At 59.5% G+C, this 57,671-nt stretch carries 56 protein-coding genes and 3 pseudogenes (1 of these 59 running past the window's edge); 40 read left to right on the forward strand and 19 right to left on the reverse strand.

The window, feature by feature from the left end; all coding sequences use genetic code 11:
• Positions 1–290: hypothetical protein (locus GCM43_RS26210; protein ID WP_226929562.1), on the reverse strand; the 290-nt coding region annotated here is incomplete at its 3' end.
• Positions 291–437: 147 nt separating this feature from the next.
• Between GCM43_RS26210 and GCM43_RS18995 the strand changes: the two genes are divergently transcribed.
• From GCM43_RS18995 to GCM43_RS19005, 3 genes are read left to right on the forward strand one after another with little or no spacing between them, the layout of a single operon-like run.
• Positions 438–710 carry a helix-turn-helix domain-containing protein gene (locus tag GCM43_RS18995; RefSeq protein ID WP_152247201.1) on the forward strand — a complete coding sequence of 91 codons (273 nt, stop codon included), beginning with the start codon at positions 438–440 and terminating at the stop codon, positions 708–710.
• A gap of 7 nt (positions 711–717) precedes the next feature.
• Positions 718–1,734 (forward strand): DNA-methyltransferase, encoded by a 1,017-nt coding sequence (locus tag GCM43_RS19000; protein WP_226929563.1) that lies wholly within the window; start codon positions 718–720, stop codon positions 1,732–1,734.
• Positions 1,721–2,464: a PmeII family type II restriction endonuclease gene (locus tag GCM43_RS19005; protein WP_152247203.1), complete on the forward strand. Its 744-nt coding sequence runs from the start codon at positions 1,721–1,723 to the stop codon at positions 2,462–2,464. Before GCM43_RS19000 ends, GCM43_RS19005 begins: the two co-directional genes overlap by 14 nt.
• A 1,066-nt stretch (positions 2,465–3,530) precedes the next feature.
• Here GCM43_RS19005 and GCM43_RS26215 read toward each other — a convergent pair.
• The 7 genes and pseudogenes from GCM43_RS26215 to GCM43_RS19045 all read right to left on the reverse strand — a co-directional run.
• A pseudogene (locus tag GCM43_RS26215) lies at positions 3,531–3,931 on the reverse strand (IS3 family transposase); the annotation flags it as partial.
• A gap of 54 nt (positions 3,932–3,985) precedes the next feature.
• A pseudogene (tnpC, locus tag GCM43_RS19025) lies at positions 3,986–5,472 on the reverse strand (IS66 family transposase).
• A 29-nt stretch (positions 5,473–5,501) separates the two neighbouring features.
• Positions 5,502–5,849 (reverse strand): IS66 family insertion sequence element accessory protein TnpB, encoded by a 348-nt coding sequence (gene tnpB / locus GCM43_RS19030; protein WP_038492299.1) that lies wholly within the window; start codon positions 5,847–5,849, stop codon positions 5,502–5,504.
• Entirely contained in the window at positions 5,846–6,223 is a 378-nt protein-coding gene (gene tnpA / locus GCM43_RS19035) for an IS66-like element accessory protein TnpA (protein ID WP_152247511.1), read from the reverse strand. The genes tnpB and tnpA overlap by 4 nt, the downstream gene beginning before the upstream one ends.
• A gap of 39 nt (positions 6,224–6,262) precedes the next feature.
• The gene (locus GCM43_RS19040; protein WP_413770970.1) at positions 6,263–6,541 is read right to left on the reverse strand and encodes a DDE-type integrase/transposase/recombinase; all 279 of its coding nucleotides are present in this window, start codon (positions 6,539–6,541) and stop codon (positions 6,263–6,265) included.
• A 12-nt stretch (positions 6,542–6,553) separates the two neighbouring features.
• A pseudogene (locus GCM43_RS26415) lies at positions 6,554–6,676 on the reverse strand (IS3 family transposase); the annotation flags it as partial.
• Between the two features lie 154 nt (positions 6,677–6,830).
• Complete coding sequence (locus GCM43_RS19045; RefSeq protein ID WP_152247213.1) at positions 6,831–7,157, reverse strand: transposase; 327 nt, start codon at positions 7,155–7,157, stop codon at positions 6,831–6,833.
• A 79-nt stretch (positions 7,158–7,236) separates the two neighbouring features.
• Here GCM43_RS19045 and GCM43_RS19050 point away from each other — a divergent pair, with 79 nt between their 5' ends.
• Complete coding sequence (locus tag GCM43_RS19050) at positions 7,237–7,470, forward strand: transposase (protein ID WP_226929564.1); 234 nt, start codon at positions 7,237–7,239, stop codon at positions 7,468–7,470.
• An 82-nt stretch (positions 7,471–7,552) separates the two neighbouring features.
• On the opposite strand, the gene dacB is transcribed toward GCM43_RS19050, so the two are convergent.
• The gene (dacB, locus tag GCM43_RS19055; protein WP_152247217.1) at positions 7,553–9,064 is read right to left on the reverse strand and encodes a D-alanyl-D-alanine carboxypeptidase/D-alanyl-D-alanine endopeptidase; all 1,512 of its coding nucleotides are present in this window, start codon (positions 9,062–9,064) and stop codon (positions 7,553–7,555) included.
• A gap of 7 nt (positions 9,065–9,071) precedes the next feature.
• On the reverse strand, positions 9,072–10,310 hold the full coding sequence (locus GCM43_RS19060) for a nucleoside recognition domain-containing protein (RefSeq protein WP_152247219.1): 1,239 nt from the start codon (positions 10,308–10,310) through the stop codon (positions 9,072–9,074).
• 206 nt (positions 10,311–10,516) lie between these two features.
• On the opposite strand from GCM43_RS19060, the gene GCM43_RS19065 reads away from it, so the two are divergent.
• The 4 genes from GCM43_RS19065 to GCM43_RS19080 all read left to right on the forward strand — a co-directional run bounded on the left by GCM43_RS19065 (position 10,517) and on the right by GCM43_RS19080 (position 17,445).
• Complete coding sequence (locus GCM43_RS19065) at positions 10,517–12,313, forward strand: ABC transporter substrate-binding protein (protein ID WP_152247513.1); 1,797 nt, start codon at positions 10,517–10,519, stop codon at positions 12,311–12,313.
• A 206-nt stretch (positions 12,314–12,519) separates the two neighbouring features.
• The gene (locus GCM43_RS19070; RefSeq protein WP_226929565.1) at positions 12,520–15,303 is read left to right on the forward strand and encodes a TonB-dependent receptor; all 2,784 of its coding nucleotides are present in this window, start codon (positions 12,520–12,522) and stop codon (positions 15,301–15,303) included.
• A 67-nt stretch (positions 15,304–15,370) separates the two neighbouring features.
• Positions 15,371–16,450, forward strand: coding sequence for a S66 peptidase family protein (locus tag GCM43_RS19075; protein WP_152247221.1), 1,080 nt, complete (start codon positions 15,371–15,373; stop codon positions 16,448–16,450).
• A 101-nt stretch (positions 16,451–16,551) separates the two neighbouring features.
• Positions 16,552–17,445: a YihY/virulence factor BrkB family protein gene (locus GCM43_RS19080; RefSeq protein ID WP_152247223.1), complete on the forward strand. Its 894-nt coding sequence runs from the start codon at positions 16,552–16,554 to the stop codon at positions 17,443–17,445.
• 485 nt (positions 17,446–17,930) lie between these two features.
• On the opposite strand, the gene GCM43_RS19085 is transcribed toward GCM43_RS19080, so the two are convergent.
• From GCM43_RS19085 to GCM43_RS19105, 5 genes are all read right to left on the reverse strand, one after another.
• Positions 17,931–19,058, reverse strand: coding sequence for an acyl-CoA dehydrogenase family protein (locus GCM43_RS19085; RefSeq protein ID WP_152247225.1), 1,128 nt, complete (start codon positions 19,056–19,058; stop codon positions 17,931–17,933).
• 12 nt (positions 19,059–19,070) lie between these two features.
• On the reverse strand, positions 19,071–19,739 hold the full coding sequence (locus tag GCM43_RS19090) for an SDR family oxidoreductase (RefSeq protein ID WP_152247227.1): 669 nt from the start codon (positions 19,737–19,739) through the stop codon (positions 19,071–19,073).
• 33 nt (positions 19,740–19,772) lie between these two features.
• Positions 19,773–20,969, reverse strand: coding sequence for an acetyl-CoA C-acyltransferase (locus GCM43_RS19095; RefSeq protein WP_152247229.1), 1,197 nt, complete (start codon positions 20,967–20,969; stop codon positions 19,773–19,775).
• Positions 20,970–20,999: 30 nt separating this feature from the next.
• Entirely contained in the window at positions 21,000–22,184 is a 1,185-nt protein-coding gene (locus tag GCM43_RS19100; RefSeq protein WP_152247231.1) for an isovaleryl-CoA dehydrogenase, read from the reverse strand.
• A gap of 140 nt (positions 22,185–22,324) precedes the next feature.
• Positions 22,325–22,711 (reverse strand): MerR family transcriptional regulator, encoded by a 387-nt coding sequence (locus tag GCM43_RS19105; protein WP_152247517.1) that lies wholly within the window; start codon positions 22,709–22,711, stop codon positions 22,325–22,327.
• A gap of 701 nt (positions 22,712–23,412) precedes the next feature.
• On the opposite strand from GCM43_RS19105, the gene GCM43_RS19110 reads away from it, so the two are divergent.
• Together GCM43_RS19110 and GCM43_RS25865 are read left to right on the forward strand one after the other, a co-directional pair.
• On the forward strand, positions 23,413–23,820 hold the full coding sequence (locus tag GCM43_RS19110; protein WP_193315683.1) for a hypothetical protein: 408 nt from the start codon (positions 23,413–23,415) through the stop codon (positions 23,818–23,820).
• A gap of 240 nt (positions 23,821–24,060) precedes the next feature.
• Positions 24,061–24,231, forward strand: coding sequence for a hypothetical protein (locus tag GCM43_RS25865; protein ID WP_193315684.1), 171 nt, complete (start codon positions 24,061–24,063; stop codon positions 24,229–24,231).
• Between the two features lie 27 nt (positions 24,232–24,258).
• Here the strand turns inward: GCM43_RS25865 and GCM43_RS19115 are convergent, their stop codons facing one another.
• From GCM43_RS19115 to GCM43_RS19130, 4 genes are all read right to left on the reverse strand, one after another.
• On the reverse strand, positions 24,259–24,858 hold the full coding sequence (locus GCM43_RS19115) for a UbiX family flavin prenyltransferase (RefSeq protein WP_152247233.1): 600 nt from the start codon (positions 24,856–24,858) through the stop codon (positions 24,259–24,261).
• On the reverse strand, positions 24,851–25,162 hold the full coding sequence (grxD, locus tag GCM43_RS19120) for a Grx4 family monothiol glutaredoxin (RefSeq protein WP_152247234.1): 312 nt from the start codon (positions 25,160–25,162) through the stop codon (positions 24,851–24,853). The genes GCM43_RS19115 and grxD overlap by 8 nt, the downstream gene beginning before the upstream one ends.
• A 96-nt stretch (positions 25,163–25,258) precedes the next feature.
• Positions 25,259–25,726, reverse strand: coding sequence for a GNAT family N-acetyltransferase (locus tag GCM43_RS19125; protein ID WP_152247236.1), 468 nt, complete (start codon positions 25,724–25,726; stop codon positions 25,259–25,261).
• Positions 25,727–25,737: 11 nt separating this feature from the next.
• Positions 25,738–28,086 carry a Tex family protein gene (locus tag GCM43_RS19130; RefSeq protein WP_152247238.1) on the reverse strand — a complete coding sequence of 783 codons (2,349 nt, stop codon included), beginning with the start codon at positions 28,084–28,086 and terminating at the stop codon, positions 25,738–25,740.
• A gap of 181 nt (positions 28,087–28,267) precedes the next feature.
• Between GCM43_RS19130 and GCM43_RS19135 the strand changes: the two genes are divergently transcribed.
• From GCM43_RS19135 to tatC, 30 genes are all read left to right on the forward strand, one after another.
• The gene (locus GCM43_RS19135) at positions 28,268–31,372 is read left to right on the forward strand and encodes a DEAD/DEAH box helicase (protein WP_152247240.1); all 3,105 of its coding nucleotides are present in this window, start codon (positions 28,268–28,270) and stop codon (positions 31,370–31,372) included.
• Between the two features lie 62 nt (positions 31,373–31,434).
• Positions 31,435–32,613, forward strand: coding sequence for a PAS domain-containing sensor histidine kinase (locus tag GCM43_RS19140; protein ID WP_152247242.1), 1,179 nt, complete (start codon positions 31,435–31,437; stop codon positions 32,611–32,613).
• A 106-nt stretch (positions 32,614–32,719) separates the two neighbouring features.
• On the forward strand, positions 32,720–33,400 hold the full coding sequence (locus tag GCM43_RS19145; protein ID WP_152247244.1) for a response regulator transcription factor: 681 nt from the start codon (positions 32,720–32,722) through the stop codon (positions 33,398–33,400).
• Positions 33,401–33,520: 120 nt separating this feature from the next.
• The gene (locus GCM43_RS19150) at positions 33,521–34,240 is read left to right on the forward strand and encodes a transposase (RefSeq protein WP_152247246.1); all 720 of its coding nucleotides are present in this window, start codon (positions 33,521–33,523) and stop codon (positions 34,238–34,240) included.
• Positions 34,241–34,421: 181 nt separating this feature from the next.
• Positions 34,422–39,122, forward strand: a complete 4,701-nt coding sequence (locus tag GCM43_RS19155; RefSeq protein ID WP_152247248.1) for a glutamate synthase-related protein — start codon at positions 34,422–34,424, stop codon at positions 39,120–39,122.
• Between the two features lie 77 nt (positions 39,123–39,199).
• Positions 39,200–40,663, forward strand: a complete 1,464-nt coding sequence (locus tag GCM43_RS19160) for a glutamate synthase subunit beta (protein ID WP_152247250.1) — start codon at positions 39,200–39,202, stop codon at positions 40,661–40,663.
• A gap of 237 nt (positions 40,664–40,900) precedes the next feature.
• Positions 40,901–41,710, forward strand: a complete 810-nt coding sequence (locus tag GCM43_RS19165; RefSeq protein ID WP_152247252.1) for an ABC transporter ATP-binding protein — start codon at positions 40,901–40,903, stop codon at positions 41,708–41,710.
• On the forward strand, positions 41,707–42,492 hold the full coding sequence (gene mlaE / locus GCM43_RS19170; RefSeq protein WP_152247254.1) for a lipid asymmetry maintenance ABC transporter permease subunit MlaE: 786 nt from the start codon (positions 41,707–41,709) through the stop codon (positions 42,490–42,492). The genes GCM43_RS19165 and mlaE overlap by 4 nt, the downstream gene beginning before the upstream one ends.
• 79 nt (positions 42,493–42,571) lie before the next feature.
• Positions 42,572–43,042, forward strand: a complete 471-nt coding sequence (gene mlaD, locus GCM43_RS19175) for an outer membrane lipid asymmetry maintenance protein MlaD (protein ID WP_152247256.1) — start codon at positions 42,572–42,574, stop codon at positions 43,040–43,042.
• Complete coding sequence (locus GCM43_RS19180) at positions 43,039–43,911, forward strand: MlaA family lipoprotein (protein ID WP_152247258.1); 873 nt, start codon at positions 43,039–43,041, stop codon at positions 43,909–43,911. Before mlaD ends, GCM43_RS19180 begins: the two co-directional genes overlap by 4 nt.
• Positions 43,912–43,991: 80 nt before the next feature.
• Entirely contained in the window at positions 43,992–44,630 is a 639-nt protein-coding gene (locus tag GCM43_RS19185) for an MlaC/ttg2D family ABC transporter substrate-binding protein (protein ID WP_152247260.1), read from the forward strand.
• A gap of 46 nt (positions 44,631–44,676) precedes the next feature.
• On the forward strand, positions 44,677–45,018 hold the full coding sequence (locus GCM43_RS19190) for an STAS domain-containing protein (RefSeq protein ID WP_152247262.1): 342 nt from the start codon (positions 44,677–44,679) through the stop codon (positions 45,016–45,018).
• Positions 45,019–45,204: 186 nt separating this feature from the next.
• Positions 45,205–46,122, forward strand: a complete 918-nt coding sequence (locus GCM43_RS19195) for an ABC transporter ATP-binding protein (RefSeq protein WP_152247264.1) — start codon at positions 45,205–45,207, stop codon at positions 46,120–46,122.
• Positions 46,119–46,880, forward strand: a complete 762-nt coding sequence (locus GCM43_RS19200; protein WP_152247266.1) for an ABC transporter permease — start codon at positions 46,119–46,121, stop codon at positions 46,878–46,880. The genes GCM43_RS19195 and GCM43_RS19200 overlap by 4 nt, the downstream gene beginning before the upstream one ends.
• A 44-nt stretch (positions 46,881–46,924) precedes the next feature.
• Positions 46,925–47,161, forward strand: a complete 237-nt coding sequence (locus tag GCM43_RS19205) for a BolA family protein (protein WP_152247268.1) — start codon at positions 46,925–46,927, stop codon at positions 47,159–47,161.
• 4 nt (positions 47,162–47,165) lie between these two features.
• Positions 47,166–48,416 (forward strand): UDP-N-acetylglucosamine 1-carboxyvinyltransferase, encoded by a 1,251-nt coding sequence (murA, locus tag GCM43_RS19210; protein ID WP_152247270.1) that lies wholly within the window; start codon positions 47,166–47,168, stop codon positions 48,414–48,416.
• A gap of 11 nt (positions 48,417–48,427) precedes the next feature.
• Positions 48,428–49,105 (forward strand): ATP phosphoribosyltransferase, encoded by a 678-nt coding sequence (gene hisG / locus GCM43_RS19215; RefSeq protein ID WP_152247272.1) that lies wholly within the window; start codon positions 48,428–48,430, stop codon positions 49,103–49,105.
• A 16-nt stretch (positions 49,106–49,121) separates the two neighbouring features.
• Positions 49,122–50,447: a histidinol dehydrogenase gene (gene hisD / locus GCM43_RS19220; RefSeq protein ID WP_152247274.1), complete on the forward strand. Its 1,326-nt coding sequence runs from the start codon at positions 49,122–49,124 to the stop codon at positions 50,445–50,447.
• Positions 50,444–51,334 carry a DNA-methyltransferase gene (locus GCM43_RS19225; RefSeq protein ID WP_152247276.1) on the forward strand — a complete coding sequence of 297 codons (891 nt, stop codon included), beginning with the start codon at positions 50,444–50,446 and terminating at the stop codon, positions 51,332–51,334. Before hisD ends, GCM43_RS19225 begins: the two co-directional genes overlap by 4 nt.
• An 18-nt stretch (positions 51,335–51,352) precedes the next feature.
• On the forward strand, positions 51,353–52,447 hold the full coding sequence (gene hisC, locus GCM43_RS19230; RefSeq protein WP_152247278.1) for a histidinol-phosphate transaminase: 1,095 nt from the start codon (positions 51,353–51,355) through the stop codon (positions 52,445–52,447).
• Between the two features lie 20 nt (positions 52,448–52,467).
• Positions 52,468–53,058, forward strand: coding sequence for an imidazoleglycerol-phosphate dehydratase HisB (gene hisB / locus GCM43_RS19235; RefSeq protein WP_152247280.1), 591 nt, complete (start codon positions 52,468–52,470; stop codon positions 53,056–53,058).
• A gap of 38 nt (positions 53,059–53,096) precedes the next feature.
• Complete coding sequence (gene hisH, locus GCM43_RS19240; protein WP_152247282.1) at positions 53,097–53,735, forward strand: imidazole glycerol phosphate synthase subunit HisH; 639 nt, start codon at positions 53,097–53,099, stop codon at positions 53,733–53,735.
• 62 nt (positions 53,736–53,797) lie between these two features.
• Complete coding sequence (gene hisA / locus GCM43_RS19245; RefSeq protein WP_152247284.1) at positions 53,798–54,586, forward strand: 1-(5-phosphoribosyl)-5-[(5-phosphoribosylamino)methylideneamino]imidazole-4-carboxamide isomerase; 789 nt, start codon at positions 53,798–53,800, stop codon at positions 54,584–54,586.
• Between the two features lie 71 nt (positions 54,587–54,657).
• Positions 54,658–55,419: an imidazole glycerol phosphate synthase subunit HisF gene (gene hisF / locus GCM43_RS19250; RefSeq protein WP_152247286.1), complete on the forward strand. Its 762-nt coding sequence runs from the start codon at positions 54,658–54,660 to the stop codon at positions 55,417–55,419.
• Positions 55,420–55,449: 30 nt separating this feature from the next.
• Positions 55,450–55,869 carry a phosphoribosyl-AMP cyclohydrolase gene (hisI, locus tag GCM43_RS19255; protein ID WP_152247521.1) on the forward strand — a complete coding sequence of 140 codons (420 nt, stop codon included), beginning with the start codon at positions 55,450–55,452 and terminating at the stop codon, positions 55,867–55,869.
• The gene (locus tag GCM43_RS19260; RefSeq protein WP_152247288.1) at positions 55,866–56,237 is read left to right on the forward strand and encodes a phosphoribosyl-ATP diphosphatase; all 372 of its coding nucleotides are present in this window, start codon (positions 55,866–55,868) and stop codon (positions 56,235–56,237) included. Before hisI ends, GCM43_RS19260 begins: the two co-directional genes overlap by 4 nt.
• 12 nt (positions 56,238–56,249) lie before the next feature.
• A complete protein-coding gene (locus GCM43_RS19265) occupies positions 56,250–56,621 on the forward strand; it encodes a histidine triad nucleotide-binding protein (protein WP_152247290.1) in 372 nt (123 codons plus the stop codon).
• 82 nt (positions 56,622–56,703) lie between these two features.
• Positions 56,704–56,934 carry a Sec-independent protein translocase subunit TatA gene (gene tatA, locus GCM43_RS19270; RefSeq protein WP_152247523.1) on the forward strand — a complete coding sequence of 77 codons (231 nt, stop codon included), beginning with the start codon at positions 56,704–56,706 and terminating at the stop codon, positions 56,932–56,934.
• Between the two features lie 47 nt (positions 56,935–56,981).
• The gene (tatB, locus tag GCM43_RS19275; protein ID WP_152247292.1) at positions 56,982–57,536 is read left to right on the forward strand and encodes a Sec-independent protein translocase protein TatB; all 555 of its coding nucleotides are present in this window, start codon (positions 56,982–56,984) and stop codon (positions 57,534–57,536) included.
• On the forward strand, positions 57,533–57,671 hold the beginning of the coding sequence (tatC, locus tag GCM43_RS19280) for a twin-arginine translocase subunit TatC (RefSeq protein WP_152247294.1). 617 nt of this gene lie beyond the right edge of the window; the window shows 139 of its 756 coding nt (coding positions 1–139); the start codon lies at positions 57,533–57,535; its stop codon lies beyond the right edge, outside the window. Before tatB ends, tatC begins: the two co-directional genes overlap by 4 nt.

A 57,671-nucleotide genomic window follows, 5' to 3' on the forward strand; every position in this document is an offset into this window, starting at 1 on the left:
GAACAGGACCGTGAAACAACTTTGCGCCGATGATAGTGCTGCAACCAGTGTGAAAGTAGGTTATTGTCAGGCTTGTTATTCGTAGTAGAGAAAAACCCGATCAGAAATGGTCGGGTTTTTTTTCGTCTTAGGTTTGGCAACCTTTTAGTAGCAACCGTAAGCGTCGTGCCACCGCCGTCTATCTTGAGGTAGCCTGCTGGGCACACGCCCGCGTATGCAGCACGACCATCGCCGCTGATCGAAGTGCTGCGCCGGATCGCCGAGCTGTATCTGATGAAGCAGAAATTCATGAAAAGCCGCCGGATTAGTGCAAGTCAGTGCTGCAGACAGATGCACGTCCCTTACTCAATGACCTGTAGCGCTGATTGCAGAAGTACATATTTTAATGAATAAAATTAACTATTGTGCGTGTTCAGCTTAATCTATATGATGGCACGATGAACTATGAGGAATTTCGTCGACAGTTGGGCAAGGCCGGATTGACCGTTAGCGCATTTGCCGAAATGATCAACATGAACAAAGTTTCCCTGTCTAATTACAGGAATAAAAACGTACCATCGCATTTGGCTATTATTGCCACGCTACTCGGAGCTATGGCAGATGGGCAAACTGATTTTCGCAATGTTCTTTCAAATGCCGACATCGAGCGCAAGAAGCCGCGCGGTGCAGGCTTTGAAAAGTGTGTCGACGTAAAAGACATTGGTAACTGATAAAACTATGGATAAACGTAATATGGAATATAAAGTGCATGCGGGCGCTTGTGAATTCTCATGCGATACTGCCGATGCGAAAAGATACCAGAATTTATTCGGCAGTAATTCAATAGAAGCCAAAAAAACTGATATTAATGTCATGAAAACTAATATTGAAGAAGTTGGAAACTCAGAGAGAGTTTCATCACCTATCATGCGGCTTTTTAACGGCGACTGCTTAAAGGTTTTAACAAAAATTCCTAAGAATTCGGTTGATCTTATTGTCACCTCACCCCCCTATGCCGATCAAAGAAAAAGTACTTATGGAGGGGTACATGCCGACGATTATGTTCAATGGTTCCTCCCCATCGCTGATCAACTCCACAAAGTTTTAAAACCTACTGGATCATTTATCCTAAATATCAAAGAGCGAGTAGTTGACGGTGAACGTCACACTTACGTAATGGAACTTATTATTGCAATGCGTAAGCTTGGTTGGTTTTATACTGAGGAATATATTTGGCATAAGCGAAATAGCTATCCTGGTAAATGGCCGAATCGTTTCCGTGATGCGTGGGAGCGATGCATTCATTTCACTAAGCAAAAGAAATTTGCAATGTATCAAGATGCTGTTATGGTTCCAATGGGTGATTGGAAAAATTCACGCTTGAAAACGTTAAGCGAAACTGATCGAGTTCGCGACGAATCTAAAGTTGGAAGTGGATTTGGAAAAAAAATCGAAAATTGGGTTGGGCGGGACTTGGCATATCCCGCAAATGTATTACATTTGGCAACTGAATGCGGAAATAAACGACACAGCGCAGCATTTCCTTCTAGTTTGCCGGAATGGTTTATAAAACTTTTTTCTGCTCCTGGCGATGTAATTTTGGATCCATTCTCGGGTTCTGGAACAACTATGCGAGTGGCTAATAAGCTGGGTAGGCACGGTTTGGGTATTGAACTCTCTGAAGAATATTGTGAGCTTACTGCGAAGGAGTTAGGGTTGATTAAGCGTGGTAAAGGAATCTATGAGGCCACTTAATCTGCAGAGTGTTTTTGACTTTATCTACGCTCAAATTGGCCCTCAGTTCCATGCGAAAAAAATAGCGAAAATCCGAAACCTTACGTTAGATGATGTTATCAAACGCAAAAATCCCTATCTCTTTCGTGCTAAAAGTACTAATAGTGCGCACGATTTTATTAAATCGGTGCTGGACGCTACGGTGTCAAGCGGAGAAGAAACAACCTTTGGTAACTTCCTTGAGAACGTAGCAATATTTGTATGTGAGAAAGTTTACGATGGTCGTAAGTCTGGTGTAGTGGGACTTGACTTAGAATTTGAGGATAACGGTTCTAAATATTTGATAAGTATTAAAAGTGGCCCAAACTGGGGAAATTCCGGTCAGATAAAAAATTTAGTAAATAATTTTAATACTGCCAAAAAGACCCTTGCTACTTCTGGTGGGGCTGCAAACATGAATATTATTTGCGTTGAAGCGTGCTGCTACGGAATTGATAATGTACCACATAAAGGTACTCATTTGAAGCTTTGTGGTCAAAGCTTTTGGGAGCTAATTTCCGGCGGGAGAGAATCATTATATAAAGATATTATTGAACCACTAGGCCATATGGCCAAAGAACGGAATGATGAAATTGAATTACTGTGTAGTGAAAAATTAAACATTTTTACCGCGGCATTTGTTGAGCGTTTTTGTGACGCAGGTATAATTAATTGGGATCGATTAATTCGCTTCAATTCGGGGAAGAAATGATGATGCCTTATCCGAATCGAAGCGATGGCAATTAAGCCTGATTCACGATGGGCGTCGTACGTACGGCTGGAATCCCTCCGCCGGAGATGGCAGTGGTGATATTGCCATCGTTGGAGGGCGTAATCTGAACGTCGATTCTGAGCCCCACTACAGCGTGATGATCGCAGATGTATGCCTCGGTATTTGGTGCCCAGATTGCAGAGGTATCTGTGCGACGTAATCTCACGCCAAAGTGGTTATTAGCAGGATTTTGGCATCCCGTGATAATGCATGACATTTTTAGCTTCCTTCCTTTGATGGGGTGGGACGACGGATTTTTCCGTCGTTCATACCTATGCTACTTTATTTCTTGCTGGAAATAAAGTTTAAAGTGGTATATCGTCAATGAGTGTAGTGGGCCGTCTGTTGGGAAATTTTTTCATGTAGACGGTTTTTCTTTTGTCAATGGAAGCTACCATATATCATGAAAAAAATGGGCGCCACATCGGGGCGTAACTAATGCTTTCATTCGTACTTTGAGTATTTCTCCGTGTCACTACCAACGTATGCTACTTGGCCAATGCGCCTCATCCTGCGGGCGTGTTGTTCAGCTTGATCTAGTTAGACCATCTTGCGGAGTCGACACCGATTTACCATATGGAATCATGAAATTTACTTATCATTTAAAGGTCATCGCCAATGCTCAGGAATCGTCAGTCCGAGTACTCGAGATGTGTTTTCAAGTGCTGCAATGATTTCAAGATGTCTGATCTTATTATAGGCTCCCCCAGAGTCCCGTTGGGCTAGAACGCTTTTCAACTCAGTAAGATCATATAAGCCCAAAGCGTAGAGATTTCTCCAACTCAACACGCCAAACAAATTGTATATTACTTCGTTACTATCTCTATCACTAGCCAATCGTTTCGGCCCTGATAGTTTAGCTAATCCCTTTTCGGCCTCTTTTTTCGTTTCAAAAGTGTATAAATGTTGCAATAGAGCACCCTATTTTTATGGTTAGTTCGATGACCTAGCATGAAAAAAATATCTTCCGCCAAAACACATGGTCAGAATAGTGCACGTCAAAACTCTAAGCTGTCAACAGTGGGGGGCAAGTAATTTCGGACACAAATCTAGGTTCCCGTGCTGCCATTTGCCGTTCGTAGACGGCGGGTGGCAGATTGCTCAATGGTGAATTGAGACGCTTGCAGTTGTAGAAACCGACGATATAGTCGGTGATCTCGGCTTTTGCTTCGGCATGGCCGGCATACTGTCGTTGCCAGACACGTTCAATTTTCAAGTTCAGCAAGAAGCATTTAGCCACTGAGTATCCCAACAATTTCCTTTGCGTCTCATGCTGCAAACGAAGCCGTGCCGCTCAAGCGTCTCTTGGTACAGCGCGCTGGCATATTGACTGTCGCGATCCGAATGGACGATCAATCCTGGGGCTGCCTGTCGCTGTGTAAGCGTCAAGCCAGCGCCGTCTTGAACCTGGCAATGAATTAGAAGATGATGGCATCACCCCGCTGGGAAGCGGCGTGTTGTTTAAGCCGAAGGAAGCTGCGCGGCGCAGTTCCAGGGCAGGAAGTCGTCGACCCGGTTGACCGGATGATCGGCGATGTTGGCCAGCACATGGCGCAGCCAGGCCTCGGGGTCAACACCGTTGAACTTGGCAGTGCCGATCAGCGAGTAGATGGCAACGCCACGCAGGGCGCGCTCGGCGGCCGAGTTGTCGATCTCGATGATGCCGTTGTCGCAGTAGCGCAGCAACGCCGGCCACAGATTGAGCGCGTACTGGATCGCCGCCGCCGTATCCGATTTGCGCGACAGTCTTTCAAGCGTGGCGCGTAGCCAGCTGCCGAAATCGTCGAGCAATGCTTGTGATCGTTGCTGGCGCACCTGCTGTCGTTCATGCGGCGGTTTGCCGCGTAGCTCGGCCTCGATCACATACAGCTCGGCGATCCGGCGCAGGGCCTCGGTCGTGATGGCCGATGGCCTGGCTACATGCAGATCGTGGAACTTGCGGCGCGCATGCGCCCAGCACGCAGCTTCCTGTATGGTGCCATTGACGTAAAGTGCATTGAATCCGGCATACGCATCAGCCTGCAGCACGCCCTTGAAGCTGGCCAGATGGGTTTGCGGATGGATGCCTTTGCGGTCCGGCGTGTAGGCAAACCAGACCGCTGCCGGGGTGGTGTCGCCGCAAGCGCTATCGTCACGCACGTAGGTCCACAGCCGTGCTGTTTTCGTCTTGCCATTGCCCGGCGCCAGCACCGGAATTGGTGTGTGTCGTCGGCGTGCAGCTTGGTGCCAGCGAGCACATGGCGCCGAATCGCCTCCACCAGCGGGCGCAACAAGGCGCTGGCGGCGCCAACCCAGTTCGCCAGCAGCGCACGCTCCAGTTCAACGCCTTCGCGGGCATAGATCACCGACTGCCGGTACAGCGGGAGATGGTCGGCAAATTTGGCTACCAGCACATGTGCCAGCAAGCCCGGCCCGGCGCTGCCACGTGCAATCGGTCGGCTTGGCGCAGGCGCTTGCACGATGGTGTCGCAGCACTTGCAGGCCAGTTTCGGACGCACATGACGGATCACGCGGAAGCTGCCTGGTATCCATTCGAGTTGCTCTGCAACGTCCTCGCCCAAATGGTGCAGACCACCGCCGCAAGCGGGGCAAGCTTCGCCTGGTGGCGCATACATCTTTTCGTCTCGCGGCAAGTGGTCCGGCAACGGACGGCGCACCGATTTCTTGCGTGGCGCCTGGTCCGCCGCTGGCATCTCGCGCGCCGCTTCGCCTTCGTCAGCCTGCAGGTCTTCCAGCTGCAATTCCAGTTGCTCAATCTGGTGGTCAAGCTTCTCCGACTTGCGGCCGAACTGCATGCGCCGCAATTTGGCAATCTGCAGCTTGAGATGCTCGATCTCGACGACGCGCGTGTTGAGCTGCTCGGTTAGACCGGCGACGATGTGCTGCTGCGCGAGCAGCAATGCCTTCAGGGCATCGATATCGTTGGGCAGGTCGGCGAGGTTGAGCATGGGCCGAGTTTACGCGAGGGCGCCGACGTTTACAAGGCCGATGATGGTTGCCAGGTGCGCTCCGGGCGCCGCCAGTCGATGCCTTCGAGCAGCATCGACAGCTGTGCCTGCGATAGCAATACCGTGCCGCTGGTAGCCTGCGGCCAGACGAAGCGGCCGCGTTCAAGCCGCTTGGCCAGCAAACACAGCCCATCACCACTCCACCACAGCACTTTGATCATGTCGCCACGCCGGCCACGGAACACGAACACATGGCCGCTGAACGGGTCTTCGTCCAGGGCCGTTTGCACCCTGGCCGCAAGGCCGTTGAAACCAGAGCGCATGTCGGTCACACCGGCTGCGATCCAGATGCGTGTGCCCGCCGGCAAGCCAATCACGGCCGCAGGCTTTGCAAGACGAGCTGGAGCAGCGCGGCGTCAATGCTGGCATGCAGACGCACTACAGCATCGCCAATGATGATCTCGATCATGCCGCCCGACTCACCTGGAGGCGGTGCTGGTGGCCGTTTCATAACCGGCTGAACCAATACGGGCAACAGCGCTGGCGTGGTCGGCTCGAACAAGCCGGCACGCAACTCGCGGCGCCATTTGAACAGCATATTGGCGTTGATGCCGTTCTGCTGCGCCAGCTTCGACACCGAGATGCCAGGTGCACAAGCCTCGACAGCGAGGCGCCGTTTGAAGTCAGCAGGATAGTTTGGGCGGCCGGTACGGTTGCCGACCTTTTTATCTGTATCCAAAGTGGTTCCCATCAAAAAAGTGATGGGAACTACTTTGAAGTATGTGGACTTTTAACGGTAGACGGCGGTGGAAAGACGCTTACGTCGCTGTCCTATCGCCACGCTCAAGGCATCGGAGACCCGTTGGGCGGGCATACTCGGCGCCATGGCCCATCCGACCACTTTGCGTGCATACAGATCGAGTACTGTGGCCAAGTACAGCCATCCAGAACCCGTCCTGATATAAGTGATATCACTGACGTAAGCGAGATACGGCACGACCGGGTTGAACTGCCGATTCAACACATCGGCGGCCACTGGCAAGTCGTGCTTGCTATCCGTAGTGTGCACAAATTTGCGCCTCCAGACCGGCTTCAAGGCCGCCTGGCGCATCAGCCTGCGAACTTTGAAGCGTCCAATACGTACGCCCGCATTGGCCATGGAGGTGACCATTCTGCGGCTTCCGTAGCTTTGATGGCTGGCTACGAATGCCGCTTTCGGATGGACGCTTGCTTTACAGGCTGTTGGCTTGGCGGCATGGTACTTTGCCGTTTAAAAGCCCGACCTGCTGACAGCCGGCAGATCGCAGCTCTATTGCACAGGAAAGGCCTCCTTTGCAGCTCATGAATGACCGTGTAAATCATTTCATTTCGCGGGCAAAGAAGGCCGATACCTCTTTTAAGAGGGTGACGTCCTGGCGCAGTTGCCGATTTTTGTGCTCCAATCGCCGGATTCTTTGTTGCTCGGCGGTGAGCGGTTTGCCGATGCTCGGCTTGCCGTTCTGTTCAGCACTGTATTGCGTCAACCAGCGCCGGATCGCCGTCTGGCCGATGCTCATCTCATTGACGTTCTTGACGCTCGGGCTCTGTTCCTTGATCATGCGCACTACTTCCAGTTTCAGGATGGCATCGAATATTCTTCGTTTTCTTGTTTTCTTGTCTAACTCTTCAGATGGTGTATTTTCCACCTATCTAGGTGTCCGAGCAAATTAGACCACAGCACCACATACTCCAAAGTAGTTCTCGTCACTTTTGATGGGGATGACTTTGAATACAGATAAAACTATGTGCAACCGTGTCGGCCGCCCAAACTATCCTGCTGACTTCAAACGGCGCCTCGCTGTCGAGGCTTGTGCACCTGGCATCTCGGTGTCGAAGCTGGCCCAGCAGAACGGCATCAACACCGATATGCGGGTCAAATGGCGCCGCGGATTGTGTGCCGGCTTGTTCGAACCGACCACGCCGGCACTGCTGCCCGTACTGGTCAAAAGCCGGTTATGAAACGGTCACCAGTACCGCCTCCAGTTGAACCTGGCAGCATGATCGAGATCATCATTGGCCCTCAATGTACGACCCGAGGGCTTCAAGGGTTCGCGGCTTGCACCTTCACCGGCACTGCCACACTCCTGCTCACCCAGTCAATCAATGCATCGACCGCTGCGCGTCCATTGCCGTTGCCGGCCAGGTCGCTGTTGACCATGGCCACTACCACGCATTGTTCGCCGTTGGCGTCGGGCACATAGCCGGCGATGGCCACGACATTCTTCAAGGTGCCGGTTTTGATACGGGCGCGGGCCGCTGCCGGGCTGCCGGTCAGGCGCTTGCGCATGGTGCCGTCCAGGGCCACGATGGGCAGGCTGGACTGGAACTCGGGCGCCCAGGTGCTGCGTTGCATGGCCTGCAGTATGCCGGCCAGCTGCAGCGGTGCGATGCGGCCAGTACGCGACAGGCCGGAGCCATTGTCGATCAGCATGCCGTCAATATTGATATTGTGCCGCTGCATCCATTCCTCGATGACCAGGCGCGAGCGGGTCGCGGTATCTTCGGGCGCATTCAAGCCGATCGGCCGGCTGCCGAACCAGCCGTCGCTTTGCAGGCTGCCCAAGCTCAAAAACAGCGTGCGCGCAAGGGTGTTGTCCGAATTCTTGTTGATATCGCGCAGTACCTCGGGCAAGGCGCGCGACACATGGTCAGCCAGCATGCGCGTGCCCACCGGCTCTGCGGTTGCCGGCAGGCCGGTAGGCGGTGCTTCACGCACGACACCGGTGATGCTGCCGCCCAGGCGTTGCCAGGTAGTGCGGAACAGGCGGTCGGCATAGTCATTGCGGTCGAGCACATTGATGCTGGTCTGGCGCTGGCAGTTTTGCGGGAAGGTGCCATGCAGTATGACCTGCAGCTTGCCATTGGGACCGCGCACATATTCAGGCGGGCGCCAGCCGTCTTCCCATCGGGAACAATTGCCTTTCACCAGCTGCATATCGCTGCGGATGCTGACATTATCGAGCTCGGGTGACATCTGCAGCGTCAGCTGCTGCGCGTTGGAGCTCAGCGCGATATCGAGCATATTGGTATTGAGCAGCAGCGCATCCGGTATCACGTTGTAGCGAAACTCGGCCGACTCGTCGAAAGGCCGCGCACCGACGTCGGGCCGGGCTGGCTGGAACAGTTGGCGATCCAGGATCAGGTCGCCGCGAATCTTGTGGATGCCCTGGCGGCGCAGCGTTTCCAGCATATGCGTGAGCACATCGGCATTGAAATCGGTATCGGCGCCGCCGCGCAGGATCAGGTCGCCCTTGAGTACGCCGTTGATCACATCGGCGCTGGTGCGCAGCTCGGTGCGGCCGCGAAAGATCGGGCCCAGCTGCTCGAGCGCCACGGCGGTGGTCACCAGTTTCATGGTCGAGGCTGGCTGCATGCTGCGCTCGGCGCCGTGCGACAGCACAACCGTATTGCCGCGCAAAACAATCGCGCCCATGGCGTCTTCGGGAATATTGGCGCTGCGCAGCAGCACGCTGACAGCGTCGGGCAATTGCGCGTGTGCTGCCGGCAAACCGATACCGGCCAGCAGCATGGCGAGAATGGCGGGGCGTAACATGGCTCTCCTAATGGAAAAAGACGTAGGCGACAAACACGGCGGTAATCACGCCGGCCAGGTCGGCGATCAGGCCGGCGGTAATGGCATAGCGCGTCTTGCGGATGCCGACTGAGCCGAAGTACAGCGCCACGATATAGAAAGTGGTATCGGCCGAGCCCTGGAACACGCAGGCCAGGCGGCCGACAAAGGAGTCGACGCCATAGGTATTCATGGCATCGATCATCATCGCTTTCGAGCCCGAACCACTGAGCGGCTTCATCATGGCAGTCGGCAGCGCCGGCACGAAATCGGTATTGATGCCCAGGTTGGCGAAGAACCAGTTAAAGCCGCTCATCACGAAATTGAACACGCCGGCATTGCGGATCACGCTGATGGCCACCAGCATGCCGACCAGGTAGGGAATCACGGTAATCGAAGTCTGGATGCCGCCCTTGGCGCCTTCGATAAAGGCGTCATACACATTCACCTTCTTGCGCAGCGCACCGATAATAAAGATCGCAATCACGCTGATCAAGACCAGGTTGCTGACTACCTTGGACACCAGTTCGATTTCCTGCTTGCTCAGATACTGCGTGAAATACCAGATCATGGCCACAATGGCCGCCGTCATGCCGCCCAGCCAGCTCAGCACCACGCTATTGAGCAGATTGATGCGCTGCTTGATCGAGACCGTAATAATGCCGACCACGGTGGCCACATAGGTGGCGATCATGCAGGGAATAAAAATGTCGGATGGATCGGCCGCACCGAGAATCGAGCGCTGCGCCATGATCGCCAGCGGGATCAGCGTCAGGCCCGAAGTATGCAGCACCAGGAACATGATCTGCGCGTTGGTGGCTTCGTCCTTGTTGGGGTTGAGCGTCTGCAGGCTTTCCATCGCTTTCAGGCCGAACGGCGTGGCCGCATTGTCCAGGCCCAGCAGGTTGGCCGAGAAATTCATCACCATATGGCCGGTGGCCGGATGGTCCTTGGGAATTTCCGGAAAAATGCGCGAAAAGAAGGGCGCAATCACTTTCGCCAGCCAGCCGACGATGCCGGCCTTCTCGCCGATATTCATGATCCCCAGCCACAAGGTCATCACGCCGGCCAGCGGCAGCGCAATGTCCATCACGCCCATGCGCGCCGTCTCGAAAGTGCCATCGATAATGCGCTTGAAGATATCGGTATCGCCCAGAAACAGCCACTGCAGCACAGCGGCCAGGAAGCCAACAAGGAAAAAGCCGGACCAGATGTAATTAAGTGCCATAGGTGATCAGTTCTGTGTTTCAGGGGCGGAAAAATACCAGCAAGCAAAGTATAGAGGCAGCCTGAGTCGAGTTGATGAAAGAATGCAGCAATCGCATGCCAAAAAGTTATAAGCTGGCAGTCTGTTTTCATTGGCGCGCTCAGGCCTGCCCGCGTAGTGTGGGAACGCCTGTTTTCAGCTCTGCCACTTGTACTGGATCACTGATGATGTTTTTGCGTAAAACCGCCAGGGCCGCCGCCCTGGCCTTGTTGACTTTGTTGCTGCCAGCGGCCAGCCATGCGGCTGCTGACGGCAAGACTCTGCACCTGTTTCTGAGCACCAGCGAAACCGGGCTGGACCCTGCCGTCGCGTCCGATGTGGCCAGCCTGAACCTGATGGAAAACGTATTCGACCCGCTGCTGCGCTACGACTACCTGGCACGCCCCCTCAAACTGCAGGGCAATACGGCGCAAGGCCTGCCGCAGGTGCAGGACGAGGGCCGCACCTATATCTTCAAAATCCGGCCCGGGATTTTTTTCACCCCCGATCCGGCTTTCAAGGGCCAGCCGCGCGAAGTGACGGCGCAAGATTATGTGTACAGCCTGACGCGGCTGTACGACCCCAGCCTGAAGTCGCCGTGGCTGTTCCTGCTGGAAGACAAGCTGGTCGGCGACGCCGCCCTGAAAAGCCATTTCAGCTATGACACGCCGATTGCCGGCCTGCAGGCGCTGGACAAATACACGCTGCGTATCCGCTTGAATGGCGTCGACCCCAATTTCCTGTTTTACCTGGCCATGCCGGCCACCGGCGTGGTGGCGCGCGAGGTGGCAGAGGCTTACCGCGCACCGGGCGAATTCGGCAACCACCCGGTCGGCACCGGGCCGTTCCTGATCAAGGAGTGGAAGCGCAGCGACAAGATCGTGCTGCAGGCCAATCCGACCTTCCGCAAAACTATCTTCCATACCGATGCTGCTGCCATGGCCGCCTTGCCGCCAGCCGACCAGGCCATCGCCCGCTCGCTCGAAGGCCGGCAGTTGCCGTTGGTCGAGCGCATCGAAGTGCGCATCGTCGAGGAATACCAGTCGCGCATGCTGGGGTTTTTGAAAGGTGAGTTCGATTACCTCGAACAGGTACCCGAATCGCTGACCGACATGGTGCTGGCCAACGGCGCGCTCAAGCCCGAGCTGGCCGCGAAAGGCATCCTGCTCGAGCGTTTTCCCGTGCTGCAGACGTATTACATGTGGATGAATATGGATGATCCGGTGATCGGCGGCTACAGCAAGGATCGGCTCGCGCTGCGCCGCGCGATCGCCCTGAGCTATAACAGCCGCGAGGACATCGCGTTGCTGAAAAAAGGCCTGGCGCTGCCGGCGCAGTCGCCGCTGCCGCCCAATGTGCTCGGTTACGACAAGACCTACCGCAGTCCTGTCAGCTACGACCCGGCGCTGGCGCGCGCGCTGCTGGACCGCTATGGTTACCGGCTGGGCCCGGACGGCTATCGTCACCAGCCCGATGGCAAATCCCTGACGCTCACCATGCATACCGAACCGAGCATGGTGGGGCGATTGCGCGATGAGTTGTGGCGCCGCAACCTCAACGCCATCGGCTTGCGGGTGGAATTCAAGAGCGACAAGAAGACTGAAATCATCAAGGCTTCGCGGCTGGGCAAGGTGCAGATGTTCGAGACCAACTGGGTAGCCGACTTCCCCGACGGTGATAACTTTATGCAATTGTTGTACGGTGCCAACAGTGGCCGAGCCAATTATGCCCGCTTCAACTTGCCCGATTACAATAAACGCTATGAGGAAGCGCGTCTGCTGTCCGATACGCCACGCCGGCGCAGTCTGTACTTCGACATGTGGCAACTGATCCATGCCTATACGCCATGGGTGCTGCTGACCCATCCCATCTCGGCCGACCTGCAACAGCCGTGGCTAAAAAACTACAGACGCCACCCGGTCGAATTCACTACCTGGCGCTATCTCGACCGTGCTGCGGCCACGTCTGGCTCCGGCAGCAAGTGAAAACAGGCATTCATTCCAAAAAGTTATGGTTAGGAAAGCATTTTTCATTGGCTGGCCGAGGAGGCATCGCGCTACTCTGAAAATGAAAACAAATAAAGAAATGCGCTGGCGTCATAAAAAAAGTAACTGAGACCGACGCCGCGACATGCCAGAAAAAGCCCGGCTTGCTGACGCAAGTCTTGATTGCCCAAATGAAGGAGAGCCCTGTGAAATTGAAGAAGCTAGCGCAGTTGATGGCATTGATGGGAGTAGCCGGCGCCGCCGCCGCTCAAGAGGCTGCACCAGCGATGCAACGGGTCGAAGTCACGGGGAGCAGCATCAAGCGCATCGCCAAGGAAGGCGCATTACCGGTGCAGGTGATCACCTTTGACCAGATTGAAAAGCAGGGCATTACCAGCGCCGAGCAATTGCTGTCGACCATCTCCTCGAACGGCACCGGCGCCAATAACATGACTTCCGGTAATAACGTGTTTGGAGCCGATGCCGACCGCGTCAGCGGTGGCGCGTCGTTTGCCTCGCTGCGCGGCCTGGGCCCGAACAGCACGCTGGTGCTGCTCAATGGCCGCCGTATCGCTACCCATGGCGCCAGCGGCAAGGCGGTCGACCTGAACTCGATCCCGATGGGCGCGATTGCCCGCGTCGAGATCCTGAAAGACGGCGCTTCGGCCATTTACGGCACCGACGCCATCGGCGGCGTGATCAACTTCATTCTGAAAACCGATTACAAGGGCGTGGAAGCATCGGCTACCACCAATTCCACCGAAGCGGGCGGCGGTATGAATCGCCGCGCTTCCTTGCTGGCCGGTCACGGCAACCTGGATGAAGACGGCTATAACGTCATGATGAGCCTGACGGTCGATAATAACGACAAGCTCAGCTCGAACCAGCGCAGCTTTGCCAACGGCTTCCAGCCAGCGCGCGGCCTGTCGCCGGACACCACCGGCACGCCGTTTGCCAATCAGATGACGGGAGCTGGCACGGCGCTACAATTACCTGATCCCAAAAAGCCGGGAGAATTCATTGGTGGCTATACCTTACCTGGCGACCAGACGGTCTATCTTCAGGCCAATCCGCTGAGCTTTACGGGCAAGTGCGACAGTATCCAGGGCATGTCGCAATACCAGACCGCGCTATGGTCGAAGGTCACCTCGCCGCTGCGCACGACTTACTCCTGCGCCTACGACTACGGCGGCGACTATGTGATTTCCTTCCCGGTCGAGCGCGCCAACCTGCTCAGCCGCGCCAGCTTCAAGCTGGCGCAGGATCACACCATGTTTGTCGAGCTGCTCGGCTCGCGCACCAAGGCCACGGCGGAATTTACGCCGATGCAGATCCAGACCTCGGTGGCAAGTGGCGGCCTGTATCCGGTGGGCGGCGCGTATTACCAGGACTTGTCGGCGTATATCCCCACCTTCGACAAGACCAAGCCGATTGCCTACAAATGGCGTGCCAACGATTTTGGCAACCGCACCCAGGAAAACACTACCGATAACCTGCGCCTCTTGGTCGGTTTTGAAGGCACGCTGGGCAAGTGGGACTACAAGGCTGGCGTGTCGCATGCCGAGAGCAAGACCAATACCAAGCTGATCGACGGCTATGCCTATACGGCGCAGCTGTTCCCCGCCCTGGCCAGCGGCATCATCAATCCATGGCTAGGCGCCGGCCAGAGCCAGACCCAGGCAGCCAAGGACCTGATCGAATCGACCAAGTTCCGCGGCGACTTCCAGCACGGCAAAACCACGCTGACTTCGGTTGACGGTTCGATGTCGGGCGAAGTATTGCAGCTGCCAGCCGGTGCCATGTCGGCCGCCGTCGGTTTCGACCTGCGCCGCGAAAGCTATGGCTTTGGCCAGGATATCGATGCCACCACCGTCTATCTGTCGCCAGGCAATGCAGCGCTCGACAAGGCAAGCCGCAACGTCAAGGCCGTCTATGCCGAGCTGCTGGTGCCGGTGATCAAGGACCTGGAATTGCAGCTGGCGCTGCGCCGCGATGACTACAGCCTGGTTGGCGCTACCACCAATCCGAAAGTGTCGTTCCGCTACCAGCCAGCAAACTGGCTGCTGTTCCGTGGCTCGGCCAACAAGGGCTTCCTGGCGCCGAGCTTTACCCAGCTCTATTCGGGCCAGCTGTTCCAGGAACTGTCGAGCGGCGTGATCGATACCATCGGCTGCGCGCGCCATCCTGGCGATCCGGCTTTTTGTGCACCGGCGCGCCTGAACTATTTCTCGGGCGGCAATACCGCACTGAAGCCGGAAACCTCGAAGCAGGGCAGCCTGGGCATGGTGATCGAGCCGGTCAAGGGTTATTCGGCCTCGCTCGACTACTGGGCCATCAATTCCAAGGACCGCATCCTGAACCGTTCGGCTACCATCGTGTTGCAGAACGCCGCGCTGCTGCCGCAGTACATTATCCGCAATGCCGATGACACCATCAATTATGTGCAGGCGGGCTGGATCAATGCGGCCGGTTCGCGCACCCGTGGCGCCGATCTCAGCCTGCGTGGCGAAGGCAATGTCAGCGGCTTCAAATGGGGCGCAGCGCTCGATGGCACCTGGACCCAGAGCTTCAAGTTTGCCGAGATCGCTGGCCAGCAGTACAAGGAGTACGTGGGCAACTTCTACACGCGCGACCTGTACCTGCGCTGGAAGCACAATGCTTCGTTCTCGCTGGCGCGCGGCGACTGGAGCGGTTTGCTGACACAGAACTACAGCACCGGCTACAAGGACCAGGTGCCGAACGGTGGCGCGCTGCCGTATCCGACCGGCTTCAATCCCAAGGTGGGCAGCTATACTACCTACACCTTGTCGGGCACCTACACGGGTTTCAAGAACACCACCGTGACGGTGGGTATCCAGAACCTGTTTGACCGCGATCCACCATTTACCGCCCATAACGTCGACGACGTGGTCGGTGCCGGCTGGGATCCGCGGGTAGCCGATCCGCGCGGGCGTTCGCTGTCGTTCCAGCTGAAGTACAAATTCCTGTAAGCGGCTAGCTGGCAGGAAGTTCGCGGCGGCGCCTGGCGCCGCCGTTTTTATATCCAGAAAGGGCCGCATGAGCAGTCACAGCAGTTTTAGCCGGCGTCGCTTTGGCGGCATGCTGGCCGCCGCCATCGGCGCGGCTGGCGCACCGGCGCTGGCGACCGCAGCGCAGAAAAAAGGCACACGCATGCAAGCATCGCTCCCCCTGATCAAGCCGGCGCGCCTGCGCCAGGGCGACCTGGTCGCCATCGTCGCACCCAGCGGCTTTACCGACGACGAAGAAATCGCCAAGGCCGTGGCCAATATGGAATCGCTGGGCCTGCGCGTCACGCTGGGCGAGCATATCCGCGCCGTGCATGGCAATTACGCCGGCACGGTGCAGCAGCGGCTGGACGATTTGCATGCGGCGTTTCGCAACCCGGAAGTGAAAGCCGTATGGCCCGTACGCGGCGGCTCGGGTGCCATCTCGCTGCTGGCGCTGATCGACTATGCGCTGATCCGCGCCAATCCGAAAATCCTGGTCGGCTATTCCGATATCACCGCGCTGCACCTGGCGATCGGCCGCCAGACCGGGCTGGTGACGTTTCACGGTCCGGTGGCCTCGTCGACTTTTTCCGATTACACCGTGACCCAGCTGCGCAATGTGCTGATGACGCCGCAGGAGCAGTACACCATACCGATGGCGCAGGAAAATCACCGGCGCGCAATCGAGCATCCCAATTTCTCCATCCGCACCGTGCATGGCGGCCAGGCGACCGGGCGCCTGACTGGCGGCAACCTGTGCATGGTCAGCGCACTGGCCGGCACGCCCTATGCGGCCCGGCTGCAGGAGCGTATCGTGTTCCTGGAAGACATCAACGAAGCGCCGTACCGTATCGACCGCATGCTGTGCCAGCTCGACCTGGCCGACGGCTTTGCCAGTGCGGCCGCCATGATGATGGGCGTGTTCATGCATTGTGAAGCGGACCAGGGCGACAGCGCATTGACGCTCGACCAGACGCTGGACCAGCACCTGCAGCCTTTGCAGCGGCCTGCCGTCAGCGGCTATTCGTTCGGCCATATCCGCGACCAGTTCACCATTCCGATGAATATCCTGGCCACGCTCGACGCCGAGCGGCAGACCTTGACGCTGCTCGAGCCAGCGGTCAGATAGCGTTCGGTGCGCTTGCGCACGGCAGGCAAGGGTAGCCATGCTTATGCTATGGTGCATCAGGTGCGGCACGAGGCCGCACGGCCTTTACCGGATGCACCACCATGATCAACCGCCACGCCAGCGCGTATATACTCAGCCATCCCTTGCGCTTCGTGCTGCAGGTCCTGAAAGGCTTTCGCGCCAACCAGGGCCTGCTGCTGGCCGGCGCCGTAGCCTATTATTCCCTGCTGTCGATCGTGCCGCTGTTGATGCTGGTGGTGGTGGCGTTGTCGCATGTAATCGCCGAAGACGAGCTGCTGCGCACCATTGGCCATTACCTTGAATGGCTGGTGCCGGGGCAGTCGAAAGCCATCGTGGCCGAGGTCGCGCATTTTCTTGCCAACCGCAGTGTGATCGGCTGGGTGCTGCTGCTGACCATGCTGTTTTTCAGCTCGCTGGCTTTTACCGTGCTGGAAAACGCCATGAGCGTGATCTTCAACCATCGCGTGGCGATACGCCGCCGTCATTTCCTGATTTCCGCCGTGCTGCCGTATTGCTACATCCTGTGCCTGGGCGTCGGTATTTTGTTGATTACCCTGGTGGCCGGTGGCTTGCAGGTGATGGGCGACGAAAGCGTGCGTTTCCTGCGCCGGGACTGGGGCCTGGAAGGCCTGTCCGGCGCGCTGTTGTACCTGCTGGGGCTGACCGGCGAGATCCTCGTGCTCAGCTCGATCTATCTGGTCATGCCGGTGGGCCGGCTATCGTTTACGCATGCACTGATGGGCGGCGTGACGGCGGCGCTGCTGTGGGAGATCGCGCGCCATGTGCTGGTCTGGTATTTCTCCACGCTGTCGCAGGTCAATGTGGTGTATGGCTCGATGACGACCGCCATCGTCGTCATGTTCAGCTTGGAGATCGGCGCCACCCTGCTGTTGCTGGGGGCGCAGGTGATTTCCGAGTACGAACGCGTGGCGCGCGGTGGCGAGGAAGACAAGCCACTGGAGCTAAGAACTTGATTTAAAAAGGTTGTTGCATCGCACAAAAGGCTGTGCTATAATTCTTTCAGTGGTTGAGGTTTGCTTGCAGATACTCTCACTATCCAGTTTCAGTACGGCGACCGACAGGTGTAATGTCGATGGCGTGACTAGTACGAAAGAGTGGATTTTGTAATTCCGGATACGTTGGTCGAACTTACACTTGGAGTCACCATGCAGATAGCATGGGAGTCCGAAAATCAGGAGGCACTTTGCAGATAGCACTGGCGTCCATGACACGATTAAAGCATTGGTAATACATTGGAACGAAGCCCGCGCTAGCGGGCTTTTTTTTCGTCTGTGGTGGGCGCCTTGATAAACCTACTGCGCAGCCCGCTATCAAATCGGCGCATTACCCATCGACTCGCCGTACCGAATCTACGGCTGCGTTACTCAATTCGATATCGGGCTTGCTCGCGACGGTTTCTCAAGGCGCCGAAACTTTACTGCATTGCTCTCTTACTTGTTTACAATCCTCGCGCAATCAGGATTTTCTGGATATCGCTGGTGCCTTCGTATATCTGGCACACGCGCACGTCGCGGTAGATGCGCTCGACCGGGAAGTCCGATACATAGCCATAGCCGCCATGCACCTGGATCGCGTCCGAGCAGACTTTTTCCGCCATTTCGGATGCAAACAGTTTGGCCATCGCCGCTTCCTTGAGGCAAGGCTGACCGGCATCCTTCATCGCCGCCGCATGGCGGATCAGCTGGCGCGCCGCTTCGATCTGGGTGGCCATGTCGGCCAGGCGGAACTGCACGGCCTGGTGCTCGAAAATCGGCTTGCCGAAGCTTTCGCGCTCGCGTGCGTACGACAGCGCTGCTTCGTAGGCGGCGCGCGCCATGCCGACCGCTTGCGAGGCGATCCCGATGCGCCCGCCTTCCAGGCCGGACAGCGCAATCTTGTAGCCCTGGCCTTCTTCACCGATCAGGTTGGCGGCGGGAATGCGGCAGTTGTCGAATACGATCTGCGCCGTGTCCGACGAATGCTGGCCCATTTTCTGTTCCAGCCCGGCCACGATATAGCCGGGCGTGGCGGTCGGCACCCAGAAGGCGCTGATGCCGCGCTTGCCGGCGGCCTTGTCGGTCACGGCCAGCACGATGGCCACGTCGGCGTATTTGCCGCTGGTAATGAACTGCTTGCTGCCGTTGATGACATACTCATCGCCATCGCGCGTGGCGGTGGTGCGCAGGGCCGACGCGTCGCTGCCCGTATGCGGCTCGGTCAGGCAGAAGGCGCCCAGCATGCTGCCTTGCGCCAGCGGACGCAGCCATTGCTCCTTTTGCGCGTCATTGGCGTACATCATGGCGATGCTGCAGACAGGGCAGTTGTTGACTGAGATAATGGTCGAGGTACCGCCGTCGCCGGCAGCAATTTCTTCCAGCACCAGTGCCAGTGAAACATAGTCGAGACCAGCACCGCCCAGGTGTTCCGGCACGGCCACGCCAAAGGCGCCCAGCGCGGCCAGTTCCTGCAGTTCAGCTTTCGGGAAATGATGTTCCTTGTCCCAGCGCGCGGCGTTGGGCGCCAGGCGCTCGCGTGCAAAGCTGCGTAGCGCCTCCTGGATCATGCTCTGTTCTTCGTTCAGTATCATGGCGTGGTGTGATTACCAGGCAATCGGCTTGCCATCGTAGTTGCGGAAAACAGCCTGCTGCGTGGGCGGCAGGCTGGCCAGGGTGGCGCGGATACCGGCCGCGCTTTCCTCGGGTGAAATATCGGCGCCTTCGCCGCCCATGTCGGTGCGTACCCAGCCCGGATGGAAGGCCACGCAGCTGACTCCTTGCGGGCCATGTACGAGGGCCGTGTCGATCAGCACCGAATTCAAGGCCGCCTTGCTGGCGCGGTACAGCGAACCGCTGGGGTTGCTGCGCTCGCTGAGCGAACCCATGTGCGAAGACAGCACGGCCAGCTTGCCGTGCGCGTTGGCGACCAGCGGCGCCAAGATCGGCAGCAGGCGCATCGCTGCCAGCACATTGGTATGCATTACGCTGTCAAAATCGGCCTGCGCCGGAAAGCCGTCATGGCGCGGACCATAGACGCCGGCGTTAAGGATAGCCACGTCAAGCTTTTCATCATCGAGCTTCCAGCCCAGGCCGGCGCAGCCTTCGACGTCGGTCACATCGAGCTGGTGCGCTTCGGCGCCCAGCTGCTTCAATGCTTCGCAGTCTTGCGCCTTGCGCGCGGTGGCGATCACGCGCCAGCCATCCTGGCGGTACTGGCGGACGATTTCATGGCCGATCCCGCGCGAGGCGCCGATAATCAATGCTGTCGACATATGCTGCTCCTGATGATGAGGGAAAAACGCAGCTTAACCCAGTTCGATGGCGATCGCCGTTGCCTCGCCGCCACCGATGCACAGCGCCGCCACGCCGCGCTTGCCGCCAGTCTTTTTCAGGGCGCCCAGCAAGGTCACGATAATGCGCGCGCCCGAGGCGCCGATCGGGTGGCCCAGCGCGCAGGCGCCGCCGTGGATATTGATCTTGTCGTGCGCGATATCGAGGTCATGCATGGCGGCCATCGGCACGGCGGCAAACGCTTCGTTGATCTCGAACAGGTCGACCGTGCTGCTGCTCCAGCCCGTCTTGGCATACAGTTTTTTTACCGCACCGATCGGCGCCGTGGTGAATTCGTTGGGCGCCTGTGCATGCGTGGCGTGGCCGTGAATACGGGCGATCACCGTGCAGCCGAGCTTTTTGGCGGTCGACTCGCGCATCAGCACCAGCGCGGCGGCGCCATCGTTGATCGACGACGACGAGGCGGCGGTAATCGTGCCGTCTTTTTTGAACGCCGGTTTCAGGCTGGGGATTTTTTCCAGGCGCGCTTTGAGCGGGCCTTCATCGACGCTGACCACGGTATCGCCGCCACGTCCTGAAACCGTCACCGGCGCGATTTCCCAGTCGAAGCTGCCGTCCTTGCCTGCGGCCTGGGCGCGCTTGACGGACGCGATGGCAAACGCGTCCTGCGCTTCGCGCGTCAGGCCGTATTGCGTGGCGCATTCTTCGGCAAACGTGCCCATCGAGCGCGCATTGCCTTTTTCATCGCGGCTGTAAGCGTCTTCCAGGCCGTCCATCATCATGTGGTCGAACAGCATGCCGTGGCCGATGCGGTAGCCGCTGCGCGCCTTCGGCACCAGATAGGGTGCATTGGTCATCGATTCCATGCCGCCGGCGACCACCACTTCGGCGCTGCCGGCGAGCAAGGTATCGTGTGCAAACATGGTCGTTTGCATGGCCGAGCCGCACATCTTGGACAGCGTCACGGCGCCGGTCGAGTCCGGCAGGCCGGCCTTGCGCAGCGCCTGGCGCGCCGGCGCCTGGCCTTGGCCGGCCATCAGGCAATTACCGAAATACACGTGTTCGACCAGTTCCGGCGCTACGCCGGCGCGCTCGACGGCGGCGCGGATGGCCACGGCGCCCAGGTCGCTGGCCGTCACGTTGGCAAAATCGCCCTGGAAGGCGCCCATGGGGGTGCGCGCGGCACCGACAATCACGACTGGATCATGCATGTTGATACTCCTATCAAGTGGGTGCTGCGCTTAATTGGTTTCTGCAAACAACTCACGACCGATCAGCATGCGGCGGATCTCGCTGGTACCGGCGCCGATCTCGTAGAGCTTGGCGTCGCGCCACAGGCGTCCGGCCGGGAACTCATTGATATAGCCGTTGCCACCGAGCGCCTGGATCGCTTCGCCGGCCATCCAGGTGGCTTTTTCTGCGCTGTACAAAATGGCGCCGGCCGCATCCTTGCGCAACTGGCGCACCGCTTCGGGCGAGCTGGCGCGGTCGCAGGCCTGGCCCACCGCATACACATAGGCCCTGCAGGCCATCATGGTCGAGTACATATCGGCCAGCTTGCCCTGCATCAGCTGGAATTCGCCGATGGCCTGGCCGAACTGCTTGCGCTCGTGCACATACGGCACCACCAGGTCCATGCAGGCCTGCATGATGCCCAGCGGGCCGCCGGACAATACCGTGCGCTCGAAGTCGAGGCCCGACATCAGTACATTGACGCCCTTGCCCACTTCGCCCAGTACGTTTTCCAGCGGCACGACACAATCCTGGAATACCAGCTCGCCCGTGTGCGAGCCGCGCATGCCGAGTTTGTCGAGCTTTTGCGCGATGGAAAAGCCCTTGAAGCTTTTCTCGATCAGGAAGGCCGTCATGCCGCGCGCGCCGGCGGCCAGGTCGGTCTTGGCGTAGACCACCAGCACATCGGCGTCGGGGCCGTTGGTAATCCACATCTTGGTACCGTTCAGCACGTAGTGGTCGCCCTTCAGATCGGCGCGCAGCTGCATGCTGACCACGTCCGAACCGGCGTTCGGCTCCGACATGGCCAGTGCGCCGATATGTTCGCCGGTGACCAGCTTGGGCAGGTATTTGGCTTTCTGTTCAGTATTGCCGTTGCGCTTGATCTGGTTGACGCACAGATTGGAGTGGGCGCCGTACGACAGGCCGACCGAGGCCGAGGCGCGCGAGATTTCTTCCATCGCAATGATATGGGCCAGGTAGCCCATGCCGGCGCCACCGTATTCTTCACCGACGGTAATGCCGAGCAGGCCCATGTCGCCCATCTTGCGCCACAGATCCATCGGGAACTGGTCGCTGCGGTCGATTTCGGCGGCGCGCGGGGCGATTTCGGCTGCGGCAAATTGCTGGATCGCTGCGCGCAGCGAGGCGATGTCTTCGCCATGGTCAAAGGTCAAGCCTGGGAGATGGAGCATGTCTTCCTCGTTGTCGTTATGCGGTGGGTGGGCCGTTTCAAGTCTGTACTTCAGGAGTATGATACTCAGTTGTGACGTTTACGTAAACGTAAAGTGCAAGGCATGCCGGCCTCCTGCGTGCCGGCGCTTTTTACTGTTTCTTACTGTTCCAGTTCGGCAAGCATGGCGGCGCAAGCCTCCTCGTGCGTGCTGATCTCGGCCAGCGCCATTTCAATATCGATGCGCTGCTGCTCGAGTGTCTGGCGATGTTGCGCCAGCACGGTCAAGAATCGATCCATCTGCGCCCGCGTGTCTTTCGGCGACTCATACATGTCGACCAGGCTCTTGATCTCCGACAAAGCCAGCCCCAGCCGTTTGCCGCGCAAGGTCAGTTTGAGGCGGGTACGGTCGCGCGCCGAATAGATGCGCTGGCGCCCGCCCGCGCCTTCGCGCCTGGGGCTGAGCAAGCCCTGGTCTTCATAGAAGCGGATGGCGCGCGCCGTGATATCGAACTCGCGCGACAGTTCGGTGATCGTATAAGTAGGGATCGCAGCGGGCGGGGATGGTTGCATGATGAATTGCTTGATAGATGAATCGTGGAAACTGGGACGGCGCGGCTGCCTGCGTTGACGTATGCGTCAATCATTGTAGCGCGCCTGCGCCGCAATCCAGGCAGAAATTTGCTGACGACTGCACGCGCAACGGCGTCATGCCAATTGCTTTGCATGGATGAATTTCATTATTGAGATTTAATGTAAATTGACAGTTGGTGGCGTTTATAAGACCAAAAAGAACTTTCTTTACACCAACTTGGGTAAAAGTCGTTATGATGGAAGTAAATTTGCCAGCAAAACAAGCATTTACGAACTGATGATATCGATATTGATGGCGATTGGATCATTTTGACAAAACTATTTTCAAAATATTAATAAAATAGTTTTTGTGTAAATTTTGTCTAGCAGAAATTATATGAAATTGGCTGTTTATTTGGCAAAAATGGTAGGTGTGGTACTCGACCGTATGTTGTAAACCAAAGTGCGGTTTTCTAAGTATGTTGCAGTGCAAAATACCGTGCAACATGTGAATTCAATCCAAACCCATCCAGGTTGGCAAGAGAATATTTGGCATCAGCTGAGTGCTTGAAAGCACTGAAAAGTGTTAATTGTTAATTATTATATTGTGCAATGTGACAATCTGTATGGTCATTCAAGAAACTGACTTTCATGTTACAACATGAAATAGTGCAACTATGAATTCTTCTAACGAACGCGAGAGCTTTAGCCAACGACTTCAGTTGGCGCTGAAAAACGCCCATTACTCCCCAGATAGTCCGACCCGGCTGGCGCGGGAATTTAACATCCGTTTCGACGGACGTCCGATTACGGTTCATGCAGCAAGGAAATGGTTAGTAGGAGAAGCTATCCCTACCCAGGAAAAATTGCGCATGATTGCTCAATGGCTGGGCGTACCGGCAGAATGGTTGCGTTTTGGTGGCCCGGAAAGCGCCACGCCCAATGGTGAAGCCAATGGCAGCCTGGCCCGGTTTGAGTCGGCAGATGTTAAATTGATTGCAGACTTACAACGTCTTGATGAGCATCACCGCCAGCTTGCGCGCGAATTCATCCGCATGCTGGTCAGGGTAAATTACCAGAAGTAGCGATGACTTCGCCGGTTGGTCGCCTGCGCTGCTCTTGCAGAGGTTGCTTTCGCGGAATTTTTGTGCAAAGTCATACTGGAGACATGATTTTGCCGCACAATAAGACGGCTTATGTTGCGCTGCAACCAGATAATTCGACGATTATCTTGTAGAGAGCGGCGCAGTAGTCAATACTGGCTCATAATCACCTCAGAAGCAGCCTGTTGTTATCCACTACGGAGCATGGCGTCAAGCCGTCTTATGAAAAGCAACTACAGCAATACCGCGCAGCTGAAGGATCTGATGACCGTCCCACCGATGACCGCCGCGCAGCACGCGGAAGTCATGCGCAAACGGATCGCCCACCGCAGGATGGTGGAAGAAGCCAGGGATCTGAAGCGCGCCAGTGCGGCGCAGTTTGAGAAGCGCTGACGGCGCAGCGGCCGTCGTGCAGTAACGCTAGCCGGGCGCCTTCATGCCCTGCCAGCGCGGCGCCAGGCTGTGTTCGATGCCAAACAGGTCGATCACGCGGGCCGCCGTATGGTCAACCATCTCGGCGATGCTCTGCGGCTGGTGGTAAAAGCTCGGCAGCGGCGGAAAGATCACGCCACCCATTTCGGTGACCGCCGTCATATTGCGCAGGTGCGCCAGGTTGAACGGCGTTTCGCGCACCATCAGCACCAGCCGCCGACGCTCCTTGAGCACCACGTCGGCCGCGCGCGTAATCAGATTATCCGACAGGCCATGCGCCACCGCAGCGAGCGTGCGCATCGAGCACGGGGCAATCACCATCCCGTCCGACTGGAACGAGCCGCTGGCAATCGAGGCGCCCACGTCGCGCAGCTTGTGCACTACATGCGCCAGCGCTTCAACGTCCTTGCGCGCCATGCCGGTTTCCTGATGCAGCGTCAGCACGGCGGCGTCCGACAGCACCAGATGCGTCTCGACGCCAGCGATGGCGCCGAGCAATTGCAACAGCCGCGCGCCATACACGGCGCCCGTTGCGCCGGTAATGGCCACAACGATCCTGCGCGGCCGCGCAGCGACACGATCAGGCATTGAGCAGGGTTTTCAGTTCGCCCGATTCAAACATTTCATTCATGATGTCCGAGCCACCGATGAATTCGCCTTTGACATACAGCTGGGGAATGGTCGGCCAGTTCGAGTAGTCCTTGATGCCCTGGCGAACTTCCGGGTCGTCCAGTACGTTGACGGTGGCAATGTTTTCCACGCCGCACGATTTCAGGATCTGGATCGCGCGACCGGAGAAACCACATTGCGGAAATTGGGCCGTGCCCTTCATGAACAGCACGACCGGCGTGTTCGTCACGGTTTCTTTGATCCAGGTTTGTACGTCGCTCATAGCAGCCTCTGTGGGGTAAATTAATGATGGCGTCATTTTATAAGAAAACGCCGTCGGCAGTATGCATGGCGTCCAGAAATGCGCCGCGCGGCAACATCAATCGGGTAAAGCTTTACCCATGCAAACAGATTGGGGCGCTGACACATATTTGCCATAGGGCGCCACCTCGACGTAGCCATGCCTGGCATAAAAATCGACTGCGCGAAGGTTGATACGGCGCGTCGACAGCTGCACCTGCCGGTAGCCATGGGCTGCCGCCTGCGCTTCCACGAATGCCAGCAGCGCCGCACCGACGCCACGTGAACCAGGGCGCGCATACATGCGCTTGAGTTCGGCGGTCGGGCTGGCATCGTCACCGAGCGGGCGCAGGGCGGCGCAGCCGAGCAGGGCGCCGGCGGCGTCACGGGCAATATAAAAACCACCGCGCACGCACGGCGCCTCGATGTCGAACGAGGCGCGCCCGCTGTCGCCATTCATGCGCAGCAATACACCGGACAGTTCATCCTGCAGCAGCAGCGCGTCAACGCTGCTGGCGCTGTCCGCTGTAATCAGGATGTCCGGCATGCCCTCAGTCACTAGCCGCGCAGCTTGGCAAAGGCGGCGGCCATGCTGCCGGCCGGCTCGGGTGCGTTGCGGCTTTGCGACTGGTGCTGGGCCATGCTGCGGCGGTCGTTGCGGTCGCCTTTCTGCTGCGGCTGCGAGCCCGCCTGCGGCGCGCTGTCGGTCAGGCGCATGGTCAGCGCAATGCGCTTGCGCTTTTCATCGACTTCCAGCACCTTCACGCGTACCACCTGGCCGGCTTTCACCACCGTATGCGGGTCTTTCACGAAGGTGTTCGACAGCGCCGAGATATGCACCAGGCCGTCCTGGTGCACGCCGATATCGACAAAAGCGCCAAACGCGGCCACGTTGGTGACCACGCCTTCCAGGATCATGTCCGGGCGCAGGTCGCGGATTTCTTCCACGCCTTCCTTGAAGGTGGCGGTGGTAAATTCCGGACGCGGATCGCGGCCCGGCTTTTCCAGTTCCTTGAGGATGTCGGTAATGGTCGGCACGCCGAAAGTCTCATCGGCATACTTGGCCGGGCTCAGGGTTTTGAGCAGCGCTGTTTCGCCAATCACCGCCTTGATGTCCTTTTTGATGTCGGCCAGGATTTTTTCCACCAGCGGATACGATTCCGGGTGAACCGCCGAGGCGTCGAGCGGATTGTCGCCGCCCATTACGCGCAGGAAGCCGGCGGCCTGCTCGAACGTCTTGTCGCCCAGGCGCGGCACGCCCTTCAACGCCGCGCGCGATGTAAAGGCGCCCTTCATGTCACGGTAGCTGACAATGCTTTGCGCCACGCTGGCCGACAGGCCGGACACGCGCGCCAGCAGCGGTGCGGACGCCGTATTGACGTCCACGCCGACCGCATTCACGCAGTCTTCCACCACCGCGTCGAGCGAGCGCGCCAGCTGGCTTTGGCTCACATCATGCTGGTACTGGCCCACGCCGATCGACTTCGGATCGATTTTCACCAGTTCGGCCAGCGGGTCTTGCAGGCGGCGTGCAATCGACACCGCACCGCGCAGCGACACATCCATGTCGGGCAGCTCTTTCGATGCAAATTCCGACGCTGAGTACACCGACGCGCCCGCTTCCGAGACCACGATCTTGGTCATCTTTGCTTCCGGATGCTGCTTGATCAGGTCCTGCGCCAGCTTGTCGGTTTCGCGCGAGGCGGTGCCGTTGCCGATCGAGATCAAGGACACATTGTGCTTGGCCGCCAGACGACCCAGCGTGTGCAAGGAGCCATCCCAGTCGTTTTTCGGCTGGTGCGGGTAGATCACGGCCGTGTCGACCACCTTGCCGGTGGCGTCCACTACCGCCACTTTCACGCCGGTGCGCAGGCCAGGGTCGAGACCCATGGTGGCGCGCTGGCCGGCGGGCGCGGCCAGCAGCAGCGCTTTGAGGTTGGTGGCAAACACATTGATGGCGTCCTGCTCCGAGCGTTCGCGCAGCGCGCCCATCAGTTCCGTTTCCAGGTGCATGAAGCTTTTCACGCGCCAGGTCCAGCGGGCCGTATCGGACAGCCATTTGTCGGCCGGGCGGCCCTGGTTTTTGATGCCGAAGCGCGCCGCAATACGGCCTTCGCAGGGATTGTGCGGCGCATCCCATTTCGGCTTCTCCGCTTCCGTGTCGAGCCGCAGCGTAACGTCAAGGATGCCTTCACGCCGACCGCGCATCAGTGCCAGCGCACGGTGCGACGGCACGGTGGCGATGGTTTCGGAATAATCAAAATAGTCGGCGAACTTTTCGCCTTCATCCTGCTTGCCTTCCACCACTTTCGATTCAACTACGCCGTGCTCCTGCACGTATTCGCGCAGCGACTGCAGCAACGTGGCATCTTCGGCAAAACGTTCCATCAGGATCTGGCGCGCGCCGTCGAGTGCCGCCTTGGTATCAGGCACGCCCGGATTGTTGCCGTCGGCGCTGGTAAAGGCGTCGCGCAGGAACTTGCCTGCTTCCATGTCCGGCGTCAGCTCGGGATTGTTCAGCAGGCAGTCGGCCAGCGGCATCAGGCCCGCTTCGATGGCGATCTGGGCCTTGGTACGGCGTTTCTGCTTGTACGGCAGATACAGGTCTTCCAGCCGGGTCTTGTCTTCGGCATGCATGACGGCGTCGAGCAGCTCGGGCGTCATCTTGTTCTGTTCGGTGATCGAGGCCACGATGGCCGCGCGGCGCTCTTCGAGTTCGCGCAGATAGCGCAGGCGCTCTTCAAGCAGGCGCAGCTGGATATCGTCGAGGCCGCCAGTTGCTTCCTTGCGATAGCGGGCGATAAAGGGCACGGTGGCGCCTTCGTCGAGCAGTTCGATGGCGGCGGCAACCTGCACCGGTTTGGCGGCAAGTTCAAGGGCAAGGCGTTGTTCGATAGAGGGCAGCATGGTTGTTTCCAAAGCGATCAAGCCTGGAATGATACGCAAACGGCGCGATTGCGCAATCTTGACAGCGCAAATGGACTGTGCGCGCCACATTACTGCGATTGAATGCGCGATTGCCTGCCTTATGAAGGATAATATTGCCTGTTGCCGATTTTGATACAACTTTCAACCCATCATGCGTACCATGGATTTTACCCGCGACGACATCAGTGACACCCCTGCCGCCCCGGCCAGTGCGCCCGGCGGCCCTTTGCCGTACGCGATTGCCACCTGGCTGCAACGGGTCGAGGCTGCTGCTCATCCGAAAGCCGTGCTGACTCTGGCCGAACCCGACCCGAAACTCAACGCGCATCGCCTGATCTATGTGCTGGCGCCGACCAGCGGCGGGCGCCATGTGGCGCTGTGCCTGTACAAGGCGCGTTTGCGGCCGAACGGCGATGTGGCGGCGGCCAGTCCGATCAGCGAGATTTTTTCGCTGCTGTCGGCGCCGCCAAGCTTTCTGACGCCGGCCGACGAAGACCTGGTGCGTTTTTTCGTGGCCATGCGCAGCGGCAGCAACTCGCAAACAGGTAGCGCCACTGAACCGAAGGGCAAGGTCGGCGCCGCACTGCTGGGCATGCTGGCGCAGCAGGACAAGCTGTTGTGGGCCAATTCCTGGGCCGATGTCGGCAACGGTCTGGTGTATCCGCTCAAGGAGGGGCCGCTGCGCCAGGCGCGCCTGTTCTGGCGCGACGAAGGCAAGACCATGCGCCTGGGCTGGCAGGTCGATCCGCCGGAAGGCGTGAAACACCATGGCGCCGACCAGATCGACTATATGTTGCCGACCGATCCGCCATGGTATATCGACAATCTGTCATGCGGGGTGCTGGAACTGAACCAGGGCGGCTCCGATATTTCGCTGGCCGACCTGCAGGCGCTGGTGGCGCAGGCGCCGCCCCTGAACGCCAACGACAAGGTGCGCGTCTCGCAACTGCTGCTGGCGCAGGGCCTGCAGCACCTGATGCCGCTGCCGCAGCCGCTGCCGCAGCGCTTGCGCAAGGATGTCTCGCCCACGCCGGTGCTGCTGCTCGACAGCGTGCTGCTGGCCGATGGCAGTACCCAGCGCTGGACCGACTTCGTGGTGCTGTCGTACGACTATGACGGCGAGCGGGTGGCGTTCGATCCGGCCCAGCGCGTGGTGCGCCAGGTGGGCGATGTGACGGAAATTATCCAGCGCAATACGGTCGATGAGGCACGCGCGCTGGCGCTGCTGGCCGAACTGCAGTTCAAGAAACCCGGTTCGGCGCCGCTGAGCACCCTGAAAGGCGCCTTGCTGCTGCCCAGCCAGGCAGAATGGCTGCGTTTTGCCGGGCAAGGCATCGACGATCTGCTCGACCAGGGCTGGATACTGGAAAAGACCGCCAAGTACCGTTACGACGTGACCGATGTGGAGGGCTGGTATGCCGAGATCGACGACCAGGACCCCGAGAGCAACAATGCCTGGTTCGAGCTCGAGCTGGGCATCGTGGTCAACCAGGAGCGCGTGCCGCTGCTGCCGGTGCTGGTGCAACTGATCCGCAATGCGCCCAATGACTTCAACCCGAAAATCATCGACGCGCATGACGACGAGGACCAGATGCTGGCCACCTTGCCGGGCGGCACCCGCGTGGCGCTGCCATGGGGCCGCGTACGGCCGATTCTCCACACGCTGGGCGAACTCTATTTCAACGACAAGATCCGCTATGCGGTACGCATGTCGACGCTGGACGCCGCCCGCCTGGAAGAGCTGGCGCGCGCAGTCGAGATGCAATGGTCGGGCGGCGAGCAGTTGCGCGCCATGGGCCGCAAGCTGAGCCAGTTCGGCTCGGTGCAGAAAGTGGCGGCGCCTGCCGGCCTGCAGGCTACCTTGCGCGATTACCAGGCCGAAGGGCTGGCCTGGATGCAGTTCCTGCGCGACCATGACCTGGCCGGTATTCTGGCCGACGACATGGGCCTGGGCAAGACGGTGCAGACGCTGGCGCATATCCTGATCGAGAAAGAAGCCGGGCGCCTCACGCATCCGGCGCTGGTGATTGCGCCAACCAGCCTGATGGGCAACTGGCAGGACGAGGCGGCCAAGTTCGCCCCGAGCCTCAAGGTGCTGCTGCTGCAAGGCAAGGACCGCGCTCAGCAGTTCGACCAGATCGGCCATTGCGACCTGGTGCTGACCACTTACGCATTGCTGCCGCGCGATGAAGAAATCCTGCGCGAGCAGGAGTTCCACCTGGTGATCCTGGACGAATCGCATTACATCAAGAATACCCGCAGCAAGGCCGCGCAGACAGCCGGCATGCTGCGCGCGCGCCACCGCCTGTGCCTGTCCGGCACGCCGCTGGAAAACCACTTGGGCGAATTGTGGTCGCAATTCCACTTCCTGCTGCCGGGCCTGCTGGGCGACGAGAAGACCTTTAATACCCAGTTCCGCCACCCGATCGAGCGGCAGGACGATCCATTGCGGCGCATGCTGCTCAACCGCCGCATCAAGCCTTTCCTGCTGCGCCGCACCAAGGACAATGTGGCCAAGGAGCTGCCGTCGAAAACCGAAATGGTGCGCAAGGTCGAGCTGACCGGGCCGCAGCGCGACCTGTACGAAACGGTGCGCCTGGCGATGGACCAGAAGGTACGCGAAGAGATCGACAAAAAAGGTGTGGCGCGCAGCCAGATCGTGATTCTCGAAGCGCTGCTCAAGCTGCGCCAGGTCTGCTGCGATCCGCGCCTGGTGAAGTCCTTGCCGGCCAAGAAGCAGGCGGCCGGCTCGGCCAAACTGCAAGACCTGATGCAGATGGTGGAAGACCTGCTCGAAGAAGGGCGCAAGATCCTGGTGTTCTCGCAATTTACCAGCATGCTCGAACTGATCGAGGAAGAGCTCGAATCGCGCGATATTCCCTACGCCTTGCTGACCGGCGAAACCAAGGATCGCAGCGCCCAGGTGGCGGCGTTCCAGCAGGGGGCGGTGCCGATCTTCCTGATCAGCCTGAAAGCGGGCGGCGTCGGCCTGAACCTGACGGCGGCCGACACCGTGATCCACTACGATCCATGGTGGAACCCGGCCGCCGAAAACCAGGCCACCGACCGCGCCTGGCGCATCGGCCAGGACAAGCCGGTGTTTGTCTACAAACTGATCGCCAAGGGCACGCTGGAAGAAAAAATCCAGCTGCTGCAGCAAAAGAAATCGGAACTGGCGCAATCGATCCTGGCCGAAGGCGAGTCGCAGAAAATGGCGCTGACGCAGGAAGACCTGCAACAGATTTTTGCGCCGCTCGACGACTGAGATTGCCGCCAGGCAGCTTGACGGGCCTATACTGAAGACATTGTCTTTTGCAAGGTGCCGGCATGCTGCCTCTTTTTCTGCTGTTCCTGTTACTACTGGTCAGTGTGGCGTGGCTGGCGCTGCGCAGCCTGCGTCTGCAGCGCGAACTGCAGCACGCGCGCGCCGATGCAGCGCAGTTCCGGCTGCTGGCCGAGCACGGCGTCGACATCGCCTGGGTGCTTGACGCCATCACGCTCGAACTGATCTACCTGAGCCCGTCCGCGCAGTCGCTGACTGGCTACGCCCCACCGGAATTGCAAGCACAGGTTGCCAGGCTGGCGGCCGAGGTGCCGGCGCGCGTGCAGCGCTGGCGCAATGGCGACCAGAGCCGCCTGCGTCTGCTGCGCGAAGTGGAACTGCCGCATCGCGACGGCCGCGCGCTGGTACTGGAAGTCACCTCGACTTTGGTGGCCGACGTGGCTGGCCGCCCCCTGGTCCTGCTGGGCAGCGCGCGCGATGTCAGCCAGGCGCAGCGTGCCGACGCCGAGCGGGAAACAGAGCAGAAGCGTTTCGCTTCGATGCTCTCGCATGAATTTCGCACGCCGCTGGCCACCATCGACGGCGCCGTGCAGCGCCTGGTGGCGACCGCCGATGCGGCCGGCGCCGACGAAGCCACGCGCAAGCGCTATCTGAAAATCCAGGCTGCCGTCGACCGCCTGTTGGGCATGATTAACGACTATCTTTCACCCGAGCGCATGGCCGCCATCGGCCGCACGCGCGCCGCCGACGGCATTGCCCCGCTGGCGCTGCTGCAGCAGGCGGCCGCCACCGTGCCGGCCAGCCACGTGGTGCGCTTGCATCTCGATGAAGACCTGCCGGCGCAGTTGCGCTGCGATGTGCCCGGTTTGCAGCTGTGCCTGAAAATCGTGCTCGATAACGCCGTCAAGTTCAGCCCTTCGGGCAGCGCCATCGAACTCGACGCCAGGCTGGCGCCGCAGGGCGGCGTGCTGCTGTGTGTGGCCGACCGCGGCGTGGGCCTGGTCGAGTCCGAACTGGGGCAGCTGTTCGACAAGGGCTTTCGCGGCCTGCATGCTGGTGGACATGCCGGCGCCGGCCTGGGCCTGTATATGGCGCAGGCGATTGTCGACGTGCATGGCGGCAACTTCCAGGTCAGCCAGCGCGCCGGCGGCGGTGCCGAGTTCCGTATCTGGTTGCCAACGGCGGTTGCCGCAAGCAAAAATCTTGCTGCCGCTGAAGCCTAGCGTGATAATTCCTTGACGTAAACATGACTAGCCAGCCATTATGGTGCAGGAGTGGATGGCAAGGCTTGCCTCACGATAGGCTCACTAACAGATAAATGGCGCGGCAATGACGAAAATACTGATCGTCGAAGACAATCTCGAGTACGCCGAAGACATGGCGGAGTTTCTGACGGAGCTGGAGCACGATGTGCTGACCACCAGTTCGGCAGGCGATATGTGGGCAGCACTCAGCCACGGCAATATCGATGTTGTGGTGCTGGACCTGGGCCTGCCGGACGAAGACGGCTTTAACGTGATTCCGCGCATGCGCCAGCTGTATCCGCAGATCGGCGTGCTGGTGCTGACCGGGCGCGTGGCATTCGACAGCCGTATCCTGGGCCTGCGCCTTGGCGCCGACCACTACCTGACCAAGCCGATCAAGTTCCCTGAACTGGCCGCACATATCGAAGCGCTGGATCGCCGCGTCGGCCCGCAGGAAGCGGCGCCCGAGCCGGGCAAGTGGACCTTGCGCGTCAGTGCGCGCCAGCTCGAACTGATGGGCTCGGTGATTGCCCTGACCGAAAAGGAATTCAATTTCCTGCATCTGCTGACGATCAATACGCGCCCGGTGCCGCGCGATGTGATCGTGGCCGGCATGGGCGGCGACGATCCCGATGCCGGGCGCCGCGTCGACATGCTGGTGTATCGGCTGCGCAAGAAAGCCAAGACCGGCCTGGGCCAGGATCTGCCGCTGCGCAGCGCCTATGGCGAGGGCTACAGCCTGTCGGCCAGTTTCAACCTGTCCTGATTTTTATCGGGGACAGAGTCAATCTGTTTCCGGGTTTTTTGAAATTTATCGGGGACAGAGTCGAGTCCACGTAAAATTCTGTGTAGAATCAAGGCATTAGTGTTTTCAACGACTGTTGCCATGGCCCGTTTGCCCCGTCTGATCATTCCTTCCCTACCCCATTATGTGATACAGCGGGGCGCCAACCGGCAGCCGGTGTTCCAGGATGCCGATGACCATGTGCAATTTTTGGCCTGGCTGAAAACCGGCGCCAAAACCTTCAAAGTAGCGCTTCACGCCTACGTTCTCTTGCCCGATCAGCTGCATTTATTGGCCACGCCCAGCGATGCCACCGGCCTGGCGCAGCTGATGCAGTGGCTGGGCCGCTATTACGTGCCGTATTTCAACCAGAAGTACGGACGCGAAGGCACACTGTGGCAAGGACGCTACAAAACCGCCGTGATCGATGCTGAACATTTCTTCCTGCTGTGCTGCCGTTATCTTGAATATGTGCCGGTACGCACGGGCCTGGTCGGACATGAGCGCGACCATGGCTGGTCCAGCTACGCCCACCATGTGGGCCTGCGGCCCGACGCCCTGATAACCGATCATGCCTTGTACTGGGCGCTGGGTAATACGCCGTTCGACCGCGAGGGCGCCTATCTGCGCCTGTGCGAACAGGGGCTGAGTGGGGCGCAGATCAAGGCGGTGGAGCAGGCCGTGCTGAAAGGCTGGCCACTCGGTTCCGATGCGTTCAAGCAGGCGCTCGAGCTGAAAATGCAGCGGCAAGTGCTGCCGGCCAAGCGTGGCCGGCCACGCAAGAGTCACCAGATACCGCCGCATCATAACGCGCAGGACTGATAATTTTAAATACGACAATATTTATACGTATTTAAGTTAATGCCTTTGACTATGTCCCTATTAAATTTATCCGGCGACAGAAATAAATTTAATTGGACTCCGACCCTATTTATTGTAGTTGAGTTTTCTGCTGCATTGCACTACTCTAGTTTTTCGTTACTTATTTCGCAGCGGAGAGCCCATGAAAGCGCAAGGCCTGTACGACCCAGCCAATGAACACGATGCCTGCGGCGTCGGTTTCGTCGCCCATATCAAGGGCAACAAGACCCATTCGATCGTCGAACAGGGCCTGCTGATCCTGAAAAACCTCGATCACCGGGGCGCCGTCGGTGCCGATCCGCTGATGGGCGATGGTGCCGGTATCCTGATCCAGATTCCGGACCAGTACTATCGTGAAGAAATGGCCAAACAGGGCGTGGACCTGCCGCCGCCGGGCGAATATGGCGTCGGCATGATCTTCCTGCCAAAAGAAAACGCTTCGCGTATCGCCTGCGAACAGGAAATCGAGCGCGCCGTGCGCATCGAAGGCCAGGTCGTGCTGGGCTGGCGCAATGTGCCGATCGATACCGACATGCCGATGTCGCCGACCGTGCGCGCCAAGGAACCGGTGATCCGCCAGATCTTTATCGGTCGCGGCCCGGACATCATGGTGACCGACGCGCTCGAGCGCAAGCTGTATGTGATCCGCAAATCATCGGGCCACGCCATCCAGGCTTTGAAGCTGCTGCATGGCAAGGAATTCTTCGTGCCGTCGATGTCGGCCCGCACCATCGTCTACAAGGGCCTGCTGCTGGCCGACCAGGTGGGCGTCTACTATAAAGACCTGCAGGATGCGCGCTGCATCTCGGCGCTGGCGCTGGTGCACCAGCGTTTCTCGACCAATACCTTCCCGGAATGGCCGCTGGCCCACCCGTACCGCCTGATCGCCCATAACGGCGAGATTAACACCGTCAAGGGCAACTTCAACTGGATGCGCGCGCGCGAAGGCGTGATGAAGTCGGCCGTGCTGGGTGAAGACCTGCAAAAGCTGTTCCCGCTGATCTATGAAGGCCAGTCCGACACCGCCTGCTTCGACAATGCGCTCGAACTGCTGCTGATGGCCGGCTACCCGGTGGCCCAGGCGATGATGATGATGATCCCGGAAGCGTGGGAAAACCACACGACCATGGACGATAACCGCCGCGCCTTCTATGAATACCACGCCGCCATGATGGAACCGTGGGACGGCCCGGCCGCCATGGCCTTTACCGATGGCCGCCATATCGGCGGCACGCTGGACCGCAACGGCTTGCGTCCGGCCCGCTATATCGTCACCGACGATGACCTGGTGGTGATGGCGTCGGAATCGGGCGTGCTGCCGATTCCCGAATCGAAGATTATCCAGAAATGGCGTTTGCAGCCTGGCAAGATGTTCCTGATCGACCTGGAAGCGGGCCGCATCATCGACGACCAGGAACTGAAAACCACCTACGCCAACGCCAAGCCGTACAAGGCCTGGATCAATTCGGTGCGCATCAAGCTCGACGAGATCAAGCTGCAACAAGGTCAGCAAAAGCAGGAGCGCGCGCAGGGCGAAAAAGCCGCGCCGTCGCTGCTGGACCGCCAGCAGGCGTTTGGTTACACCCAGGAAGATTTGAAATTCCTGATGGCGCCGATGGCCGTGGCCGGTGAAGAAGCCACCGGTTCGATGGGTAACGACTCGCCGCTGGCGGTCATGTCGAACAAGTTGAAACCGCTCTACAGCTACTTCAAGCAACTGTTTGCGCAAGTGACCAACCCCCCGATCGATCCGATCCGCGAAGCGATGGTGATGTCGCTGGTGTCGTTTATTGGCCCGAAACCGAACTTGCTCGATACCAACAACGTCAATCCGCCGATGCGCCTGGAAGTTTCGCAGCCGGTGCTCAATTTCGATGATATGGCGCGCCTGCGCAATATCGGCGCCCATACGGGCGGCAAGTTCAAGTCGTATGAACTCGATATCTGCTACCCGCTGGCCTGGGGCAAGGAAGGCGTGGAAGCATGCCTGGCCTCGCTGTGCGCCGAAGCTGTCGACGCCGTCAAGTCCGGCCACAATATCCTGATCGTGTCGGACCGTGCGATTGGCCCTGACCAGGTTGCCATTCCGGCCCTGCTGGCCACGTCGACCGTGCACCAGCATCTGGTCAGCAAGGGCCTGCGCGCCTCGACCGGCCTGGTGGTGGAAACCGGCTCGGCCCGCGAGACGCATCACTTTGCGCTGCTGGCCGGCTACGGCGCCGAAGCTGTCCATCCGTACCTGGCCATGGAGACGCTGGTTGACATGGCGCCGGACTTGCCGGGCGAACTGACCGGTGAAAAAGTCATCTACAACTACACCAAGGCAGTCGGCAAGGGCTTGATGAAGGTCATGTCGAAGATGGGTATCTCGACCTATATGTCCTACTGCGGCGCACAGATTTTCGAAGCCATTGGCCTGAACAAGTCGCTGGTGAACAAATACTTCCGCGGCACGGCCTCGAATGTAGAAGGTATCGGCGTGTTTGAAGTGGCTGAGGAAGCGCTGCGTCTGCATGCACTGGCCTTCGGCAACGATCCGGTGCTGGCCAACAAGCTCGACGCCGGCGGCGAATATGCGTTCCGCGTGCGTGGTGAAGACCATCTGTGGACGCCGGATGCGATTGCCAAGCTGCAGCACTCGACGCGCAGCAACAATTTCTCCAGCTATAAAGAGTACGCCCAGATCATCAACGACCAGAGCCGTCGCCACCTGACCCTGCGCGGCCTGTTCGAGTTCAAGCTCGATCCAACCAAGGCGATCCCGCTCGACGAAGTCGAACCGGCCAAGGAAATCGTCAAGCGCTTTGCCACCGGCGCCATGTCGATGGGCTCGATCAGTACCGAAGCGCACGCCACGCTGGCTGTGGCCATGAACCGCATCGGCGGCAAGTCGAACACCGGCGAAGGCGGCGAAGATCCATCGCGCTACACGATGGAACTGAAGGGCATCAAGATCAAGCAGGGCGAAACCATGGCCTCGGTCATGGGCAAAGAGCAGATGGTGGTCGATATTGCCCTGCAAGAAGGCGATTCGCTGCGTTCGCGCATCAAGCAGGTTGCTTCGGGCCGCTTTGGCGTGACGGCGGCCTACCTGAACTCGGCCGACCAGATCCAGATCAAGATGGCGCAGGGCGCCAAGCCGGGCGAGGGCGGCCAGTTGCCAGGCCACAAGGTTTCGGAATACATTGCCACGCTGCGCTTCTCGGTGCCGGGCGTGGGCCTGATTTCGCCGCCGCCGCACCATGACATCTATTCGATCGAAGATCTGGCCCAATTGATCCATGACCTGAAGAACGCCAATCCGCGTGCCTCGATCTCGGTCAAGCTGGTGTCGGAAGTCGGTATCGGCACGGTGGCGGCCGGCGTGACCAAGGCCAAGGCTGATCATGTGGTCGTTGCCGGTCACGACGGCGGTACCGGTGCTTCGCCATTGTCGTCGGTAAAACACGCCGGCACGCCGTGGGAACTGGGCCTGGCTGAAACCCAGCAGACGCTGGTTTTGAACGGCCTGCGTTCGCGGATTCGTGTCCAGGCCGATGGCCAGATGCGTACCGGCCGCGACGTGGTGATTGCCGCCTTGCTGGGCGCCGACGAGATCGGTTTTGCCACCGCGCCGCTGGTGGTCGAAGGCTGCATCATGATGCGCAAATGCCATCTGAACACCTGCCCGGTCGGCGTTGCCACGCAAGACCCGGTGCTGCGCGCCAAGTTCTCGGGCAAGCCGGAATACGTGGTCAACTATTTCTTCTTTGTTGCCGAAGAAGCGCGCCAACTGATGGCACAACTCGGTATCCGCACCTATGACGAGCTGATCGGCCGTGTCGACCTGCTCGACAAGTCGAAGGCAATCTCGCACTGGAAGGCGCAGGGCCTCGACTTCTCGGCCATCTTCCACAAGCCGGAAGTGGAAATCGGCGTGCCCTGCAGTCATGTGGAAGAGCAGGACCACGGCCTGGAAAAGGCGCTCGATCACAAGCTGATCGCGCAGGCCCGCGCGGCACTGGAAAAAGGCGAGCGCGTTTCGTTCATCTCGCCGGTGCGCAACGTCAACCGTACGGTCTGCACCATGCTGTCCGGTGAAGTGGCCAAGCGCTATGGCCATGCCGGCTTGCCGGACGACACCATCCATATCCAGCTGCAAGGCACGGCAGGTCAGTCGGCCTGCGCCTTCCTGGCCCATGGCATTACCATCGACCTGGTCGGCGAAGGCAACGATTACGTCGGCAAGGGCCTGTCGGGCGGGCGCATTATCGTGCGCCCGAACACCGAATTCCGTGGCTGGGCGGTCGACAACATTATTATCGGCAACACCGTGCTGTACGGCGCGGTGGCTGGCGAAGCGTTCTTCAACGGCGTGGCCGGCGAGCGTTTTGCCGTGCGCAATTCGGGCGCCACCACGGTGGTCGAAGGCCTGGGCGACCATGGCTGCGAATACATGACGGGCGGCACGGTGGTGGTGCTGGGTGCTACCGGACGCAACTTTGCGGCCGGCATGTCGGGCGGCATCGCTTACGTGTATGACCCGGCCGGCGAATTTGCCAGCAAGTGCAATACCGCCATGGTCAGCCTGGACAAAGTGGTATCGGCCGCCGAACAGCAGCTCGACCGCCACGCCTGGCATGCACAGCACCGCAACGGTACGCCGGAAGCCGATGAAGTCATCCTCAAGCGCCTGCTTGAACGCCACTTCAAGCACACCGGCAGCACCCGCGCACGCGTGCTGCTCGACGACTGGGCCAATTCGCGCAGCAAGTTCGTCAAGGTTTTCCCGAACGAATACAAGCGCGCGCTGATCGATATGGCTGCAGAAGCGGCCCAGGAAGTCCAGGCCGTTGCCGCCTGAGCCAGCCAGCGTTATTGCTGAAAGAATGATCAAGGAGCGGCTGTGGTCGCTCCCGCCAGCCAAATAAAGGAACTATCGTGGGTAAAATCACCGGCTTCATGGAATTCAAGCGCCAGGACGAACACTATCTGGAGCCTGCCGCGCGTCTGAAGAACTACAAGGAATTCGTGCTGCACCTGTCGGATGCACAAGCGACCGTGCAGGGTGCGCGCTGCATGGATTGCGGCATCCCGTTCTGCAACACGGGTTGCCCTGTCAATAACATCATTCCCGACTGGAATGACCTGGTGTATCGCGGCGCCTACCGCGAAGCACTCGATGTTTTGCATTCGACCAATAACTTCCCGGAATTTACCGGTCGCATCTGCCCGGCGCCGTGCGAATCGGCCTGTACGCTTGGCATCAATGAAGATCCGGTCGGCATCAAGTCGATCGAGCACAAGATTATCGACATGGGCTGGGAGCACGGCTGGGTCACGCCACAGCCGGCCGGTTTCAGTACCGGCAAGAAAGTGGCGATTATCGGTTCCGGCCCGGCCGGCCTGGCGGCGGCGCAGCAGCTGGCGCGCGCCGGCCATGCCGTGACCGTGTTTGAAAAGAGCGATCGCATCGGCGGCCTGCTGCGCTACGGCATTCCTGACTTCAAGATGGAAAAGTCGCATATCGACCTGCGCGTCAAGCAAATGGAAGCCGAAGGCGTGGTGTTCCGTACCAGTGTTCTGGTAGGCAAGGATTTCCCGGCCAACGTTAACAACTGGGCCAAGGAAACCATTTTCCCGGAAGACCTGGAAAAAGAATTTGACGCCGTCATTATGGCCGGCGGCGCCGAGCAGCCGCGCGACCTGCCGGTACCGGGCCGAGAACTGAAGGGCGTGCATTTCGCCATGGATTTCCTGCCGCAGCAAAACAAGGTCAATGCTGGCGACAAGCTCAAGGACCAGATCAAGGCCACTGGCAAGCATGTGGTGGTGATCGGCGGCGGTGATACCGGTTCGGACTGCGTGGGTACCTCGAATCGCCATGGCGCCGCGTCGGTGGCGCAGTTTGAACTGATGCCGCAGCCGCCGGAAAAGGAAAACAAGGCGCTGGTGTGGCCATACTGGCCGATCAAGCTGCGCACTTCTTCCTCGCATGAAGAAGGCTGCGAGCGCGACTGGGCGGTAGCGACCAAGCGTTTCGAAGGCAAGGGCGGCAAAGTGGAAAAACTGATCGCCTGCCGCGTCGAGTGGAAAGATGGCAAGATGAGCGAAGTACCGAACTCGGAATTCGAAATGAAGGCCGACCTGGTGTTCCTGGCCATGGGCTTTGTCTCGCCGGTGCAGCAGGTGCTCGAAGCGTTTGGCGTCGATACTGATGCCCGCGGCAATGCCCGCGCGACAACCGACGGCGAAGGCTGCTATCAGACGTCCGTACCGAAGGTGTTTGCCGCCGGCGACATGCGTCGCGGCCAGTCGCTGGTGGTGTGGGCGATCCGCGAAGGTCGCCAGTGCGCGCGCGCCGTCGATGAATTCCTGATGGGCGCTTCCGTACTGCCGCGTTAAGCCGTCATTGCGGGAAAGCCGGGGCCACGCTGTATTGCAGCGTGGCCTTTGTTGTTTTTTTAATAGATCAAGCAAACGCCGATGACGCGTGCAGCAGCGCCGCTTTTACAATAAAATATCTGACTTTCGATTCATTAGTGTTGTATTCTGCCTCTTTCCCGGGCTGCCCGAAGGCGGCTCTCAGCAGGGATTGGCGTTTCTGCACTACAATACGTCATTAAAAATGTGAGTATCGTCGTGCCTAATCTTGTTGAAATCCGTGATTTACACTTTGCCTATGGTGAACGTTCGATTCTGTCGGGCCTTCAGATGGACTTCCCACGCGGTAAAGTCGTGGCCGTCATGGGCGGTTCCGGCAGCGGCAAGACCACAGTATTGCGCCTGATCGGCGGCCAGTTGCGCCCCAGTTCCGGCGCCGTCAGCGTGCATGGCCAGGTCGTCCACGAGCTCGATACCGAGCAGTTGTACCAGATGCGCCGCAAGATGGGCATGCTGTTCCAGCATGGCGCCTTGTTTACCGACCTGACCGCGTTTGAAAACGTGGCTTTTCCGCTGCGCGAGCATACCGACCTGACCGAAGAGCTGATCCGCACACTGGTGCTGATGAAGCTCAATGCGGTCGGCCTGCGCAACGCCGCGCAACTCAAACCGGCCGAAATTTCCGGCGGCATGGGCCGCCGCGTGGCGCTGGCGCGCGCCATTGCGCTCGACCCTGAGCTGATCATGTATGACGAGCCCTTTGCCGGCCTCGACCCGATTTCGATGGGCGTGACCGCCAATCTGATCCGCAACCTCAACGATGCGCTCGGTTCGACCTCGATACTGGTGTCGCACGATGTCAAGGAGTGTTTCGCTATCGCTGATTATGTGTATTTTCTGTCGTCGGGCAAAATCGTGGCGCACGGCACGCCAGCCGAGATGGCTGTCTCGACCCACCCGTATGTGAAGCAGTTCGTCAATGCCGAAGCCGACGGCCCCGTGCCATTCCATTACCCGGGCAAGTCGCTGGCCGACGATCTGGGCCTGCATGCGGGGGCTGGCCGATGATCGGACGTTTTCTGGGCGCGATCGGCGCATGGCTGCGCCGTTCGGTGCAGGACCTCGGTTTTGCCGTGCGGTCCTTCTTTATTATTGTTGCTGCATCGGGCAGCCTGTGGCGCCGTCCGCGCCTGGTGGCCGAGCAGCTGTTCTTTATCGGTAACCGTTCGCTGGTCATTACCATCGTCTCGGGCCTGTTTGTCGGCATGGTGCTCGGTTTGCAGGGTTATTACACCTTGACCACCTATGGCGCCACGCAGTCGCTGGGCCAGCTGGTGGCGCTGTCGCTGATGCGCGAACTGGGGCCGGTGGTAACCGCCTTGCTGTTTGCCGGGCGCGCCGGCACCTCGCTGACGGCGGAAATCGGCCTGATGAAGGCGGGCGAGCAGTTGTCGGCGATGGAAATGATGGCTGTCAATCCGATCGCGCGCGTGCTGGCGCCGCGCCTGTGGGCCGGCGTGATCGCCATGCCGGTGCTGGGCGGCATTTTCACGGCGGTGGGCATTATCGGCAGTTATCTGGTCGGCGTGGTGCTGATCGGCGTCGACGAGGGTTCGTTCTGGTCGCAGATGCAGGCAGGCGTTGATCTTTGGAAAGATATTATCAACGGCACCTATATCAAGAGCCTGGTGTTCGGTATTGCCGTGACCTTTATTGCGTTGTTCCAGGGTTACCAGGCACAGCCGACGCCGGAAGACGTCTCCGGCGCCACCACGCGCACGGTGGTTATTTCGTCGCTGATGGTGTGGTGGCTCGATTTCATGATGACAGCGGTAATGTTCAGCAAGTAATTGCTATAGCGCAAAAAAAATCGTCCCCTCACGGTATTTTGGCAGGGGACAGCAAGTAAAAAATTATTTAGGATTGTTTATGCAACGTAAATCTTTGGATGTCTGGATCGGCCTGTTCGTCTTGCTGGGCGTGGCTGCAGTGATGTTTCTGGCGCTCAAAGCCGGTAATATGAGCTCGCTGTCTTTCGCCAAGACCTATACAGTCAGTGCCAAGTTCGACAATATTGGCGGACTCAAGCCACAGGCGCCGGTCAAGGGCGCCGGCGTGGTGGTCGGGCGCGTGGCCGAGATCGTGTTTGACGACAAAACGTATCAGGCGCTGGTAAAAATCGATATCGAAGATGATTACAAATTCCCGAAAGACAGCTCGGCCAAGATCCTGACGGCCGGCTTGCTGGGCGAGCAGTATATTGGCCTGGAACCGGGCGGCGATACGGCCAACCTGGCAGAGGGCGATAAAATCAGTATGACGCAGTCGGCCACCGTACTGGAAGACCTGATCAATCAATTCATCTACAGCAAGGCTGCAGATGGCAAGGACAGCAAATGAGCGAGTCGACAATGAAAAATACAGCACGCCTGGCCCGCGTTGGCGCCGCCCTGGCCATCGCCGCTACCCTGAGCGCCTGCGCCACCAGCGGCAATCCGCGTGATCCGCTGGAAGGCTACAACCGCGCCATGTTCAGCTTTAACGACAAGGTCGATGAAGTGGCCCTGAAGCCGATCGCCAAGGGCTACAAGGCCGTTACGCCTTCGTTCGTGCAAACCGGTATCGGCAACTTCTTCGGCAACTTGTCCGATGTGTGGAGCGCCATTAACAACCTGGCGCAAGGCAAGGGCGAAGCGGGCATGCAGGACGTGGTACGCGTGACCATGAACTCGACCTTTGGTATCCTGGGCCTGATCGATATCGCCTCGCAGGCCGGTGTGCCCAAGCATAACGAAGACTTCGGCCAGACGCTGGGCTGGTACGGCGTCAAGCCTGGCCCGTACGTAGTGCTGCCGCTGCTCGGTCCTTCGACCATGCGCGACACCGTTGCGCTGCCGGCCGATATCGTTGGCGACCCATGGCGCTACAAGGATCCGACCAATGTGCGCAATATCGGCACCTTCACGCGCGTGGTCGACAAGCGCGCCCAGCTGCTCGATGCGACCAACCTGATGGAAGCGGCCGCACTGGACCGTTACGAATTCATCCGCGACGGCTACCTGCAGGCGCGTGAAAGCAAGGTATTCGACGGTGACACGAGCCGCCGCAAGCAGGAAACCAAGGGCGACAGCAGCGCACTCGACGACGACTATGATGCTACACAGCCACAACAGGCAGAAGCGCCGGTTGCTGCGCCAGCGGCCGATGCGCCAGTGGCATCGGTAACATCTGGTAGCAATGACGTTGCCGCTGCTGCTGCCGTCCGGTAGTAGACTTAAGGCCTGGCCCAAGACACGGGGCTGCCATGATCGACAGCCTGTGAACAGCACGACCACAGAAAGGTACAACCATGAAATTGTTCAAACAACTGCTGGCGATGGCGACCATCGCCTTTGCCACCGCCGCACAAGCTGCCGCACCGGCCACCGAAGCGCCTGACGTTCTGGTCAAGCGCATCAGCCAGGATGTCATTGAAACGGCCAAGACCGACAAGGCCATCCAGGCTGGCGATATCAAGCGCGTGACCGCGCTGGTGGAAGAAAAAATCCTGCCTTACGTTGATTTCCAGCGCATGACGGCACTGGCCGCTGGCCGCCACTGGCGTACTGCCACGCCGGACCAGCAAAAGCGCCTGTCCGATGAATTCCGCACCCTGCTGATCTACACCTATTCGGGTGCGCTGTCGCAGATCAAGAACGAAACCGTGGAATTCAAGCCACTGCGCGCCGATCCAAGCGATACGGAAGTGGAAGTGCGTTCGCAGGTCAACATGACCCGTGGCGAGCCGGTGCCGCTGAACTACCGCGTGGCCAAGACGCCGAACGGCTGGAAGATCTATGACATCAACGTACTTGGTGCGTGGCTGGTTGAAACCTACAAAAGCAGCTTCAACAGCGAAATCAGCAAGGGCGGCATCGATGGCCTGATCAAGACCCTGGCCGACAAGAACAAGACGCTGGCATCGCGTCCTTTAGCCAAAGCCAAATAATCGGCTATCATGATGGTCCAGACCACGTTCCAGCGCAGCTAACGCCATGCCAGACTCACTCGACACTTTGCAGTCCCTGACCTCGCTGACCTTCGATAATGCCTCATCGGCATTGGAGCAGGGTCTCGAGGCGATCCGCACGGGCCAGACCAGGTTCGACCTGCGCAATGTGCAGGCGGTCGATTCGGCGGCCGTGTCGGTGATGCTGAGCTGGCAGCGCGCAGCGCAGGAAGCCGGCGGTGAGCTCGAACTGGTCAATCTGCCGACCAACCTGAAAAACCTGACCAAGCTGTATGGCGTGTGCTCGCTGGTATCGAGCGCGCTGAGCCCGGCGGACTGTGGCGGCGAAGCACATGCCGTCATCGCGTCCGACCTGCAGCATCATTGACCCTGTCCCACTCCCCGCATCAGCAGTAAATCAAGCCGGCAGCCAGTAGTGCCTTTGGCCTGATCTCCAAGTGTTCCACGTTTTTTCCAACTATAATTGACTGTTGCGCCACTTCCGATGGAAGACGGCGCCCTGTCCGGCCTGCGGGCCAGCATGACACCTGATGCATCACACTGATTGAAGCACATGACCGCAATTCAAATTACGAATGTAGAGAAGAGCTATAAATCGCTCAAGGCGCTCGGCGGCGTCTCGCTGGCGATCGAAGAAGGCGAGTTTTTCGGCCTGCTCGGTCCCAATGGCGCCGGCAAGACCACGTTGATTTCCATTATTGCCGGCCTGATCCGTCCGGACGCCGGCAGCGTGAAGATCCAGGGCCACGATGTGGTGACCGACTTCCGCAATGCGCGCCGCAGTGTTGGCGTGGTACCACAGGAACTGGTGTTCGACCCCTTCTTCACAGTACGCGAGACACTGCGCCTGCAGTCCGGCTACTTCGGCCTGCCCAATAACGACAAGTGGATCGACGAGGTGATGGAAAACCTCGACCTGACCGGTAAGGCCGACACCAATATGCGCGCACTGTCGGGCGGCATGAAGCGCCGCGTGCTGGTGGCCCAGGCGCTGGTGCACAAGCCGCCGGTGATCGTGCTCGACGAGCCGACCGCCGGCGTTGACGTTGAACTGCGCCAGACGCTGTGGAAGTTCATCTCGCGCCTGAACCGCGAAGGCGGCCACACGGTGGTGCTGACCACCCATTATCTGGAAGAAGCGCAGGCCATGTGTCAGCGCGTGGCGATGCTGAAAACCGGCAAGGTGGTGGCGCTCGACTCGATGTCGGCGCTGGTGCGCCGCATTGCCGGTTCCCAGCTGCAAGTCACGCTCAGCCACGGCAGTTTGCCGGCCGACCTGCAGCACCTGGTGCTGCACCCGGAACTGGCGACTTCGCCCAACAAGTTCACGCTGCGCGTCAACGAATACAGCGAAGTGGAAAAAATCCTGGCACGCCTGCGCGAAGCGGGCGCCGGAATCGAAGAAATGCAATTGCAACAGGCTGACCTGGAAGATATCTTCTTGCAGATCATGGATAAAGGTACCGTATGATGTCCTCAGGTTTTCGCACCCTCGTCTATAAAGAGACGCTGCGCTTCTGGAAAGTGGCCACGCAAACGGTGGGTGCTCCTGTGCTCACTTCAATGCTGTATCTGCTGGTGTTCGGCCATGTGCTCGAAGGCCGGGTGGAAGTGCACCCTGGCGTGAGCTACACGGCGTTCCTGATTCCCGGCCTGGTGATGATGAGCGTGCTGCAGAACGCCTTTGCCAATTCCTCGTCCTCGCTGATCCAGTCCAAAATTACCGGCAACCTGGTGTTCGTGCTGCTGACTCCTTTGTCGCACTGGGAAATCTTTTCAGCCTATGTGCTCGCCTCGATCGTGCGCGGCCTGGCAGTCGGCTTTGGCGTGTTTGCCATCACGTTCTGGTTTACCGACCTGTCGTTCGTGGCGCCGCTGTGGATTATCGTGTTTGCTTTCCTCGGCGCCGCCATGCTGGGCACCATGGGTTTGATCGCCGGTATCTGGGCTGAAAAATTCGACCAGCTGGCCGCATTCCAGAACTTCCTGATCATGCCGGCCACGTTCCTGTCGGGCGTGTTCTATTCGATCCATTCGCTGCCGGCGTTCTGGCAGACGGTGTCGCATCTGAACCCCTTCTTTTACATGATCGACGGCTTCCGCTACGGCTTTTTCGGCGTCTCCGATGTCAGCCCCTGGATCAGCCTGTCCATCGTGGGCGGCTTCCTGGTGATCCTGGCGTTTGCCTCGATCCGCCTGCTCAAAAGCGGCTACCGCCTGCGTCATTGAACCAAACAGCAAGTACACACTATCAAAAATACCAAGGAATTATCGTGACCACTACCCCAGAACTGATCCACGGCTACCTGCAGGCTGGCCTCGAATGCACGCACCTCGAAGTGGAGGGCGATGGCGCCCACTTCCAGGCCATCATCGTCTCGCCGCAGTTTATCGGCAAGCGCCTCATCCAGCGCCACCAGATCGTCTATGCGGCACTGGGCGACCGCATGCGCGAAGAAATCCACGCGCTGTCGATGAAAACCCTGACCCCTGACGAATACCAAGGATAAGCACATGGACAAGCTCCTGATCAATGGCGGCAACCGCCTGCACGGCGATATCATTATTTCCGGCGCCAAGAACGCTGCCCTGCCGATCCTGTGCGCGGGTCTGTTGACCGCCGGCGACCTGGAACTGTCGAACGTGCCGCATCTGCACGACGTGGCCACCATGTTGAAACTGTTGGGCCAGACCGGCTTGAAAGTTCAGCAGGACGGCGAACGCGTGGTGCTCAACGGCAGCAATATCACCTCGCTGGAAGCGCCGTACGACCTGGTGAAAACCATGCGCGCCTCGATCCTGGTGCTGGGCCCGCTGCTGGCGCGCTTCGGCGAAGCGAAAGTCTCGCTGCCGGGCGGCTGCGCCATCGGTTCGCGTCCGGTCGACCAGCATATCAAGGGCCTGGAAGCACTCGGCGCCGAGATCCGCATTGAAGCCGGCTATATCTACGCCAAGTGCGCCAAGCTCAAGGGCGCGCGCATCGTCACCGACATGATTACCGTGACCGGCACCGAGAACCTGCTGATGGCCGCTACCCTGGCCGACGGCGAAACCATTCTGGAAAACGCCGCCTGCGAGCCGGAAGTGACCGACCTGGCCAACCTGCTGGTGGCGATGGGCGCGAAGATCGACGGCATCGGCACCAGCCGCCTGGTGATCCAGGGCGTGGCCGAACTGCACGGCGCCGCCCATACGGTCATTGCCGACCGTATCGAGACCGGTACCTTCCTGTGCGCGGTGGCGGCCACCGGCGGCGATATCACGCTGCGCAATGTGCGCACCGACATCCTCGACGCGGCGCTCGACAAGCTGCGCGCGATGGGACTGACCATGACTTTTGGCGCCGACTGGATCCGCGCCGAGATGTCGGCCCGCCCGAATCCGGTCAGCTTCCGCACCACCGAGTATCCGGGTTTTCCAACCGACATGCAGGCGCAGTTCATGGCCGTCAACACGATCGCCAACGGCGCCAGCCGCGTGACCGAGACGATCTTTGAAAACCGCTTCATGCATGTCCAGGAAATGAACCGCCTGGGAGCCGATATCACCATCGAAGGCAATACGGCCATGATCGCCGGCGTCAAGCAACTGCGCGGCGCGCCCGTGATGGCCACCGACCTGCGCGCGTCGGCCTCGCTGGTGATCGCTGCCCTGGCGGCCGATGGCGAAACGCTGATCGACCGCATCTATCACCTGGACCGTGGCTACGACCGCATGGAACTCAAATTGTCGGCAGTCGGCGCCAATATCAAACGCATCAAATAAAAGGCAAGCTCATGACTGGTTTGAACAATGACTCGCAACTGATCCTGGCGCTGTCCAAGGGCCGCATTTTCGATGACACCATGCCGTTGCTGGAAGCGGCCGGCATCCGCGTGCTGGAAAACCCGGAAACGTCGCGCAAGCTGATCCTGCCGACCAACGACCCTGCCGTGCGCGTCATTATCGTGCGCGCCAGCGACGTGCCGACCTATGTGCAGTACGGCGCGGCCGACTTTGGCGTGGCCGGCAAGGATGTGCTGCTGGAACACGGCGGCGAAGGCCTGTACCAGCCGATCGACCTCAATATCGCCGCCTGCCGCATGTCGGTGGCGGTGCAGGCCGGTTTTGATTACGCCAAGGCGGTGCACCAGGGCGCGCGCCTGCGTGTGGCCACCAAGTTCGTGCATACAGCGCGCGAGCACTTTGCCGCCAAGGGCGTGCACGTCGACCTGATCAAGCTGTATGGCTCGATGGAGCTGGCGCCGCTGGTGGGCCTGTCGGACGCGATTGTCGACCTGGTCAGTACCGGCAGCACGTTGCGCGCCAACAACCTGGTCGAAGTGGAAGAGATCATGGATATTTCTTCGCGCCTGGTGGTCAACCAGGCCGCCTTGAAACTCAAGCGTGCGCGCTTGCAACCGATTATCGAAGCCTTTGAGCGCGCCTCGCAAAGCGCCTCGCAGGCCAGCTAAGCAGCAGGAAACCATTATGCCGATCCAGATTCGCAAGCTCGATTCCAGCCAGCCAGGCTTTCAACAAGCGCTGACGACGCTGCTGGCGTTTGACGCCGGCACCGATGACGCCATCGAGACCGCAGTGGGCAAGATACTGGCCGACGTCAAAGTGCGCGGCGACGCCGCCGTGCTTGAATACACCAACCGCTTCGACCGCATCCCGCACGGCGGCGCGGCCGAAATGGGCGCTTTCGATATCTCGCAGGCCGAACTGCAGGCTGCACTGAACGGCCTGCCGTCGGCGCAGCGCGAGTCCTTGCAGATCGCCGCCCAGCGCATCCGCGCGTTCCACGAACGCCAGCGCGAAGAACTGCGCGGCTTTATGTACACCGAAGCCGATGGCACGGTGCTGGGGCAGAAAGTCACGCCGCTTGACCGCGTCGGCATCTATGTGCCCGGCGGCAAGGCTGCCTACCCATCATCGGTGCTGATGAACGCGATTCCGGCCCAGGTGGCCGGCGTCGGTGAAATCATTATGGTGGTGCCGACCCCGGACGGCATCAAAAACCAGATGGTGCTGGCCGCCGCCGCGATTGCCGGCGTGACGCGCGTGATTACCATCGGCGGTGCGCAAGCTGTCGGCGCGCTGGCCTACGGCACGCAGACCATCGCCCAGGTCGACAAGATCGTCGGCCCCGGCAACGCCTATGTGGCAGCGGCCAAGCGGCGCGTGTTCGGCATCGTCGGCATCGACATGATTGCCGGACCTTCCGAAATCCTGGTGCTGTGCGACGGCACCACCGATCCGCACTGGGTGGCGATGGACCTGTTTTCGCAGGCCGAGCACGACGAGCTGGCGCAAGCCATTTTGCTGTGCCCGGACGCCGCCTATATTGCACGCGTGGAAGAAAGCATCGCCCGCCTGCTGCCGACCATGCCGCGCCAGGCCACCATCAGCACCTCGCTGGCCGACCGTGGCGCGTTGATCAAGGTGGCCAGCATGGAAGAGGCCTGCCGGATCGCCAACGATATCGCGGCCGAACACCTGGAAATCTCGGCTGAAAACCCCGAACAATGGGCCGAGCAGATCCGCCACGCGGGCGCGATGTTCCTCGGGCGCTTTTCATCCGAGTCGCTGGGTGACTATTGCTGTGGTCCCAACCACGTGCTGCCGACTTCGCGCACCGCGCGCTTTTCGTCGCCGCTGGGCGTGTATGACTTCCAGAAGCGTTCGTCGGTGATACACGTCAGCGAAGCGGGCGCGCAAACACTGGGCCGCGTGGCGGCCACACTGGCCTATGGCGAAGGCCTGCAGGCGCATGCGCGCAGCGCCGAACTGCGTCTGAAGCCGCAGTCATGACGGAGACGGCGGCGCAGCCGGTGTGGCTCGACCAGGTCTATTGCGAAGACGCGCTGGCCGGGCTGGCGCGCATTGCCGATGGCTCGGTCGACCTGATCCTGACCGATCCGCCGTACAACCTGGGCAAGGATTACGGCAACGGCTCTGACCGGCAGACGCTGGACGACTACTTGCGCTGGACCGAGCAGTGGATCGACGCCGCGCTGCCCAAGCTCAAAGCCAACGGCAGCCTGTATGTGTTTACCACCTGGCGCAATTCGCCGGAGGTATTCGTCATGCTCAAGCAGCGCATGACGATGATGAATGAAATCATCTGGGACCGCCGCGTGCCGTCGATGGGCGGCAGCGTGCGCAGTTTTACCTCAGTGCATGACACCATCGGTTTTTTCGTCAAGCGCAAGGACTACTATTTCGACCTCGACGCGGTGCGCATCGCCTACGATGCCGCGACCAAGAAAGCGCGTTCGCGCTCGATCTTTGTCGGCGCCAAATGGCTGGAACTGGGCTACAACCCGAAAGACCTGTGGAGTGTGTCGCGCCTGCACAAGGAGCATCCGGAGCGGGCCGACCATCCGACCCAGAAGCCACTGGAAATCATCGAGCGCATGGTGAAAGCGTCCTGTCCGCCGGGCGGGGTGGTGCTGGACCTGTTCATGGGCAGTGGCACCACTGCACTGGCGGCGCTGCGCTGCGGACGTCACTTTGTCGGTTTTGAATTGAATCGCGACTATTGCGCGATTATCGAACAGCGGCTGGCGGCGCAGCACGCCGCCATGTCGGCGCCAAAAGAAACGGTGTTGCCGGCCAAGCCGGCCAGGCGCAAGCCGACGGCGCGAAAAACCCTCGCGAAAAAGCCGGTCGCCGTGGCGAAAGACGTTTCCATCTAGACAGGAGTATTGGCAAGCATGGCTTTCCTCGATCAGTTAATCAGCAATACCGTGCGTGCCGATGTCCGCGCCACTGGCAGCTACCATGTGCCAGATGCGTCCGGCTATATCAAGCTCGATGCGATGGAAAACCCGTATCTGCTGCCGCAGCCGCTGCGCGACGAGCTGGGCGCGCGCCTGGCCGGCGCCGTGCTCAACCGCTATCCGCCCGCATACGACACGCTCAAGGCCGCCATCTGCCGCACGCTGGGCGTGCCGGCTGGCTACGATGTCTTGCTGGGCAACGGTTCCGATGAACTGATCTCGATCCTGGCCATGGCCTGCGCGCGCCAGGGCGAAGCGCGCCGTGCCGTCATGCTGGCGCCGGTGCCGGGCTTTGTGATGGTGCCGCGCTCGGCGCAGTTTGCTGGCATGGAGTTTGTCGGCGTGCCGCTGCGCAGCGACTTCAGCCTCGACATGGACGCCATGCTGGCAGCGATTGCCGAACACCGCCCATCGCTGGTGTTCCTGGCCTATCCGAACAATCCGACCGGCAACCTGTTTGCCACCGACGATATCGAGCGCATCATTGCCGCGCTCGGCGACACCGGCATTGCCGTGCTCGATGAAGCGTATGAACCGTTTGCCCAGCAAAGCTTCATGCCTCGCCTGCCCGAATTCGACAATCTGGTGGTGATGCGCACGGTGTCGAAGCTGGGCCTGGCCGGCATTCGCCTTGGCTACATGTCGGCTGCACCGGCGCTGCTGGCGCAATTTGAAAAAGTGCGCCCGCCTTACAACGTCAATATCCTCACGCAGGTAGCGGCCGAATTCGCGCTCGAACATATCGCTGTGCTCAATGCCCAGGCCGACTTGCTCAACAGCGCACGCGATGCACTGGCAGCGCAGCTGGCAGCACTGCCCGGCGTCACCGTATTTGCCTCAAAAGCAAATTTTCTATTGATTCGTGTGGCTGATTCCGACGAAGTTTATGCAAAGCTGCTTGCTCACCGGGTTTTAGTTAAAAATATGAGTAAAATGCATGCTGTGCTGGCCAACTGCCTGCGTATCAGCGTCAGTACCCCCGAAGAAAATGCCCTTTTTTACGATGCCCTCAAGGCATCGATCGTTTAGCCCATCGCCAGAGTCCCCTCATGAACCGCACCGCAGATATCACGCGCAATACCAACGAGACGCAAGTTCGCGTCGCCATCAACCTTGACGGTACCGGCCAGCAAAAGCTCAATACCGGCGTGCCTTTCCTCGACCATATGCTCGACCAGATCGCCCGCCATGGCCTGATCGACATGGAAATCGAAGCGACCGGCGACGTGCATATCGACAACCACCATACGGTGGAAGACGTGGGCATCACGCTGGGCATGGCGGTGGCCAAGGCCATCGGCGACAAGAAGGGCATCCGCCGCTACGGCCATGCCTATGTGCCGCTCGATGAAGCGCTGTCGCGCGTGGTACTCGACTTTTCGGGCCGCCCTGGCATCGAATACCATATTCCGTTTACGCGTGCGATGATTGCCGGCTTCGACGTCGACCTGACGCTGGAGTTTTTCCGCGGCTTTGTCAACCATGCCGGCGTCACGCTGCATATCGACAACCTGCGCGGCACCAACGCCCATCACCAGTGCGAGACCGTCTTCAAGGCCTTTGGCCGCGCCCTGCGCATGGCCGCCGAGCACGACGAGCGCGCTGCCGGCATCATTCCCTCGACCAAGGGCAGCCTGTAAGCGCTGGCTTCTTGTCTGCTAACTCTGAGATGAAACACATGAAAAAAATTGTGGTGGTGGATTACGGCATGGGCAATCTGCGCTCGGTGGCGCAAGCGCTGCGCGCCGTGGCGCCGGACGCCGACGTGCGCATTTCCGGCGAAGTGGCCGATATCGACAGCGCCGACCGCATCGTGCTGCCTGGCCAGGGCGCCATGCCCGACTGCATGCGCAGCCTGCGTGAATCGGGCGTGCAGGAAGCGTTGTTGCGCGCTGCCAACAACAAGCCGATGATGGGCGTGTGCATCGGCGAACAGATGCTGTTTGACGGCAGCGAAGAAGGCAATGCGGCCGGCCTCGGTCTGTTGCCTGGCAAAGTCGTGCGTTTCCAGCTCGACGGCCAGCTGCAGGAAGACGGTTCGCGCTTCAAGGTGCCGCAAATGGGCTGGAACCAGGTGCGCCAGACGGCGCCGCATGCCTTGTGGGACGGCATTGCCGACAACGCCTATTTCTATTTCGTGCACAGCTATTTTGCTCAGCCTCAAGAGGCTGCGCATACAGTCGGCCAGACTATCTACGGCAAGCCGTTCGCGTGCGCGGTGGCCCGTGATAATATTTTCGCTACCCAGTTTCACCCTGAAAAAAGCGCGGCTGCCGGTTTGCAGCTGTACAAGAATTTCGTTAACTGGCAACCGTGAGCGTGTCGCCGGCTAGTTTGCCTTTCACCCACTGCATTTCACCACTTTAAACCACACTGACCATGCTGCTTATTCCCGCCATCGACCTCAAAGACGGTCACTGCGTACGCCTGAAACAAGGCGATATGGAACTTGCCACCGTATTTTCCGAAGACCCTGCCGACATGGCGCGCCATTGGCTCAAGCAAGGCGCGCGCAGGCTGCATCTGGTCGACCTGAACGGCGCGTTTGCCGGCAAGCCGAAAAATGAAGGCGCCATCAAGGCCATCCTGGCAGCGGTGCAGGACTTCGCGGAAGAAAACGGCATCGATGAAATTCCGGTGCAATTGGGCGGCGGCATCCGTGACCTCGACACCATCGAGCGCTACCTCGACGCCGGCATTACCTATGTGATCATCGGTACGGCCGCAGTGAAGAGCCCGGGTTTCCTGCATGACGCCTGCGGCGCTTTCCCTGGCCATATCATCGTCGGCCTCGACGCCAAGGACGGCAAGGTGGCGACCGACGGCTGGAGCAAGATGTCGGGCCACGAAGTGATCGACCTGGCGAAAAAATTCGAAGCCTATGGCGTTGAATCGATCATCTATACCGATATCGGCCGTGACGGCATGATGGGCGGCATCAATATCGAAGCGACCGTCAAGCTGGCGCAAGCGGTCAAGATTCCCGTGATCGCTTCGGGCGGCCTGCACAACCTGGGCGACGTCGAAGCGCTGTGCGCGGTGCAGGATGAAGGCATCGAAGGGGTGATCTGCGGCCGTTCGATCTACGAAGGCACGATCGACCTGGCCCAGGCGCAACTGCGCGCCGATGAACTGAGCGGCGACATCGACAGCGACGCCGACGCCTGATGCCAATCCGGCGCGCCATGGCGGCTTGCCCGCCCGGCGCGCTACTCTAGTGGCGACAATCTGGATTAATCATGCTTGCAAAACGAATTATCCCCTGCCTGGACGTGACCAATGGCCGCGTCGTCAAAGGCGTTAATTTCACCGAACTGCGCGACGCGGGCGACCCGGTTGAAATTGCCCGCCGTTACGACGAGCAGGGTGCCGACGAAATCACTTTTCTCGACATTACCGCGTCGAGCGACAACCGTGGCCTGATCTTCGACATTATCGAAGCGGTCGCCTCGCAGGTCTTTATTCCGCTGACCGTCGGCGGCGGCGTGCGCGTGGTCGACGACGTGCGCCGTCTGCTCAATGCCGGCGCCGACAAGGTCAGCATCAACACCTCGGCCGTCACCAATCCGCAACTGGTGTACGAGGCGTCGCAAAAGCACGGCTCGCAGTGCATCGTGGTGGCGATCGACGCCAAGCAGGTCTCGCCCGGCAAGTGGGAAGTGTTTACCCACGGCGGGCGCAATGCCACCGGCCTCGATGCGTTTCAGTGGGCGCGCAAGATGGAAAGCCTGGGCGCCGGCGAAATCCTGCTCACCAGCATGGACCGCGACGGCACCAAGGTTGGCTTCGACCTGGGCCTGACGCGCGGCGTGTCCGATGCCGTCAGTATTCCCGTGATCGCCTCGGGCGGCGTGGGCGGCCTGCAGGATCTGGTCGATGGCGTCAAGCAGGGCCGCGCCGATGCGGTGCTGGCCGCCAGCATCTTCCATTACGGCCAGCATACGGTGCAGGAAGCCAAGCGCTTTATGGCGCAGCAGGGCATTCCGATGCGTTTGGATTGATTAGAGGAAAATATGCAAAACGGAACAATTGTGCCCAGCAACGCCAAGTGGCTCAAGAAGGTCAAATGGGACGAGCACGGCCTGGTGCCGGTGATCGCGCAGGAAGCGGGCAGCAACGATGTGCTGATGTTTGCCTGGATGAACCGCGATGCGCTGGCGCGCACGGTGGAGCTGGGCGAGGCCGTCTACTGGAGTCGTTCGCGCAAGAAGCTGTGGCACAAGGGCGAAGAGTCGGGCCATACGCAAAAGGTGCTGGAAATCCGCCTCGACTGCGATGAAGACGTGGTACTGCTCAAGGTCGAGCAGGCCGGCGGCATCGCCTGCCATACCGGCCGCCATGCGTGCTTTTACCAGAAGTTCGAAGGTGACGAGAAGACCGGCGAATGGCAGGTTGTCGAGCCGGTGCTGAAAGACCCTGACACCATCTACACGGAAACCAAAAGCAAATGAGTGAAACCCTGAAGCGCCTGGCGGCCGTGATCGAATCGCGCAAGCTGGCCAATGGCGGCGATCCGGCTACTTCCTACGTGGCGAGGCTGTTTGCCAAGGGCGACGACGCCATCCTGAAGAAGATCGGCGAAGAAGCCACCGAAACGGTGATGGCCGCCAAGGATGCACGGCGCGACAATGATCCATCCAAAGTGCTATACGAATGTGCCGACCTGTGGTTTCATTCGCTGGTGATGCTGGCCCAGTTCGACCTGACGCCGCAGCAGGTGCTCGACGAGCTGGCGCGCCGTGAAGGCATTTCCGGTATCGAGGAAAAGGCCGCGCGCAAGGATGTGCTGCGCGACGTCGACGAGGCCGACAAACACTAAACTGGAGCAGGCGTGGATAACTGTATTTTTTGCAAGATTGCTGAAAAGAAGATTCCTTCGACCATCGTGTACGAGGATGATGAACTGCTGGCCTTCAAGGACATCAATCCGGCCGCCCCCGTGCATCTGCTGCTGATTCCGAAGCGCCACGTGGCCAGCCTGTCCGATTGCGACGACAGCCACACGGCCGTATTGGGCAAGTTGCTGCGCCTGGCGCCGAAACTGGCGGCCGAATTCGGCTGCGCCGTCAGCTACGCTGCCGATGGTACGCCATCGGGCGGCTACAAGACCCTGATCAACAGCGGTCCCGACGGTGGCCAGGAAGTGTATCACCTGCACATGCATGTGCTCGGCGGCCCGCGGCCATGGCGCGGCCAGCACTGACAATGCGCGGCACGTCCGGTTCGCGTGTATACTACCGGCATTGGTTGATGCTATCGGGGCCAGGTCCCGCAAGGAGAAAATGATGGGTTCATTGAGTATTTGGCACTGGCTGATTGTGCTGGTGATTGTGATGCTGGTATTCGGCACCAAAAAGCTGGGCAATATGGGTGGCGATATCGGCAAGGCCGTCAAAGGCTTCAAGGATGGCGTCAAGGGTGAAGACGACACCACCAAGACCCCGCCAGCGGCGCCATCGCAGGTGGCCGACAAGAGCACGATCGACGTCGAAACGAAAGAGAAAAACAAGTTGTGATGGGCTGGCGGACTTGAGTCCGCCAGGTCGCCAGCACTTGTCCGTTTATGATCGATCTTGGTCTTTCTAAAATCGCCATTATTGGCGTGGTGGCGCTGATCGTGATCGGCCCTGAAAAGCTGCCCAAAGTGGCGCGCATGGCCGGCACGCTGTATGGCCGCGCGCAGCGTTATCTCAACCAGGTCAAATCCGAAGTCACGCGCGAGATCGAGCTTGAAGAGCTGAAGAACCTGCAGAAGGAAGTGCAGGAGGCGGCGCAGTCGGTCAAGGTCAGCGTGGAAGAATCCATGCATGGCGTGGAAAATTCGATTTCCGGCAGCCTGGCCGAGGCAGAAGATGCCTGGCGCAGCGATGGCAATTCGCACGCGGCGCACGATCACGATGGACACGACGCGCATGAAGCGATGCTGCGCGCGACCAATGATGATCTGGCGCGCAAGGCGCGCGAATTCCGGCGCAAGAAGCTGGTGCGCAATTCTGCCGTGCCCGGCTGGTACAAGCAGCGCCATGGCGGCAAGATGCATGTGCAATCGGCGGCGGCGCGCGTGGCGCGCTTTCGCCCGCGCAACGCCTCTGCTGCGTCTTCTTCCTTTTACTCATGAGCGGCAAATCTCCGGTGGAAGAAACCTTTATTTCGCATCTGGTCGAATTGCGCGACCGCCTGGTCAAGGCCTCGATCGGCTTTGCGATTGTTTGCGCCGCGCTGTTTTACTGGCCCGGTGCGGCGCACATCTATG

It is taken from the genome of Janthinobacterium aquaticum (assembly GCF_009208565.1).
Classification (GTDB): Bacteria; Pseudomonadota; Gammaproteobacteria; order Burkholderiales; family Burkholderiaceae_D; genus Janthinobacterium.

Coding starts and splice junctions, on each gene's coding strand:
- GCM43_RS18995 (WP_152247201.1), top strand. CDS start 438: ATGAACTATGAGGAATTTCGTCGACAGTTGGGCAAGGCCGGATTGACC.
- GCM43_RS19000 (WP_226929563.1), top strand. CDS start 718: ATGGATAAACGTAATATGGAATATAAAGTGCATGCGGGCGCTTGTGAA.
- GCM43_RS19005 (WP_152247203.1), top strand. CDS start 1,721: ATGAGGCCACTTAATCTGCAGAGTGTTTTTGACTTTATCTACGCTCAA.
- tnpA (WP_152247511.1), bottom strand. CDS start 6,223: ATGGGAACCACTTTGGATACAGATAAAAAGGTCGGCAACCGTACCGGC.
- dacB (WP_152247217.1), bottom strand. CDS start 9,064: ATGTTACGCCCCGCCATTCTCGCCATGCTGCTGGCCGGTATCGGTTTG.
- GCM43_RS19060 (WP_152247219.1), bottom strand. CDS start 10,310: ATGGCACTTAATTACATCTGGTCCGGCTTTTTCCTTGTTGGCTTCCTG.
- GCM43_RS19065 (WP_152247513.1), top strand. CDS start 10,517: ATGTTTTTGCGTAAAACCGCCAGGGCCGCCGCCCTGGCCTTGTTGACT.
- GCM43_RS19075 (WP_152247221.1), top strand. CDS start 15,371: ATGAGCAGTCACAGCAGTTTTAGCCGGCGTCGCTTTGGCGGCATGCTG.
- GCM43_RS19080 (WP_152247223.1), top strand. CDS start 16,552: ATGATCAACCGCCACGCCAGCGCGTATATACTCAGCCATCCCTTGCGC.
- GCM43_RS19085 (WP_152247225.1), bottom strand. CDS start 19,058: ATGATACTGAACGAAGAACAGAGCATGATCCAGGAGGCGCTACGCAGC.
- GCM43_RS19090 (WP_152247227.1), bottom strand. CDS start 19,739: ATGTCGACAGCATTGATTATCGGCGCCTCGCGCGGGATCGGCCATGAA.
- GCM43_RS19095 (WP_152247229.1), bottom strand. CDS start 20,969: ATGCATGATCCAGTCGTGATTGTCGGTGCCGCGCGCACCCCCATGGGC.
- GCM43_RS19100 (WP_152247231.1), bottom strand. CDS start 22,184: ATGCTCCATCTCCCAGGCTTGACCTTTGACCATGGCGAAGACATCGCC.
- GCM43_RS19110 (WP_193315683.1), top strand. CDS start 23,413: ATGAATTCTTCTAACGAACGCGAGAGCTTTAGCCAACGACTTCAGTTG.
- GCM43_RS25865 (WP_193315684.1), top strand. CDS start 24,061: ATGAAAAGCAACTACAGCAATACCGCGCAGCTGAAGGATCTGATGACC.
- GCM43_RS19115 (WP_152247233.1), bottom strand. CDS start 24,858: ATGCCTGATCGTGTCGCTGCGCGGCCGCGCAGGATCGTTGTGGCCATT.
- grxD (WP_152247234.1), bottom strand. CDS start 25,162: ATGAGCGACGTACAAACCTGGATCAAAGAAACCGTGACGAACACGCCG.
- GCM43_RS19125 (WP_152247236.1), bottom strand. CDS start 25,726: ATGCCGGACATCCTGATTACAGCGGACAGCGCCAGCAGCGTTGACGCG.
- GCM43_RS19130 (WP_152247238.1), bottom strand. CDS start 28,086: ATGCTGCCCTCTATCGAACAACGCCTTGCCCTTGAACTTGCCGCCAAA.
- GCM43_RS19135 (WP_152247240.1), top strand. CDS start 28,268: ATGGATTTTACCCGCGACGACATCAGTGACACCCCTGCCGCCCCGGCC.
- GCM43_RS19140 (WP_152247242.1), top strand. CDS start 31,435: ATGCTGCCTCTTTTTCTGCTGTTCCTGTTACTACTGGTCAGTGTGGCG.
- GCM43_RS19145 (WP_152247244.1), top strand. CDS start 32,720: ATGACGAAAATACTGATCGTCGAAGACAATCTCGAGTACGCCGAAGAC.
- GCM43_RS19150 (WP_152247246.1), top strand. CDS start 33,521: ATGGCCCGTTTGCCCCGTCTGATCATTCCTTCCCTACCCCATTATGTG.
- GCM43_RS19155 (WP_152247248.1), top strand. CDS start 34,422: ATGAAAGCGCAAGGCCTGTACGACCCAGCCAATGAACACGATGCCTGC.
- mlaE (WP_152247254.1), top strand. CDS start 41,707: ATGATCGGACGTTTTCTGGGCGCGATCGGCGCATGGCTGCGCCGTTCG.
- mlaD (WP_152247256.1), top strand. CDS start 42,572: ATGCAACGTAAATCTTTGGATGTCTGGATCGGCCTGTTCGTCTTGCTG.
- GCM43_RS19180 (WP_152247258.1), top strand. CDS start 43,039: ATGAGCGAGTCGACAATGAAAAATACAGCACGCCTGGCCCGCGTTGGC.
- GCM43_RS19185 (WP_152247260.1), top strand. CDS start 43,992: ATGAAATTGTTCAAACAACTGCTGGCGATGGCGACCATCGCCTTTGCC.
- GCM43_RS19190 (WP_152247262.1), top strand. CDS start 44,677: ATGCCAGACTCACTCGACACTTTGCAGTCCCTGACCTCGCTGACCTTC.
- GCM43_RS19195 (WP_152247264.1), top strand. CDS start 45,205: ATGACCGCAATTCAAATTACGAATGTAGAGAAGAGCTATAAATCGCTC.
- GCM43_RS19200 (WP_152247266.1), top strand. CDS start 46,119: ATGATGTCCTCAGGTTTTCGCACCCTCGTCTATAAAGAGACGCTGCGC.
- murA (WP_152247270.1), top strand. CDS start 47,166: ATGGACAAGCTCCTGATCAATGGCGGCAACCGCCTGCACGGCGATATC.
- hisG (WP_152247272.1), top strand. CDS start 48,428: ATGACTGGTTTGAACAATGACTCGCAACTGATCCTGGCGCTGTCCAAG.
- hisD (WP_152247274.1), top strand. CDS start 49,122: ATGCCGATCCAGATTCGCAAGCTCGATTCCAGCCAGCCAGGCTTTCAA.
- GCM43_RS19225 (WP_152247276.1), top strand. CDS start 50,444: ATGACGGAGACGGCGGCGCAGCCGGTGTGGCTCGACCAGGTCTATTGC.
- hisC (WP_152247278.1), top strand. CDS start 51,353: ATGGCTTTCCTCGATCAGTTAATCAGCAATACCGTGCGTGCCGATGTC.
- hisB (WP_152247280.1), top strand. CDS start 52,468: ATGAACCGCACCGCAGATATCACGCGCAATACCAACGAGACGCAAGTT.
- hisH (WP_152247282.1), top strand. CDS start 53,097: ATGAAAAAAATTGTGGTGGTGGATTACGGCATGGGCAATCTGCGCTCG.
- hisA (WP_152247284.1), top strand. CDS start 53,798: ATGCTGCTTATTCCCGCCATCGACCTCAAAGACGGTCACTGCGTACGC.
- hisF (WP_152247286.1), top strand. CDS start 54,658: ATGCTTGCAAAACGAATTATCCCCTGCCTGGACGTGACCAATGGCCGC.
- GCM43_RS19260 (WP_152247288.1), top strand. CDS start 55,866: ATGAGTGAAACCCTGAAGCGCCTGGCGGCCGTGATCGAATCGCGCAAG.
- tatA (WP_152247523.1), top strand. CDS start 56,704: ATGGGTTCATTGAGTATTTGGCACTGGCTGATTGTGCTGGTGATTGTG.
- tatB (WP_152247292.1), top strand. CDS start 56,982: ATGATCGATCTTGGTCTTTCTAAAATCGCCATTATTGGCGTGGTGGCG.